The organism is Exiguobacterium sp. HSB13, from assembly GCF_056764755.1.
This window is the reverse complement of sequence record NZ_JBUZOM010000001.1, coordinates 173,015-230,685: the sequence shown is the minus strand read 5'-3', so window position 1 is coordinate 230,685 and position 57,671 is coordinate 173,015. Positions and strand designations below refer to the sequence as shown.

The 57,671-nt window shown below is 45.4% G+C and carries 60 protein-coding genes and 2 tRNA genes (2 of these 62 running past the window's edge); 10 read left to right on the top strand and 52 right to left on the bottom strand.

The window, feature by feature from the left end; all coding sequences use genetic code 11:
* The 11 genes from gcvT to ACZGCQ_RS01150 form a co-directional block, all read right to left on the bottom strand.
* Positions 1–475, bottom strand: the 5' end (the start) of a protein-coding gene (gene gcvT, locus ACZGCQ_RS01200) for a glycine cleavage system aminomethyltransferase GcvT (RefSeq protein ID WP_481265134.1). The gene continues 608 nt to the left of window position 1, outside the view; 475 of the gene's 1,083 nt are visible here — the first part of the coding sequence; the start codon lies at positions 473–475; its stop codon lies off the left edge, out of view.
* Positions 476–659: 184 nt separating this feature from the next.
* Positions 660–974 carry a hypothetical protein gene (locus ACZGCQ_RS01195; protein WP_023467565.1) on the bottom strand — a complete coding sequence of 105 codons (315 nt, stop codon included), beginning with the start codon at positions 972–974 and terminating at the stop codon, positions 660–662.
* Entirely contained in the window at positions 971–1,456 is a 486-nt protein-coding gene (locus ACZGCQ_RS01190; RefSeq protein WP_214857095.1) for a shikimate kinase, read from the bottom strand. The genes ACZGCQ_RS01195 and ACZGCQ_RS01190 overlap by 4 nt, the downstream gene beginning before the upstream one ends.
* Positions 1,449–1,742: a hypothetical protein gene (locus tag ACZGCQ_RS01185; protein ID WP_214860986.1), complete on the bottom strand. Its 294-nt coding sequence runs from the start codon at positions 1,740–1,742 to the stop codon at positions 1,449–1,451. Before ACZGCQ_RS01185 ends, ACZGCQ_RS01190 begins: the two co-directional genes overlap by 8 nt.
* Positions 1,718–2,113: a hypothetical protein gene (locus tag ACZGCQ_RS01180; RefSeq protein ID WP_481265133.1), complete on the bottom strand. Its 396-nt coding sequence runs from the start codon at positions 2,111–2,113 to the stop codon at positions 1,718–1,720. The genes ACZGCQ_RS01185 and ACZGCQ_RS01180 overlap by 25 nt, the downstream gene beginning before the upstream one ends.
* Positions 2,004–2,363, bottom strand: coding sequence for a type II secretion system protein (locus ACZGCQ_RS01175; protein ID WP_223041487.1), 360 nt, complete (start codon positions 2,361–2,363; stop codon positions 2,004–2,006). The genes ACZGCQ_RS01180 and ACZGCQ_RS01175 overlap by 110 nt, the downstream gene beginning before the upstream one ends.
* A gap of 5 nt (positions 2,364–2,368) precedes the next feature.
* The gene (locus ACZGCQ_RS01170) at positions 2,369–2,830 is read right to left on the bottom strand and encodes a prepilin-type N-terminal cleavage/methylation domain-containing protein (protein WP_029341077.1); all 462 of its coding nucleotides are present in this window, start codon (positions 2,828–2,830) and stop codon (positions 2,369–2,371) included.
* Positions 2,799–3,110 (bottom strand): competence type IV pilus major pilin ComGC, encoded by a 312-nt coding sequence (locus tag ACZGCQ_RS01165; protein ID WP_481265132.1) that lies wholly within the window; start codon positions 3,108–3,110, stop codon positions 2,799–2,801. Before ACZGCQ_RS01165 ends, ACZGCQ_RS01170 begins: the two co-directional genes overlap by 32 nt.
* Before the next feature lie 17 nt (positions 3,111–3,127).
* Positions 3,128–4,069: a type II secretion system F family protein gene (locus ACZGCQ_RS01160; RefSeq protein WP_481265131.1), complete on the bottom strand. Its 942-nt coding sequence runs from the start codon at positions 4,067–4,069 to the stop codon at positions 3,128–3,130.
* 14 nt (positions 4,070–4,083) lie between these two features.
* Positions 4,084–4,926, bottom strand: coding sequence for an ATPase, T2SS/T4P/T4SS family (locus ACZGCQ_RS01155; RefSeq protein WP_481265130.1), 843 nt, complete (start codon positions 4,924–4,926; stop codon positions 4,084–4,086).
* A 62-nt stretch (positions 4,927–4,988) separates the two neighbouring features.
* The gene (locus ACZGCQ_RS01150; RefSeq protein WP_023467556.1) at positions 4,989–5,375 is read right to left on the bottom strand and encodes a Spx/MgsR family RNA polymerase-binding regulatory protein; all 387 of its coding nucleotides are present in this window, start codon (positions 5,373–5,375) and stop codon (positions 4,989–4,991) included.
* A gap of 224 nt (positions 5,376–5,599) precedes the next feature.
* On the opposite strand from ACZGCQ_RS01150, the gene ACZGCQ_RS01145 reads away from it, so the two are divergent.
* Entirely contained in the window at positions 5,600–5,863 is a 264-nt protein-coding gene (locus ACZGCQ_RS01145; protein ID WP_023467555.1) for a DUF2626 family protein, read from the top strand.
* Positions 5,864–5,904: 41 nt separating this feature from the next.
* Here ACZGCQ_RS01145 and ACZGCQ_RS01140 read toward each other — a convergent pair whose 3' ends face one another.
* Entirely contained in the window at positions 5,905–6,522 is a 618-nt protein-coding gene (locus tag ACZGCQ_RS01140) for an MBL fold metallo-hydrolase (RefSeq protein WP_481265129.1), read from the bottom strand.
* A 168-nt stretch (positions 6,523–6,690) separates the two neighbouring features.
* Here ACZGCQ_RS01140 and ACZGCQ_RS01135 point away from each other — a divergent pair, with 168 nt between their 5' ends.
* Positions 6,691–6,870 (top strand): DUF2759 domain-containing protein, encoded by a 180-nt coding sequence (locus ACZGCQ_RS01135; RefSeq protein WP_023467553.1) that lies wholly within the window; start codon positions 6,691–6,693, stop codon positions 6,868–6,870.
* Positions 6,871–6,972: 102 nt separating this feature from the next.
* Here the strand turns inward: ACZGCQ_RS01135 and ACZGCQ_RS01130 are convergent, their stop codons facing one another.
* From ACZGCQ_RS01130 to ACZGCQ_RS01025, 22 genes are all read right to left on the bottom strand, one after another.
* Positions 6,973–8,898 carry an LTA synthase family protein gene (locus ACZGCQ_RS01130; RefSeq protein WP_481265128.1) on the bottom strand — a complete coding sequence of 642 codons (1,926 nt, stop codon included), beginning with the start codon at positions 8,896–8,898 and terminating at the stop codon, positions 6,973–6,975.
* A gap of 216 nt (positions 8,899–9,114) precedes the next feature.
* On the bottom strand, positions 9,115–10,065 hold the full coding sequence (locus ACZGCQ_RS01125; protein ID WP_481265127.1) for an ROK family glucokinase: 951 nt from the start codon (positions 10,063–10,065) through the stop codon (positions 9,115–9,117).
* Between the two features lie 83 nt (positions 10,066–10,148).
* Positions 10,149–10,352 carry a YqgQ family protein gene (locus tag ACZGCQ_RS01120; protein ID WP_023467550.1) on the bottom strand — a complete coding sequence of 68 codons (204 nt, stop codon included), beginning with the start codon at positions 10,350–10,352 and terminating at the stop codon, positions 10,149–10,151.
* Positions 10,336–11,373: a M42 family metallopeptidase gene (locus ACZGCQ_RS01115; RefSeq protein WP_481265126.1), complete on the bottom strand. Its 1,038-nt coding sequence runs from the start codon at positions 11,371–11,373 to the stop codon at positions 10,336–10,338. Before ACZGCQ_RS01115 ends, ACZGCQ_RS01120 begins: the two co-directional genes overlap by 17 nt.
* A gap of 160 nt (positions 11,374–11,533) precedes the next feature.
* Positions 11,534–12,043 carry an N-acetyltransferase family protein gene (locus ACZGCQ_RS01110; RefSeq protein ID WP_481265125.1) on the bottom strand — a complete coding sequence of 170 codons (510 nt, stop codon included), beginning with the start codon at positions 12,041–12,043 and terminating at the stop codon, positions 11,534–11,536.
* Between the two features lie 258 nt (positions 12,044–12,301).
* Positions 12,302–13,258, bottom strand: coding sequence for an L-lactate dehydrogenase (locus ACZGCQ_RS01105; RefSeq protein WP_023467547.1), 957 nt, complete (start codon positions 13,256–13,258; stop codon positions 12,302–12,304).
* A 165-nt stretch (positions 13,259–13,423) separates the two neighbouring features.
* The gene (locus tag ACZGCQ_RS01100; RefSeq protein WP_481265124.1) at positions 13,424–14,203 is read right to left on the bottom strand and encodes a DUF92 domain-containing protein; all 780 of its coding nucleotides are present in this window, start codon (positions 14,201–14,203) and stop codon (positions 13,424–13,426) included.
* On the bottom strand, positions 14,197–14,742 hold the full coding sequence (locus ACZGCQ_RS01095) for a 5-formyltetrahydrofolate cyclo-ligase (protein WP_214808288.1): 546 nt from the start codon (positions 14,740–14,742) through the stop codon (positions 14,197–14,199). The genes ACZGCQ_RS01100 and ACZGCQ_RS01095 overlap by 7 nt, the downstream gene beginning before the upstream one ends.
* 57 nt (positions 14,743–14,799) lie before the next feature.
* Positions 14,800–14,949, bottom strand: coding sequence for a 50S ribosomal protein L33 (gene rpmG / locus ACZGCQ_RS01090; protein WP_012369771.1), 150 nt, complete (start codon positions 14,947–14,949; stop codon positions 14,800–14,802).
* Between the two features lie 104 nt (positions 14,950–15,053).
* Positions 15,054–17,237, bottom strand: a complete 2,184-nt coding sequence (locus ACZGCQ_RS01085) for a 1,4-alpha-glucan branching protein domain-containing protein (RefSeq protein WP_481265123.1) — start codon at positions 17,235–17,237, stop codon at positions 15,054–15,056.
* Between the two features lie 32 nt (positions 17,238–17,269).
* Positions 17,270–17,995, bottom strand: a complete 726-nt coding sequence (locus ACZGCQ_RS01080; RefSeq protein WP_029341065.1) for a DUF4912 domain-containing protein — start codon at positions 17,993–17,995, stop codon at positions 17,270–17,272.
* Between the two features lie 107 nt (positions 17,996–18,102).
* Positions 18,103–18,765, bottom strand: a complete 663-nt coding sequence (phoU, locus tag ACZGCQ_RS01075; protein ID WP_481265122.1) for a phosphate signaling complex protein PhoU — start codon at positions 18,763–18,765, stop codon at positions 18,103–18,105.
* Between the two features lie 18 nt (positions 18,766–18,783).
* Positions 18,784–19,560 (bottom strand): phosphate ABC transporter ATP-binding protein PstB, encoded by a 777-nt coding sequence (pstB, locus tag ACZGCQ_RS01070; RefSeq protein WP_053454494.1) that lies wholly within the window; start codon positions 19,558–19,560, stop codon positions 18,784–18,786.
* 99 nt (positions 19,561–19,659) lie between these two features.
* A complete protein-coding gene (pstA, locus tag ACZGCQ_RS01065) occupies positions 19,660–20,568 on the bottom strand; it encodes a phosphate ABC transporter permease PstA (RefSeq protein WP_029341063.1) in 909 nt (302 codons plus the stop codon).
* A gap of 1 nt (position 20,569) precedes the next feature.
* Positions 20,570–21,511 (bottom strand): phosphate ABC transporter permease subunit PstC, encoded by a 942-nt coding sequence (gene pstC, locus ACZGCQ_RS01060; RefSeq protein ID WP_047396437.1) that lies wholly within the window; start codon positions 21,509–21,511, stop codon positions 20,570–20,572.
* Between the two features lie 90 nt (positions 21,512–21,601).
* Positions 21,602–22,546, bottom strand: coding sequence for a PstS family phosphate ABC transporter substrate-binding protein (locus ACZGCQ_RS01055; RefSeq protein ID WP_023467538.1), 945 nt, complete (start codon positions 22,544–22,546; stop codon positions 21,602–21,604).
* A 225-nt stretch (positions 22,547–22,771) separates the two neighbouring features.
* A complete protein-coding gene (locus tag ACZGCQ_RS01050) occupies positions 22,772–24,844 on the bottom strand; it encodes a peptidoglycan D,D-transpeptidase FtsI family protein (RefSeq protein ID WP_481265121.1) in 2,073 nt (690 codons plus the stop codon).
* A gap of 135 nt (positions 24,845–24,979) precedes the next feature.
* Positions 24,980–25,588: a superoxide dismutase gene (locus tag ACZGCQ_RS01045; RefSeq protein WP_029341059.1), complete on the bottom strand. Its 609-nt coding sequence runs from the start codon at positions 25,586–25,588 to the stop codon at positions 24,980–24,982.
* A gap of 93 nt (positions 25,589–25,681) precedes the next feature.
* Positions 25,682–27,142: an alpha-amylase gene (locus ACZGCQ_RS01040; protein ID WP_047396429.1), complete on the bottom strand. Its 1,461-nt coding sequence runs from the start codon at positions 27,140–27,142 to the stop codon at positions 25,682–25,684.
* A 116-nt stretch (positions 27,143–27,258) separates the two neighbouring features.
* A tRNA-Ile gene (locus tag ACZGCQ_RS01035) sits at positions 27,259–27,332 on the bottom strand.
* Positions 27,333–27,343: 11 nt separating this feature from the next.
* Positions 27,344–27,417, bottom strand: a tRNA-Met gene (locus ACZGCQ_RS01030).
* Between the two features lie 128 nt (positions 27,418–27,545).
* Complete coding sequence (locus ACZGCQ_RS01025; RefSeq protein WP_481265120.1) at positions 27,546–29,189, bottom strand: Na/Pi cotransporter family protein; 1,644 nt, start codon at positions 29,187–29,189, stop codon at positions 27,546–27,548.
* A gap of 207 nt (positions 29,190–29,396) precedes the next feature.
* Between ACZGCQ_RS01025 and ACZGCQ_RS01020 the strand changes: the two genes are divergently transcribed.
* From ACZGCQ_RS01020 to ACZGCQ_RS01005, 4 genes are all read left to right on the top strand, one after another.
* Positions 29,397–29,882, top strand: coding sequence for a hypothetical protein (locus ACZGCQ_RS01020; protein WP_406748870.1), 486 nt, complete (start codon positions 29,397–29,399; stop codon positions 29,880–29,882).
* Positions 29,883–30,049: 167 nt separating this feature from the next.
* Positions 30,050–31,159, top strand: coding sequence for a flavodoxin-dependent (E)-4-hydroxy-3-methylbut-2-enyl-diphosphate synthase (gene ispG / locus ACZGCQ_RS01015; protein WP_023467533.1), 1,110 nt, complete (start codon positions 30,050–30,052; stop codon positions 31,157–31,159).
* Positions 31,160–31,258: 99 nt separating this feature from the next.
* The gene (locus ACZGCQ_RS01010) at positions 31,259–31,828 is read left to right on the top strand and encodes a 5' nucleotidase, NT5C type (protein ID WP_251137596.1); all 570 of its coding nucleotides are present in this window, start codon (positions 31,259–31,261) and stop codon (positions 31,826–31,828) included.
* Positions 31,829–31,926: 98 nt separating this feature from the next.
* Positions 31,927–33,009 (top strand): GGDEF domain-containing protein, encoded by a 1,083-nt coding sequence (locus ACZGCQ_RS01005; protein WP_481265119.1) that lies wholly within the window; start codon positions 31,927–31,929, stop codon positions 33,007–33,009.
* A gap of 55 nt (positions 33,010–33,064) precedes the next feature.
* On the opposite strand, the gene ACZGCQ_RS01000 is transcribed toward ACZGCQ_RS01005, so the two are convergent.
* From ACZGCQ_RS01000 to ACZGCQ_RS00980, 5 genes are all read right to left on the bottom strand, one after another.
* A complete protein-coding gene (locus ACZGCQ_RS01000) occupies positions 33,065–34,894 on the bottom strand; it encodes an EAL domain-containing protein (RefSeq protein WP_481265118.1) in 1,830 nt (609 codons plus the stop codon).
* A gap of 152 nt (positions 34,895–35,046) precedes the next feature.
* Complete coding sequence (locus tag ACZGCQ_RS00995) at positions 35,047–36,477, bottom strand: NAD(P)H-hydrate dehydratase (protein ID WP_481265117.1); 1,431 nt, start codon at positions 36,475–36,477, stop codon at positions 35,047–35,049.
* Positions 36,478–36,569: 92 nt separating this feature from the next.
* Positions 36,570–37,001 carry a Fur family transcriptional regulator gene (locus ACZGCQ_RS00990; RefSeq protein ID WP_023467528.1) on the bottom strand — a complete coding sequence of 144 codons (432 nt, stop codon included), beginning with the start codon at positions 36,999–37,001 and terminating at the stop codon, positions 36,570–36,572.
* Positions 36,973–37,842 (bottom strand): metal ABC transporter permease, encoded by an 870-nt coding sequence (locus ACZGCQ_RS00985; RefSeq protein WP_481265116.1) that lies wholly within the window; start codon positions 37,840–37,842, stop codon positions 36,973–36,975. The genes ACZGCQ_RS00990 and ACZGCQ_RS00985 overlap by 29 nt, the downstream gene beginning before the upstream one ends.
* Complete coding sequence (locus tag ACZGCQ_RS00980; RefSeq protein WP_023467526.1) at positions 37,839–38,606, bottom strand: metal ABC transporter ATP-binding protein; 768 nt, start codon at positions 38,604–38,606, stop codon at positions 37,839–37,841. The genes ACZGCQ_RS00985 and ACZGCQ_RS00980 overlap by 4 nt, the downstream gene beginning before the upstream one ends.
* A 215-nt stretch (positions 38,607–38,821) precedes the next feature.
* On the opposite strand from ACZGCQ_RS00980, the gene ACZGCQ_RS00975 reads away from it, so the two are divergent.
* Genes ACZGCQ_RS00975 through ACZGCQ_RS00965 form a run of 3 tightly spaced genes read left to right on the top strand, consistent with a single transcriptional unit; the run spans position 38,822 to position 42,736 of the window.
* Positions 38,822–40,360: a Ppx/GppA phosphatase family protein gene (locus tag ACZGCQ_RS00975; protein ID WP_481265115.1), complete on the top strand. Its 1,539-nt coding sequence runs from the start codon at positions 38,822–38,824 to the stop codon at positions 40,358–40,360.
* The gene (locus ACZGCQ_RS00970; protein WP_350468340.1) at positions 40,357–42,510 is read left to right on the top strand and encodes an RNA degradosome polyphosphate kinase; all 2,154 of its coding nucleotides are present in this window, start codon (positions 40,357–40,359) and stop codon (positions 42,508–42,510) included. Before ACZGCQ_RS00975 ends, ACZGCQ_RS00970 begins: the two co-directional genes overlap by 4 nt.
* A gap of 55 nt (positions 42,511–42,565) precedes the next feature.
* Positions 42,566–42,736 (top strand): XapX domain-containing protein, encoded by a 171-nt coding sequence (locus ACZGCQ_RS00965; protein ID WP_034785920.1) that lies wholly within the window; start codon positions 42,566–42,568, stop codon positions 42,734–42,736.
* A gap of 121 nt (positions 42,737–42,857) precedes the next feature.
* Here ACZGCQ_RS00965 and ACZGCQ_RS00960 read toward each other — a convergent pair whose 3' ends face one another.
* From ACZGCQ_RS00960 to ACZGCQ_RS00940, 5 genes are all read right to left on the bottom strand, one after another.
* Positions 42,858–43,475, bottom strand: coding sequence for a hypothetical protein (locus ACZGCQ_RS00960; RefSeq protein WP_214728113.1), 618 nt, complete (start codon positions 43,473–43,475; stop codon positions 42,858–42,860).
* A 20-nt stretch (positions 43,476–43,495) separates the two neighbouring features.
* Positions 43,496–44,398, bottom strand: coding sequence for a deoxyribonuclease IV (locus ACZGCQ_RS00955; protein WP_029341047.1), 903 nt, complete (start codon positions 44,396–44,398; stop codon positions 43,496–43,498).
* Between the two features lie 98 nt (positions 44,399–44,496).
* Positions 44,497–45,849, bottom strand: coding sequence for a DEAD/DEAH box helicase (locus ACZGCQ_RS00950; protein ID WP_064300313.1), 1,353 nt, complete (start codon positions 45,847–45,849; stop codon positions 44,497–44,499).
* Positions 45,850–45,896: 47 nt separating this feature from the next.
* Positions 45,897–46,850, bottom strand: a complete 954-nt coding sequence (locus ACZGCQ_RS00945; RefSeq protein ID WP_481265114.1) for a sugar ABC transporter substrate-binding protein — start codon at positions 46,848–46,850, stop codon at positions 45,897–45,899.
* Positions 46,847–48,610: a two-component system sensor histidine kinase NtrB gene (locus ACZGCQ_RS00940; RefSeq protein WP_029341044.1), complete on the bottom strand. Its 1,764-nt coding sequence runs from the start codon at positions 48,608–48,610 to the stop codon at positions 46,847–46,849. The genes ACZGCQ_RS00945 and ACZGCQ_RS00940 overlap by 4 nt, the downstream gene beginning before the upstream one ends.
* A 145-nt stretch (positions 48,611–48,755) precedes the next feature.
* On the opposite strand from ACZGCQ_RS00940, the gene ACZGCQ_RS00935 reads away from it, so the two are divergent.
* Positions 48,756–49,703, top strand: a complete 948-nt coding sequence (locus ACZGCQ_RS00935; protein WP_214728117.1) for a 4-hydroxy-3-methylbut-2-enyl diphosphate reductase — start codon at positions 48,756–48,758, stop codon at positions 49,701–49,703.
* A gap of 106 nt (positions 49,704–49,809) precedes the next feature.
* Here ACZGCQ_RS00935 and ACZGCQ_RS00930 read toward each other — a convergent pair whose 3' ends face one another.
* From ACZGCQ_RS00930 to glyS, 8 genes are all read right to left on the bottom strand, one after another.
* Positions 49,810–50,922: a Nif3-like dinuclear metal center hexameric protein gene (locus ACZGCQ_RS00930; RefSeq protein WP_481265113.1), complete on the bottom strand. Its 1,113-nt coding sequence runs from the start codon at positions 50,920–50,922 to the stop codon at positions 49,810–49,812.
* Positions 50,922–51,638, bottom strand: coding sequence for a tRNA (adenine(22)-N(1))-methyltransferase (locus ACZGCQ_RS00925; RefSeq protein WP_285801478.1), 717 nt, complete (start codon positions 51,636–51,638; stop codon positions 50,922–50,924). Before ACZGCQ_RS00925 ends, ACZGCQ_RS00930 begins: the two co-directional genes overlap by 1 nt.
* Positions 51,639–51,758: 120 nt before the next feature.
* Positions 51,759–52,100 (bottom strand): cytochrome c550, encoded by a 342-nt coding sequence (cccA, locus tag ACZGCQ_RS00920; protein ID WP_029341040.1) that lies wholly within the window; start codon positions 52,098–52,100, stop codon positions 51,759–51,761.
* Between the two features lie 153 nt (positions 52,101–52,253).
* Entirely contained in the window at positions 52,254–53,339 is a 1,086-nt protein-coding gene (rpoD, locus tag ACZGCQ_RS00915) for an RNA polymerase sigma factor RpoD (RefSeq protein WP_023467512.1), read from the bottom strand.
* Positions 53,340–53,373: 34 nt separating this feature from the next.
* On the bottom strand, positions 53,374–55,170 hold the full coding sequence (gene dnaG, locus ACZGCQ_RS00910; RefSeq protein WP_481265112.1) for a DNA primase: 1,797 nt from the start codon (positions 55,168–55,170) through the stop codon (positions 53,374–53,376).
* 146 nt (positions 55,171–55,316) lie between these two features.
* Positions 55,317–56,126: a pyruvate, water dikinase regulatory protein gene (locus ACZGCQ_RS00905; protein ID WP_047396410.1), complete on the bottom strand. Its 810-nt coding sequence runs from the start codon at positions 56,124–56,126 to the stop codon at positions 55,317–55,319.
* 12 nt (positions 56,127–56,138) lie between these two features.
* Entirely contained in the window at positions 56,139–56,768 is a 630-nt protein-coding gene (ccpN, locus tag ACZGCQ_RS00900) for a transcriptional regulator CcpN (RefSeq protein ID WP_047396404.1), read from the bottom strand.
* Between the two features lie 21 nt (positions 56,769–56,789).
* Positions 56,790–57,671, bottom strand: partial view of a glycine--tRNA ligase subunit beta gene (gene glyS, locus ACZGCQ_RS00895; protein WP_481265111.1) — the end only. The gene runs 1,179 nt beyond the window's last position; the window shows 882 of its 2,061 coding nt (coding positions 1,180–2,061); its start codon lies off the right edge, out of view — the gene reads right to left on this strand; it ends in the stop codon at positions 56,790–56,792.

The window sequence follows — 57,671 nt, the reverse complement described above, 5'->3', positions numbered from 1 at the left end:
AAAGAATGGCTTCCGCACGTGGTCCTTGGACAGCAATTTGACCATATTGTTCCGACTGATTCTCAAGCGTGACGTCCCCTGTTAGATAGTGACGTAAATGTTGTTCGTCTTTTTCAATGTTCGAAGCATTGACGACGAGAAGATAGTCCGTTTCTGCCAAACGATAGACGAGTAAATCATCCACTGTCCCACCGTCTTCTTGGCATAAGACATTATATTGCGCTTGCCCCACCGCAATCTTCGAAATATCGTTCGATAATGTAGCTTGTAAAAACGTCAGAGCATCCGGTCCGCTGACGAACAGTTCTCCCATGTGCGAGACATCGAACATGCCGACATTTTCCCTTACTGCAACGTGTTCTTCTTTAATCGAGGAAAACAAAACTGGCATTTCAAATCCCGCAAAATCCACCATCTTACCGGTTTGCGAAACCGTTTCGAATAACGGTGTTCTTTTCAATGTCGTTTGACTCATACAAATCCCCCTATTTACGAACGTTTTCACTCTCTCTTCTCTTTAATGTTCCATTTTCAAATCCATCTTACCAATTAAAATCATAATTATCTAGTATTATTCGGAAAAAGGAACATACGAAAAAGAGAGAAAGGACCCTGTCCCTTCTCCCCTATTGTTTCATATTCTTCCCATGAAAGCCATTTCAAAATTGTTTGATTCCGGCAGTTCGTTTGATTTCCTCCTGGAGTCGACGACCTTCCGTCACCAATTGACTCGCTCCTTGCTTCACACGATTTCCTTCTTCAGTGATCCGATTGATATTCCCTTTGATTTGATCGATTCGCTGCGTCGTATGATCGATGTTCGTCTGCAAGGTTTGCTGACGAATCGTAAAGCGCTCCATCAGTTGTTTTAACTGCCGAATATCTTGAGACAGCTTTTTTTTGTAAAGACTGAATCCGAACAACACGAGTCCTATGATAGCCAATAAAATAATACCTAACGTAATCCAAATCATGACTTCTCCTCCAATACAGTTTCAATCGCACGCGTTAATTCTTCGATTGATGCCGTTCCTTCAAGTCGGACAGTAGCTACTCCAGCATATAAGGAATAGCGACGTTCAAACAATCGTCTCACTTGTTCCCGTTCTGTCACGAGTGGACGATTCGGATCAGCGGCAATACGTTCCCAAATCAAATCAAAGGGTGTATCGATCCAGACGACTGTTCCGGACTCCTGCATGTACAGTCGGTTCTCTTCTCGTTCGACGATCCCGCCACCTGTGACGACCACTTCCGCATTGCTACTCTTCAACAATTCGCTTTCATGTGTACGAAACCCTGCTTCGCCATGCTCAGCGAAAAAAGCGGTAATCGTTTGTCCATGTTCCTGTTCGAACCGTTCATCCAGTTCGTCGACCTCGTATTGTGAACCCAATCGATGTCCGACGGCTGTTTTACCAGTTCCCATAAACCCAATCAAATAAACCTTACTCATGTGTGACGACCGCCTCGATTCTTTGACCATTCTCTAATCTCGCTTCCATTTTAAAGCCTTTATCGGTCGCTGTACAGCTGACTTGTCCGATTGGGTAGTGGAGCGTCTCGTCCTTCGTACAATCTGCTTTCGCTGCTCGGATGAGAGACTCGAGTTGGAGTGCTTCTTGCTCTAACTGGTGATGCCGCATCTCTTCGTCAATCTGCTGACAAGAAATCAAGAGCACGACTCCCATTCCTAGCAGTAACAGTAACGTTTGAATCAAGACGAATCCTTCCTGACGCATCGGAAGGAACGTCTGCTGTCGTTCAACTGAATCGAGAGAACCTCGGCATCCCCTGTCACGACATAGTGTTTGACGTCGCGGACGTATGTCAGTTCACCTCCCTGTTCTTTTTTGAGACGTAGTTGATCTTGCACACGGACGAGACGCCACTTTTCAGCCGTCTCTCCCGGATTGACGTCCATTCCACGAATCTCGTCTCCGACGCGCTCGCACATCGTACTGCGCCACATCAGTCGTTCCACGGTATGAAAGAACAATTCTTCATTCATTCGGTTGACTTCCGGCGGACGAACGAGTGGGGTCAATGTCAAGATTGCTAGCAGAAGAAGTGGACTCAGCCATAGGACGAATGACAGTTCGAGAAGGGTCATTCCGGATTCCGCTCGCAAGACACATCGTTTCATTGCACCACGCTCCTTGTTTCAGGACATAGGACGCTGTTCGGTTTTCAACTTGATCCGTAGCCATCTGCTCAAGCTGTTCCGTCTCTTGTTCCCATTTCATCTGTTTCGTCCGTAAATCGAGATAAGGATCAATCGCTAACATCATGAAGATACCGATTGCAACGATAGAGAGCATCACTTCAAGCAAAGAGAAGCCCGCTTGGCGTTCGTTCTGCATGCTTCTCACCTCACTTTACGGATTGCCATTTGATAGTTCCCAAGTAAAAATTTGATTTCATACTCGGCTGTTGCCGAACGGCAAGACCAGGTCGCTGCATAGATCGAGTGATAGCTTTTAAAATAGATGATGCGATTCGAGGGCGGAACGGTACACGTATGACCATTTTGAAATGTCCGTTGCCATAACAACCTGTCATCCGCAAGGATAAGGTATCCTGTACCGTCTCCTCGAAATCGAAACTGCATCAATGCTTGATCTTGCTTTGAGTACTGCATGAGTCGAAGCGTCTGAATATCTTGTTCCATCAGACGAACCTCTTGTTCAAGCGGAATCCAGTCCGGTCGTTTTTCAAACAGTGCCGGCAACAAAAAAACAAGTAAACAAGCAATGATTGTCAGCACCGCCGTCATCTCAAATAAGGTAAATCCTTGTTCACTTCGTAAGTTCGCCAGTCTTCGGATCATACGTATACGTCTCCTGATCACAGACGAGGGTATTCGGTTTATCAGCTGTTCCGCGATTGATCGTCTGGAGCGATTCTGGGTACTTTTTCTCTTTCGCGTAATACAAATTAACCTCCGAGCGAATGACGCGAATGTTCGCCTCACAACTGACACCTTTCGCCTGGTCCTTTCCACTTGTCATCGTTGGAATCAAAACGAGTAGTAACAACGAAATGATCAATAAGACGGCTGCCATCTCAAGTAAGGTGAATCCGTCTTGTCGTTTTAAGAATTGTTTCATCGTATCGTCTCCTCTGTTTAGAATGGAAGCTGCTGTATCGCTAGCTGAATCGGATAATACAAGATGAGAAACAACGTTCCCGTCATGATCGTCAATCCACCGTACAAAATCGGCTCGATCCATAACAACTTTTTCTCTAGTTCCTCTTCCATCGACTCATGCAAGAGTGTCGCTTGTTCAAGCAACAACGGACCAAGATCGCCACTTTCCCGCGCCAAATGGACGATCCCAATCGTCTCGGCTTCGATGATTTCATCTTCGCCAAGCGCTTCTGCAAGTGGTTCCCCTGCCTGTTGTTTAGCATGTAGACGAGCGTACAAATGTCCTTTTTTATTCGCTTGTCCTCGCTCGAGGTGACGAAAGGTCTCTTCAAGCGAGAAGCCAGCATCGATGAACGATCCTACTTCGATCGTGAATAAATAGCTGTAGTAGAGACGAATCAAACGCTGTAACGGTTTCAGTCGTAAAATACGGTTTAACGGAAAGAAGCGAAAAAAGAGGTAACCGGAGGTCAACAAAATAACGGGAATACTTGCGAGCAGATATTTCGCAGAGGGGTTAAGAAGGAAATGCAGAAATGAGGGGAGAGTCTTCGGGTCCGACATCTCGAGGAGAGACGGAAATACGTAGAGAGCGTAAAAGAAGAACAGAAGGAATAGACTGGTCGCTAGAACAAGCGGATACCGAATCATCTTCCAAAACTTCGATCGCATTTCTGTTTCGAGGTCGAGCAGTTTCACAATTTGGCGAAGAACGAGCAATGGTCGCTCTGTCCTTTCTCCAACAAATAGAAGTCTTTTTAAGGTATTTGTTAACGCAAGCGGTTCAAGGGATGCTGCAAAGGAGTCTCCTTGTTCAAGACGTTGTTCCATTTCTCCGACTACTTCCGAGAACGGATGACGCTCGAATCGTTTTAAAATGAGTAACGTCTCTTTCGCGGAAATGCCTTTTGATAACAAGCGATGATATCGTTTTAAGAACCGACTTTGATCGCGGCTTGTAAGTTTCTGACGGTACAGCGGATATCCTCTCCTTTTCGCTCGAGATGAATGATGCGTTGACAGACAGCCAGTTCTGACTCTTCGATCCCTAAACTGCGCAATCGCAATCGCGCCTCATCAATACTTCCAGCGTGTAACGTAAACAACACGACGTGACCACTAAGTGCGGCATTCATCGTCAAACGTGCTGCCTCCCTCGTACGCACCTCACCAAAAGCAATCCAATCCGGATCCGCTCGCAATATTTCCTCAAAACATCGCGTAGCAGTGAACCCTGCCTTTTCATTTAGTTCCAGTTGTAAGACGTTTGGTACCGTACATTCCACCGGATCTTCAATCGAGATGATTCGCTTTTCTTCCATTGCACTCATCAAGGAATATAACATCGTCGTCTTTCCTGCACCTGTCGATCCAGAAATGACGATACACCCGTGTCGTTGTTCAGCTAACCAAGCGAAGTCCAATTGATTGTGTAATGTTCGTAAAGCCGTCTCTCGAGAGACCGTTGAACGATAGAAGCGCCATGACATCGCATCCCCTTGTCGACTCGGTAACAACGAGACGCGCATGCCCTTTTTCCCGTGCGGATACAAACCACTTTGCGGAATCCGCTCGTTCTGTTCCTTTAAGTTCGCCTCATAGCGGACATGACTGACAAGTGTCCGGTAACGCGTGAGTTCTACCTCTTCTTGTTCACACAAACCGTCACCTGTTCGACAAACGATTCGGACGCAAGCTTCATTCGGTACGAAATGAACATCTGTTGCACCAAGTGATTCGAATCGTTCCATGAGTTGTGTCGTCCATTCCTTCATTTCTCTTCACCTCCCTACCGCAAACAATACACAAAAAAAAGAAGCCGACCAAACCGGCTTCTTTACGATACGTGTGCAATTGTCCGATGTTTACGCTTCGCCAATGTCTCAAGACCTGGTTTATCGTATCCGATAACAAGTTGTTTTCCATCAGTGATGATTGGACGGCGTAATAATTTCGGATTGTCACTCATGAGGCGTAATAACTCACTGAGTTTCATGTCTTCAATATCAATGCCGAGATCTTTGAAGGCTTGACTGCGTGTTGCGAGCAAACTTTCAATCCCGTCCGTAGATAATTTCAACAGTTCCATGAGTTCATCAACTGTTGGAGCATTTCTGAACAGATGACGTTCCTCTACATCAACATGTTCCTCTTTTAACCATGATTTCGTTTTACGACATGATGTACAACTTGGATATGTGAAAAAGACTAACTCATTCGTCATTTTTGCTCCTCCTCTCAAAGTGTGGGGTTTCATTACAGTTACTATAGCACGTCAATTTGACTTTGTACACCTTTTGTACAACTATTGTACAACTTTTTTTGAAACTTCATCTTTTGTTCACAGTTATTACTTAACAATCACTAGAACAGGATAGACGAATGATTGTTTGCTTGGTAAAATAAGTACGTATATTGACTATCTGTCGGATTTAGGGGGTTATAGGAATGGGGAGAATGTACCGCGTACTCGGTTTCTGGACTGGTATTATCGCAGTCATGGCATTTATCGGCGCATTGGGTGGCGATGCAAGCTCAAGTGAGCATACGGATTCATTTTTAGTCATGGGCTTCGTCTTCTTAGCACAAACTGTCTTTTTTGCAGCGCTTGGTTACTTGCGCTTAACTGAAAAAACGTATGTCTATATCTTTGGAGCTTACTTAACTGTATTTTTCATCGTCTTTACGTACTGGTCAAACTTCCAGATGTAATGAAAAAAACTCGTCATCCTTTCGGATGGCGAGTTTTTTTGTCAGAGGAATGGATTCGATTTCATCTCTTGACGAATCGTTGTACTCGGACCGTGCCCTGGATAGACCGTCGTATCTGCTGGTAATTCCGCGGTGATTCGATCGAGCGAACGCATCAGCACGTCTTGATCCCCACCATAGAGATCCGTTCGTCCGACGCCTTGATGGAACAAGAGATCTCCACCGAACGCGATCCGCTCTCCTTTAAAGTAGAACGTCACACTTCCTGGTGAGTGCCCTGGCGTCTCAAGAACATGCATCGAAAAGCTACCGATCGTCAATCGTCCTGGTTGCAACAGATGATCTGCTGGTTTCATCCGCATCGGCGGCATACCGAATTTTGCTGAACCATTCCATTCCGGATTACCGAGCCAACCTGCTTCTTCTGTATGGACATACACCGGTGCTTCCGTGAAGCGCCGTAACATATCGACACCTCCGATGTGGTCAAAATGGGCATGCGTCAGGAGAATTCCTTTTAAGGTAGCTCCTCGACTTTCAATTTCATCGAAAAAACGCATATCCTCCGTTCCCGGATCAATGACGAGACATTCTTTGTCCTTAAATAACAAATAACCATTCTCAGATGCCATACCAGAAGTGATCATTACGATTTCCATTCTATAAAACCCCTTTGCAATAGACTCTTTCCCTACTATACACGAAATTGTCGAAAGTTCCTGCAACGTCCTCTCGACTTTATCCCGCGAGTCGGATAAACTAAAAAGTGAGATTTAAGTGAAATCTTCGTGAAATTCATAACGTGATTGTTTAAGGGGGAGTACGTCATGCATTTGGATCAACCAATCGGTTGGCTTTTCTTCTTCGTCGCACTCGTCGGCGTTTGGGCCGTCGTTCGTTCACTTAAGAAACGCCAAATGTTTCCACTCGTATTCGCAGGTCTGACTGTCGTCTTATTCGGCTGGTTCGGGATTGCGACATTGATTTACGGCGGTATTCCATCGTAATCAAAATACGCTAAAAAGAGAGAGGCCTCGTGCATCTCTCTTTTTATTTGTCTTTCTACAAAAAAAACGAATCCACTCGAAAGTAGATTCGTTTTCCTCATCTTATTTTGAAGTTTGAAGGAAACGGAGCAAGTCACCATAGATGACTTTATCTGAAAGACCTAATTCTTTCTCAGATTGCTTCGTAGATTGTTTACACATCTCTGCTAGCTCACCGTCTTTCACTTCTTCACCAGTCTGACGATCATAACATGTTTCCTGCGTATAGACCGTCTTATCTGTTACAACAGAGCCATCGCGGAACAGCGCATAATTCTTGTGCTGCTTCGAGAAGAGATCGGTACCGAACAATACTTCGTTCTTGAAATCTTGTCCTAACAGATGAAGCAATGTCGGTTTAATGTCGATTTGACTCGCGACGTCTTCATGTTTGACACCTTTCGTTTGACCCGGTAAATGGATTACGAACGGCACACGTTGCAATTGTGCCACATCATACGGCGTCAACTCATCTTTGTTCATAAGTTCTGCCATCGCGGCATTATGGTTCGTCGAGATACCATAGTGGTCGCCATAGACCATGAAGATCGTGTCATCCCACGTACCATCTTTTTTCAGACCCTCGATGAATTTACCGAGTGCCATATCTTGATACGCTAGTGCCTGAACGTAGTGGTTCAGCGTCGTAGAACTTGTCTCAAGCGGTGGTACAAGTTCATCTTCTGGTTTTGGCATCTCAAATGGATAGTGGTTCGTCAATGTGATGAACTTCGAATAGAACGGACGTGGTAAATCTTTCAACATCGGCAATGACTGTTCAAAGAATTTATCATCGAGCAAGCCCCACTCCGTCAAATCTGCTGGATCCCCTAAGTCATAATCCGTCTCTGAGAAGAAACGATCGACGCCAAAGCTATTGTAGACGATGTCTCGGTTCCAGAACGATTTGTTGTTCGCATGGAAAACAGCTGAATAATAGCCATCTTCTTTCAACATTTCAGGAGTTGCCCGGAATTCGTTTTCTCCGTTCGTAAAGAATGCTGCACCGCGTCCAAGTGGATAGATCGAGTTTTCGAGAATGAACTCAGCATCTGCTGTTTTCCCTTGTCCTGTATTGTGATAGAAGTTATCCCATGAATGCGATTCCTTGATCAACTTATTCAGGTTCGGTGTAATCTCTTGTCCGTTTGGTGCCTTTAATCCAACTGCAAAGGATTGTGCCGACTCAAAGGAAACGACGATGACGTTCTTTCCTTTGTACTTTCCGAACATAGCTGGGTTCGGTTCGGCATGTTTTGAATCAATGAAGCTTTGAACTTCCGACAGTTCAGAACTGTCCGCGAGTGCTTTTTGCGCAGATGTCTTCGACTGAATGAGTGCATCATACATATGGAAGTTAAATGTTCCGATGTTTTTAACGAGCAATTCTCGGTCGAAGGCACGTGTGAGCAATTCTGGACGTTCTGTTTCAGCCAGCGTCAAGTTTCCAAGGAAAACGACAACTGCTGCAACGAATGCGAGAATCGCGCGTCCACGTGACGCAACATTTTTTGACATGTCCATTTTCCGTAGGAAGAACGGTAAGATGATCAAGTCTCCGACGATCAATAAATCGGACCAGTTCAAGAGTGACCCGAGCGATGCAGAAACAGTCTCTGCATTCGATGTTTGGAACAATACCGGCAACGTCAGATAGTCATTAAAGAAGCGGAAGAAAATGATGTCCGCATATAAAATGAGTGTCGCGACGAACAATGTACCGTAGATGAACCATTTTTGAACATTTCCCCGGAAGAAGAAGCTGAACCCGAACATGAAGAGCGCTGAACTAATTGGGTTAATTAGTAGAATGAATGCTTGCGCAGAGTTTGTTACGGGAACGTTGAAGAAAAGTGTATACGCTAAATACGTTTTTAACCAAATCAATAAGGTCGCAATCCAAAAGAGCTTATGCTCTTTATAAGTACTGCGAACGCCTTGACCCATCTTTAGGCGCATTCGCGACCAGATGTTTGCGTCTTGCTGCATAAAAACCTGCCTCCTAATTTACATGTGCTTTCTGCTTTCAGTTCACACAACTTACATCATAATTTACATATACCCATATCACGTGAAAATTTTACGCTTAGTTTTACAAAAATGCAACTGGAATCCGGAAGATACTTAACAATCACATAATTACTGTACGTTTGTAAACAAAAAAAAGATTCGCCGAAGCGAACCTTTTACTGAAATTGAATATTATCATTTTTTGAGAAACATCTGCTTCGCAAGCCATGCACAGCCGATGACTCCGGCATCGTTTCCTAGTTCGGCAATCTTGAACGTCGTCGATCCGAAAACCCGCGGTAAAGCGAAGCGTTCGAATTGTTGACGCAGTGGTCCAAGCAATGTCTCGCCTGCTTTTGAGACACCACCACCGATGACGATGATTTCCGGATTAATACTGTTTGCTAAATTGGAGATGGCAAGACCGAGGTGGAACGTCACTTCTTCTACGACTTCCGTTGCGATTCGGTCTCCTTTCTCATGCGCTTCGAATACGTCTTTCGCCGTGACTGCCTTGATGTCGTTAAGTAACGTCTCTTGTCCTTTACGCTTTTCAAGACCAAGACGAGCGATGCCTGTAGCGGACGCAATCGTCTCTAGACATCCTTTGCGACCACATCCACAAAGGACGCCACCTTCAGGCAACATCGTGATATGACCGATTTCTCCAGCCATTCCGACTGTACCATGCACGATTTGTCCGTTCGTGATTAGACCACCACCAACGCCTGTACCGAGTGTGACGGCAAGGAGTTCGGTTGCACCGCTCCCGGCACCCTTCCACATCTCACCGATCGCTGCTGCATTCGCATCATTTTCAAGCACGGCCGGTAATCCTGTTAAACGTTCGAACTCACCGACGAGTTCAAAATTGTGCCAACCAATATTGACTGCCTTTTCAACGACACCCGTATTGAAATCAATGAATCCCGGCGCGCCGATTCCCGCTCCGACGAAATCTTCTGGTCGTTTATTGCTTTCCTGACACTTTTCAAAGAATGATTTTGCGATATCTCCAGGAATCTGTGCCCCGTCATTTAAAACAACCGTCTCGATTTCCCATTTTTCCACGATGATGCCTTGCAAATCTAAAATTGCCATCTTGACTGTCGTTCCGCCGATATCAACGCCGAGTAACCATTTCATTGCTTCGTCTCCCCTATATTCATATAATGTCTGCTTCATCATTTTACCGGACATAACCCATTTGCGCAAAGGGTTGCACAACCTTAAATGTTATCGGATTGTGAACGCTTTAATTCATGTCGTAAGATTAGTTTCGCTGAATCGTACTGACGTTGTTCCAAAACGCCTGCTTCTTGTAATTCATCGAGTTCAAGCATCATCATCGCGATATCTGACGCTCGATCCCCAAGATAGATGAATGTCCCGTATGTCTTGAGTAACTGCTGTACGTCATACAGTGTCTTCATCGACCATCGGCTCCTTTACATAGGCATGTAGCAAATCATATGTTGCTTGTAACGACGTCTCATGCGTACGTTCGTACGAATGACTCGATTCGATGCCAGGACCGAACAATCCGTGTCGGACGTCATGTCCCGCACTCACTGCTGCCGAGGCATCCGAGCTATAGAATGGATAGATATCGACCTTATATGGAATACTATTACGTTGTGCCAAACGCGTCAGTTGGTGACGTAATGCTAAGTCATACGGACCAGAACCATCTTTAGCACAGATCGAGACTGTGAATTCATCGGAGTGTTGACCGTCTCCTAATGCCCCCATGTCGACCGCGATGTATTCTGCGACTTCTTCCGTGAATCCAGCATTTCCACCGAATCCGACTTCTTCATAATTTGAAATCAGAATCTGGACCGTATATGGTAGATCGATTGTTTTCCATTCCTTGATCAATTCAAGCAACAAAGCAACAGATGCTTTATCATCAAGATGGCGCGACTTCACGAATCCTGTTTCCGTATAGAGGAATCGCGGATCAAACGTTACGATGTCTCCTACTTCAATCCCCGCAACGCGCGTCTCTTCTGCTGTCGTCGAACGGATATCGAGTCGTACTTCGATATTATCAGCAGATCGTTCCGTTTTGTTCGTCTCGCGCGACGTATGAACACTCGAATGATGGAACACGATTGTACCTGAAATCGTTTGACCGTCCATCTTGTGAATGAGACAGTTCTCACCTTCGATCGCTGTCCAAGCATATCCCCCTAGTTGTGATAAACGAAGTCGTCCTGTTGGTAAAATTTCTTTCACCATCGCTCCTAGCGTATCGACGTGTGCCGTCAGTAACCGCGTACGCGTTGAAGCACCAGGTAGTGTCGCTAAAATCGCTCCTTTCTCAAGCTTTCGATACGTGATTCCTTCTGCTACCAATCGTTTTTCTACATATGTAATAGCTTCTTTTGTCGAACCTGTTGGACTCGGAATCGAGACAAGCTCTTCAATCGTACGTATGACCTCTTTCATGTTCATTCGCTCCCTTTCAATCGGATTACGACGTGACATCCGCTTTGTTCTCATGATAACAAATATTCATTCTTTGCTGATACTGATATCCTACGGATACCATGCGAAAAAGCTGTAGCACTTTTTTTGCTACAGCTTCTTTCCACACCATCTGAAGAACTTAGACGTACTTTTTCATCCAAATATCATCACGGTATGTGCCGTCTTCTAATTTTACAGAGTCTGGATCTTCCGCATAAACCTCAAAACCGAGCGACTCATAGAGACTTTGCGCTGCTTCATTTCCCGATAACACGGCGAGGATGACTTGCTCGACATCTGGCAATTTTTTCGCCTCATCAATCAAAGCTTCCATTAAGGCACGTCCGGTGCCTCCACGATATTCAGGTGAAACATACACTGCCGAAATCATCGCTTTATGCGATTCGCGTGAAAGTTCATATGGTTTGACCTGACCAAACCCAAACAATGTATCACCGTCGAACATACCGAGCCAAACCTCATCGGAGTCGGGTTCTCCTTCAAGACCTTCTCGTACTTCACGGAGCGGGGTTTGCTGTTCATCGTCAAACGAATGACCGAACGCATCTGGATGATTTTTTAATCCCTCAAGGCGTAGATTCCAGTATTGTTCTGCATCCTCTTTAGTTAATTTTCGAAAAGTATACATGACTGTCGGTTCTCTCCTTTTTTGGGTTTCATGACGTACAATAAAATGACGTAAAAACGCTTCTATCTCTTAATTAACCTTTTTCTAGTAAAATAAAACCTAGATTTTTTCTCTTTTTACTTCACTTAAAAACAGTAGTGATTCATGCTTCACCTTTTCTTTTCATCAAAAAACTCAAGGGTGGACACTGTGATACAGGACCGCCACTTGAGTTTTTTTAGTTTTCTTTTTATAAGGTTTTCATCACGATTCGTACCATCAGCCTTGCAAGACGGGTTCAAGCGTCTGACGCAACACATCAGCAGAATGATGGAATTTCTTCAACTCTTCTTCCGTCAATGAGACTTCAATGATTTCACGCACACCTTGACGATTAATGATGGCGGGAACTCCAATGTGGATACCAGAAATTCCGTACTGCCCATCGACATGCGCACCGACCGTCAACAGACAGTTCTCATTTCCGAGGATGGCACGAACGATCCGAACAAGCCCAAGCCCAATCGCATAGTAGGTCGCCCCTTTGCGCTCGATGATATGATAAGCAGCATCTCGGACGTTGATGTAGATTTGATCGAGATCTGCTTGAGAATAGCGATCGTCTTCAGCAAGTAGTTCATCAATCGTTTTTCCATAAATGCGGCTGTTGCTCCAGGCAGCGAATTCCGTATCACCATGTTCGCCAAGAATATAGGCATGGGCATTTCGGGAATCAATGTGAAAGTATTCTCCGAGCATTTGACGCAGACGCGCTGTATCAAGCACCGTTCCTGATCCAAATACGCGGGATTTCGGAAGACCAGAATATTTCCAGGCAAGATGCGCCATGATGTCAACCGGATTAGATGCCACGACGATGATCCCATCAAAACCGGAATCCATGATTTGACGAATCATTTCTTTCATGATCAACGCATTCTTTGCAACGAGATCGAGTCTTGTCTCACCTGGTTTTTGTGGAGCGCCTGCCGTAATGACGACGACTTCCGCTTCACGGCAGTCCGCGTAGTCTCCAGCCCATATTCGCATCGGTGAAGAGCTAAATGGTGTTCCGTGGTTTAAGTCCATTGCCTCGCCCTCTGCTTTGGCTTTGTTGACATCAATGATGACAAGTTCTTCACAAAGTCCAGCTGTTGACATCTGATAGGCAAAGCTTGAACCAACTGCACCAGCTCCAATAAGGGCTACCCGTGTCACTTTCGCATGTAATTCCATATCGTTATGTCCACCCTTTCATTCGTCCTAAGAGTTTGTTAACTATCTCACAAGTAAATTGTAACATCTTTCACATTCTTTGTAACATGTGAAATTAATCACATTTGTCCATTTTGTGTCATTGATATCCTAACATAAGGAATTACACACTCACATACTTTCCAGTTACCAGAATCGAATGATGATAAACCCGATTCCACTTGCCAAACCACTTGTTAAGACATTGACAGCATCGTTCCCTAAAAATCGAATACCTGAAACGTAAGCTGTCGGTTGACCATGGTGCTCTCGCTTTTCGGTGTATTCCCCACAAACCGTACATCGATAAACGCGTTGTCCCACTGCTCCAAATAGTGTATCCAGTAGGCTCCCGAGTACACCGATGCTTGTTACGAGTAAGACGTGTTTTAAAGAAAGAGAAAATATCCAATGGGCTGCTATCGCGATGAACGCAGCTCCTGCAATTGTACCGATCGTTCCAATTAGCGACATCGCTCCACTCGTTCCTGCTGGTACCCGTCGTAACGTTTTGAGAGACCACGGATCACGTCTTGAGAGCGGTCCGATTTCGGATGCCCACGTATCCGCATTTGATGCTGCGATGACGAATAGAAATAACAAGAGATACGCAAAATCCATCGTCATGGCATACGCTAAGGCAGCAACGAACGCTACCCCTCCATTCGCAAGGACTTGCCATCCGTCACGCGCCCCGTCTTTCTCAACGATGGAGTCGACCGATTGTTTTCTGGATCGTCCGACCTTCGATAACAAGCTCGAGCTACCAAAGAAAAGCAAAAGTACTACTAATCCTTGCCAACCGAATCCGAATGAGACACCACTACCGACGAGCAGAGTCATGATCGCACCACTCGTCGTCAATAAACGAAAAGATCGTCCGGTCCAAGCAAGCAATAGACAAAACAAAATGGTGGCGCTCAACATCGGATGACCTCTAAGTCAGTGACGATCAGGTCCACTGGAATATCAAAGGCTTCCACTTCGAAATCCGGAAGAAGTTGTTCAGAAAAGGCAATCGATACTTTACATCCTGTATATGGCACGAGTGCACGATCGTAATAGCCTCCTCCCCATCCTAAACGATATCCGTCCCGTCGATAGGCGCGACCCGGAACGAGGCAAAGCTCTGCTTGATCAAGTGAAGCGCGACGTGCTGAGGCGGTCGGTTCTGCAATTCCCATCTGATTTGCTTGCAGTTGGTCTTCTGGTCCATGTACATAAAAGACCATCTTGTCTCCGACTACTTTTGGTATCAATACCGTCTTACCCTCTTGCCACGCTTGTTCAATCAGCATCCTTGTATCACATTCATTTCGAAAAGCTAATGTGATCGCGACACAAGTCGCTTGTTGCCACTCAGGTAACAACAAAACATGTTCGTGAATCAACCGTTCCTTCTCCGCACGGTTCTCCATCACATCTAGTCGTTCTTTAATCAGACGGCGTACTTCTTGTTTGTTCATGACTGTCTTCCTTTCCACAAAAAAAGCCATCACACGAAGTGACGGCTTCCATCTCAATTATTTCACTTCACGGTGAAGTGTGTGCTTACGGAGACGTGGGTTGTATTTCTTCAACTCAAGACGCTCTGGGTTGTTACGCTTGTTCTTTTTAGTGATATAAGTACGGTCACCAGTTTCAGTGCAAGCTAATGTGATTTTAACGCGCATGGGATTCCCTCCTATCTAGCTCTCGATGTATCAAGTGATTTTGCTTTACATAAGGTTAAGCATACTCAAGTATCGTACCAAGAAAGGAAAGGAATTGCAACTGTTCATCCGTTCTTTTTCGGATTCGTCACGTGTTGATATGGTTTTTCAAGGTTCTCTTCAAAACGCAACGGCTTCTTTTCGACGTGATACTCTTGTTCCACCCCGTGACGTGACTCTTCTCGTTCTAGATAAACGATCGCTGATTGGCGCAACGCGTCTCCTTCAAGTCGTTTTAAAGCAACGACTAGACCGCCTGAACGATCAGGCGAACGCTCACTTTCGACATCGTAGACGTTACTGACGAGTGGCAACTCTTTGATCTTAGCGATGGCTTGGGCAGCTGATGCGGTCTCCATGTTGAAATTGTGGATGACTGCGAAATCAACGATCTTACTCAAGGCTTGCGCTTGACGTAAGAAAGCTAAGTTTAGAGCCGCCAATTGGTTATAAGTTTGAACGAGCGGTAGACCCGTCACTTGCACTCCGTAAACATGAACGCCTTCTTCAAATCGATACGCCTCCGGATGTTCCGTGACGACATAGACATTCTCACCAGCAGCAGCGAGCCGTCGAGCGAGCTCCGAAGCTGGCCGATCTGACGCATCATATTGTCGGACGAACAATAAGATGGCGTCTGTATTCCAAGATTTCTCACGCTTCACTGCCACGTAGTAATCATGTGCCGTCAAGAAGACATCTGGTTCAATATCTGAATCTTGAAGGAACGGATATTCGCGATATCGATCATCCAACCATTCCACCGTCAGCTCTTCTGCATCCAGTCGACGCTCGGTTTCTTCAAAACGTAAGATGTGCTCACGGAAACGGTTCGCAGCGTATTGCGCTGTCGTCTGTCCATCGAGGATGAACGGCCAGTCGCTCGAGACAGCGAGGAGGTATTCTCGAATGAGTTGACGCTTCGCTTTGACAGTCAACGCATCTTGATGACGATTTCGGGCTACGACACCTGCTAGTCTCTTTTCAAGCTGATGGAGATGACGAATCATCCAGTCATTCCGTTCATTGATCCAGACTTCCGCGTAGCCTTTTCGTCCCCACGTTCCCATCGCGACATGTGCCGTGTCGATGTCTTGGAAGTGACGTTCGAGGAAGATCGCTGGTGAAATCGACTCAATTCCTTGGTCTTCTAAGCGTTCCATCGCTTTACCGAGGAAGTCGGGACCTTCAAACCACCAGTGACCGAACAATTCGGCATCAAATGGTGCTGTGACAAGGAACGGTGGGAAATCTTGTCCTTGATGCGCATCTAAATGTTCACCGAGTGCTTGTGCGAAGTCTGCTGCGTGCTCACTTGTCCGTTGCCATGCCCAATCACGGACGTAATAGTCTTTTTGATCCGTTTCTCCTGTTACGCGATGCAATTTCAACCCTGTATCATAACGTAAGCCCTCTGGGTGCATGAACTCAGCGATTTGATCCCACTCTCGATCGTACGCAAGGTCACGATAAAACTCGCGGTAATCCGGATGACCCGGGTATCCGATGACAGAGCTCCAAATCTTTCCGGAAATGATTTGATCACGCGGAAAGAGTGCCACACCGTGTGGCGAATAGACAGGTGCTCCGATTCCGTGTTTCGGTGACGGATCTGCGTTTAAAATCGAATGTTCGTCGACAAATGTATAACGAATGCCCTCTTCGTACAAAATACGGTCAAGTCCTGGCGTATATGCACATTCTGGCATCCAAAGACCTGACGGACGGAATCCGTAATGACGTTCGAAACAGTTCAATCCCGTTTGAATTTCAGAACGTGCCGCTTGTTCAGACAACATGTGCGGACTGAATCCGTGTGTCGCCGTACACGTAATCAAATCGAGATATCCTTGCTCCTTGTAATGACGGAATGCCCGGTTCAAATCTTTTTCCCAGTGAAGGAACGTATTCAATAAATCTTGATAGCGGTCTTGATAGAACAGAAGCGCATCTCGTTCCTTTTGATCGAGCTCTCGCTCTAGTTCCTGGCGAATCAATCGTAACGTATCCTCGATATGCTCAATATAACGCTCTTGAATCAATGGGTCGGCAAGCATCTCGATGACGGGTGGTGAAATGCTGACCGTCCAACCGAGCGGACGTGACAAACGATCGACTTCCCAAAGCAACGGGATGTAAGTTTCTGAAATCGCTTCGTACATCCATCGTTCTTCTAGGCGATGCGCCTCTTCGTGACGGATATATGGTAAGTGTGCATGTAAGACGAGTGAAAAATATCCTTTTCGCATAGCTTCTCTTCCTTTCCCTCTCTCTAATTCCATTACCGGACGCGATCGAAATAGGAATACGGACGTAATACTTCGACCCATTCCGGTTGTTCGACCTCTCCGTATTGCCAATGTTGCACGACTTCCGCGAACCGTCCGTCCGTGACTGGTTCATCACGTGGCGTTTCGACTGGTTTTGAACGCAGTACTGGAACAAAGTCCCCGTCAATCGTTTGAATGCCCCATTCAATGATGTATGTAGTATTCGGGGTTACCGGTCGTACGAACCAAGCGTTCGTCATCTCCGGTAGTTCAAACTGATACGTTCGGTTCGCTTGTCCTTGTTCGTATTCAACAAGCGTGACATCAATGATGCGTAATTCTTTACGGAACGAATCAAACGTCGTGTGATAGTGTGTCTCAAGCAACTGTTTCGACAGTTCGGATAATTCCCAGTAGACGTATAACGCTGTCGGTGACTGAACGATGGCGTGGAGGATGTCATCCTCGTAATGCGTCGCCATCCCGAACGCGTCGCGTTCTAGCGAAGGTACCAAGTGCACAGACGGTACGACGTCTAAAACCGGTGCAGTCGACTTTTTCGTCTGCTTAACCGTTTTTGATTTTACTTTCGGCGCTGCTGCAGAAGGTTGTTCTGTTAACGATTTACGATATTTAGTCCAAGCATATTTGATTTTCCCTTCAGTCGTATCCAATTGAGCTGCGATTTGTTTTGTTGTCAGCCCTTGTTCTTTCATTTTAATGATTTGCTCAAGCATTCCCAATCACCTCTCTGTCATTATTCACTTCTTTCCTATTCTACAAACGTGTTTCGAATCCCTTTACAAAAAAAGTAGGCAGAGGAAATTCCTCCTGCCTACTTGATTCATCCGTTTAAATCATAATGTTTTCCTTTTTCGAGATAGATCAGATGCTCCCCGACGTTCGTCAAGTGATCACCCATCCGCTCGATGTAGCGGCAAATGTTCGTGAATTGCATGACTTCATCGACGACGATCGGCTGAAGCGACATATGACGCATGTACTGGCGAAGTGCCTTATATGTCGTCTCATCAATGACGTTATCAAGATCAGACAAGGCTTTTGCTTTCTCGACATCTCCATCACGATAGGCGACGATTGCAGTTTCCGTCATATCCAGTAATGTCTCGAATGCTTCCTTCAACAAAGAGATATCGATGACATACGGGAATGTTTCGACACGAAGAACCGCTTTTGAGATATTCCCCGCATAATCGGCAATCCGTTCGAGATCCGACGAAATTTTCATCGCCGTGATGATGCGTCTTAAATCTGTCGCAACGGGTTGTTGCTTCGCGATTAATAAAATCGCATCATCGTTGATTTCGAGCTCAAGATCATCGAGTTCAGTATCGTTTTCGATGACACCACGCGCGATGTCTTGATCATATTTTTCGAGTGCTTCTGCCGTCGTTGCGATCTGTTGCATCGTCTTACGAGCCAGTAAAAAGACCTTTTGATCGAGTATTGCAAGATTTTCTCCAAAAATCGTACGGTTCGCTGCCATTCGTCTCGTCTCCCCTTCTTATCCGAATCGTCCTGAAATGTAATCTTCCGTCCGCTTGTCACTCGGATTGCCAAAGATCCGGTCTGTTTGATCGAACTCGACGACTTCACCATTCAAGAAGAACGCTGTTTTATCCGAAACACGTGCCGCCTGTTGCATGTTGTGTGTCACGATGATGATCGAGTAGTCTGATTTTAACTCTTGGACGAGTTCTTCTACTTTTAATGTAGAAATCGGATCAAGTGCCGATGTCGGCTCATCCATCAAGATGACATCTGGCTCGATTGCAAGGCAACGCGCGATACAAAGACGTTGTTGCTGACCACCAGAAAGACCATAGGCATTTTCGTTCAAACGATCTTTGACTTCATCCCAGATTGCCGCACGGCGTAAACTGCGTTCAACGATCTCGTCGAGGATTTTTTTGTTTTTGACGCCATGGACACGGGGACCATAAGCGATGTTGTCATAAATTGATTTTGGGAATGGGTTCGGTTGCTGGAAGACCATTCCGACCGATGTCCGTAATTCTTCGACACCGTATTCTTTATCAAAGATATTACGTCCGTGATACTCGATTGCACCATTCGTCCGTACGATCGGAACGAGTTCGACCATTCGATTCAATGTTTTGATGAATGTCGATTTCCCGCAGCCAGACGGTCCAATGATTGCCGTGACTTCATTTTTCTTAATGTCGAGATTGACATCTTTCAGCGCATGATCGTCACCGTACCATAAGTTTAAGTCTTTGACGTTATAGACGCTCTCACGTGCTGCTACTGGTTGATTCATACGCTCTGTCCCTTCTGTAACGACTGATTTCGTATTCAGCTTCGTATCCATCATCTGTCTTCCTCCTTAAAAAAAATCCCTTCTATCTATCTCGTTCGATTAGTAGCGTTTTGAGAATCGGTTCCGGATCCAGATTGCAAGTGAATTCATCGTCAAGAGGATAACCATTAAGACGATGATGCCTGCCGCTGCAAGTCCTTGGAAGTCCGCTTGTGGACGACTTGTCCAGTTGTAGATTTGAATCGGTAATGCTGTGAACTCCGAGAAAATACTTTCTGGCGCACGAGCGATGAAAATCGCAGCTCCGACCATGATAAGTGGTGCTGTTTCACCAATTGCTCGGGATACAGCCAAGATGATCCCAGTAATGACACCCGGTAATGATGCCGGAAGAACGACTTTGAACGTCGTTTGCCATTTTGACGCACCGAGTGCAAGTGATGCATGACGCATTGCTTGTGGAACGGCACGGATTGCCTCTTGGGACGAGACAATGACGACGGGAAGACTCATCAACGCGAGTGTCAATGCTCCTGCAATCAATGTTGAACCGAAGCCCATGTTACGTACGAAGAACGTCAAACCAAGTAAACCGAAGACGATTGACGGAACACCAGCAAGGTTTGAGATGTTGACTTCGATGAATGAAGTCATCCGACTCTTCTTCGCATACTCTTCTAGGTAAATCGCTGCCCCGACACCAATGATGAAAATCATTGGGATGATCAAAAGCATCAAGAAGATAGAGCCCATTAACGCCGGATAAATCCCGGCACGTTCCGAACGGCGTGATGGTGCATTTTGCAGAAACTCAAGTGATAACCATGACGCACCGTCACGGATGACGCCGAACAGGAGAATACCTAAGACGACGAGACCAAAGAACAGTCCAGCAAGGAAAATGACTTTTGTGACGTTGTTGACGACGAGTCGCTGGCTAATCGATTTCTTCACCGCGACCGGATCAATGAATTTTTTCGAGACAGGTTGCTTTTCTGGTAAGGCCATCTTAGTACTCCTCTCTGAAGCGGCGTGTGATCCAGTTCGCAAGTAAGTTCATCACTAATGTGAAGACGAACAAGAGTGTACCAACCGCATAGATACTGTAATATTCGACAGTTCCAAATCCAGCATCACCTAAGGCGACCTGAACGATATACGCTGTCATCGTTTGGACTGGCTCGAGTGGATCAATCGCAGCTGTCGGATTCGAACCACCAGCGATTGTTACGATCATCGTCTCCCCGATTGCACGTGACATACCGAGTACGATCGATGCAATGATACCTGATAAGGCAGCTGGAACGACGACTTTTAATGCAACTTCAAGACGTGTCGAACCGAGTGCAAGCGCACCATCACGAATTTTTTTCGGAACAGAGCTCATCGCATCCTCAGAAATCGAAGCGATCATCGGAATGATCATGATCCCGACGACAATCCCTGGGCTAAGCGCATTGTAAATTTGAATTCCTGGAATCAATTTTACGAGTAATGGTGTAACGAACGTCAACGCGAAGAATCCGAAAACGATTGTCGGAACACCAGCTAAGACTTCAAGAATTGGTTTTAAGATACGGCGTGCGCGGTCTGACGCGTACTCACTTAAATAAATCGCTGATGTGAGACCGATCGGCACGGCAACTAGCATCGCAATCACGGTAATCTCAAGCGTACCGACGACAAGTGGCCAAATTCCATACTCTGGTTGTGAGTTGAGTGGATACCAGCTCGTACTGCCGAAGAATTCCTTGAACGGAACGACTTCGAAGAAGTGTTCTGTTTCAATGACTAACGTGAGAATGATGCCGATGGTCGTAACGACCGAGACGAACGCACAAAGGAATAACACGATCGGCATGACGCGTTCCATGACGTTTTTCATACTATATTTTTGCTGTCGGTTCTGTTGAATCAGCTCGCGAACCGATTTATTTTGTGTTGAACTCATCCTTCTTCACTCCCTACTCCTTCTTGACATGAGAACGGGACCCAACCGGTACAGACTTCCCCGGTTGGGCCATCCTCATGACTCGATGATTTATTTCATTGCGTCTTCAATTGCTTTTGCGTTTTCATCGTAACGATCTTGCGGCATTTTAATATATCCGACTTCTTCAGCAAGATCACCAGCGTTTTCGTTCGTGAACTGAACGAAGTCAGCGACTTGTTTTTTGTCTTTCATCGATTTGTTATTGATGTACGTGTAGATTTCACGTGATAGTGGATAAGAAAGATCTTTGATCGTTTCTGGTGTTGGATCGACTGCGTCTTTTCCTTCAGCAGAAAGTGGTACTTCCTTCAACTTATCTTTATTCTCAGCGTAGTATGCATATCCGAAGTATCCGATTGCGCCTTTTGTTCCTTCAACACCTTTGACGAGAACGTTATCATCCTCTGATAATTGAACATCTTTACGCATGTCTTTTTTCTCAAGTACTTCCTCAGAGAAGAAGTCGAATGTTCCTGAATCTTTACCTGGACTGAAGAATTTTAATGGTTCAGCCGGATAAGAAGAATCAACATCTTTCCAAGTCTTGATGTTCGGGTCGAGCCAGATTTTCTCGAGTTGCTCCATTGTGAGTTCTTTTACCCATGTATTTTCTTTGCTGACTGCGACAGTCAAACCGTCATATGCGAGTGCCATTTTCGTGAATTCAATGTTATTCTTTTTCGCTTCAGCCGCTTCTTCTTCTTTAATTTCACGCGACGCGTTTGAAAGATCTGTTTCACCAACGACGAAGCGTTTGAATCCGCCACCTGTACCAGAGACACCGACTGTGACATCTACGTCAGGTTGTTCCATCGAATATTCTTCACCGACAGCTTCCATGATCGGGAAGACTGTAGAAGAACCGTCGATTGCGATTTTTCCTTTTAAATCAGATGAACTAGCAGAACCGCCTTTATCGTTACCACATGCTGCCCCCACTACTGCGATTGATGCTACCGTTGTGATGAGTGCTGTTTTTTTCATCCAAGACATGATTAATTTTCCTCCTCGAAAGTATGTCGCTGACGATGCTACGACTTTTTATCCGTTTTCCTTACAAGACTTATACTACGGATGAACTATTAAAACGAAATGAATCCAACGTAAAAGAATTGTAAAGGCGTGTTTTTTGGTGTTTACAATTCGAAATCCATTAGAAAAAAAGGTCAATGCAAACAAAAAAACGAGAGTGATTGCTCACTCTCGTTTTCCATCTAGTTAATTTGGCTTAGTTTGCCACGGGATATCTTTGACATTAAAGTACGCTTTGACAAGATCGTGACCAATTTTCGAGTTGACGGTTTCTTGTTCCATATAAGGAAGGAACACGGCCCACGCCATCTCTGGATTATCATACGGCGCCCAGCCAACGAGGTTCGAGTTCAATGAACGAACCGGTTGACCGCTTCCGTCACGTAAGGCGATTCCATCGTCACCATAGACACTGACCTGCGCTGTACCTGTTTTAGCAGCTGCATCAATACCAGTTTGTGCGATGATTTTTGCTGTACCACGCTCTCCCTTGACAACACGATGCAATCCTTCTCGGACATGATCAATGTTATCTTGGCTGACTTCAATCCGATTCAGGTAATTCGTCTTGAAGCTATAATCAACTTGTTTTGTCCCTTTTTCAATTGAATTCGACGCGAGAACTTCTTTTAAGAAGTGCGGCTGAACACGATAGCCACCGTTGGCAAGCGTTGAAATATACTGTGCGACTTGTAGCGGTGTAAAGGCATCATACTGTCCGATGACTCGGTCCATGAGTAGCGTGACACGGTCAGGTGTTCCTTGAACACCTTTTGCTTCGTACGGTAAATCAACACCCGTTGTCACTCCAAGCCCGAACTGACTATAGTAATTCTGCATGATCGCAGCTGCTCCGTCCACACTTGCTCCGGCAATACCGTTACTTGGGTACTTCGCCATCCGCATCGCAATATTAAACATATAAACGTTTGATGAACGCTCAAGTGCCGTCAAATCTGTGATTGCTCCCATATTGACGTACGATGCTTTTTTCGTACCCCCGATTGTGATCGGCGCATCATTGATGACTTCGTTTTGACGGATGACGCCCTCCTCGAGTCCCATCGCAACCGTTGCACCTTTGATCGTCGAACCGATCTGAAGGGACGTCAACACGTTATTGATTGCGACATCTGAGAACTTACCGGTTGCTGGATCCAGCTTTTGACCAGACATCGCAAGAATCTCACCAGTCTGTGGATTCATGACGACGGCGTAACCTTCTTTTAGATAACGACTACCCATGCCACGCCCCATTTTAATCGCTTGTTGCATGATTTGGTCGACTTGTTTGTTGTACTCTGCATCCACGGTCAGAACGAGATCTTTACCGGACTCGCCTTCTTCGCGTTTTGGATCACCGACCGGCTCTCCATTGAACGTCTCATACACATCGTACGCGGGTTTCCCGCGCAGAAGATCCTCATACTGTTGTTCAAGGAATGATGTTCCGACACGGTCATTCAAGCTGTAACCTTTTGCTTTGAACTCCGCTTGTTGTTCTGCTGGAATCTTCGAGTACTTCCCAAAGATGTTTCGAAGTGTTCCTTCATATGGATAAGAACGCTCATAGAACGGTTCCACCGATACACCTTTTAAATCTTCTAGATTTTCATCGATGATCGCCATCTCTTTTGCAGAAGCACCGAGTTTGACGAGTTGTGGATCAAGCGCATATCCGACTTCCATGTTGTGTTTGATCGCAATGACTTCCATCGTTTGATCGTCATAATCGATATCGTCTTTCGTAATCGCATCTAATCGGATTTGATCCTGTTCTGCGATTGATAGTTTACTTTGTGCTTCTGCTGAAGGATATTTCTGTTTAACGGCTTCTTGATAACGACGATCAGACTCTTTCGTGTTTGTCGCGATCCAGAAGTCCTTAATATCACGTTCTGTGACTTTCCAATCTTTTTTAGGCAAATCAATGATTGCCGCAAGGCGCTGTGCAATCTCAATGCGTTCATCGACTTTCGTCGTTTGTGCTCGACGGTAGACGATGGAGTATTTAGAAATCGTATCAACCAAAAGACGACTATCCCGGTCATAAATCTTTCCGCGTGGCACTTCATATTTTGATGCAATCATTTCTGTTTTTTGAACTTCCCGCGAAATTTTCTCACCATTGACGATTTGCACGACTCCTAAACGGAAAATCAAAATCGCAAACAATAAAAAAACGACGAAGAACATTAAATTCAGACGAAGCGGCAGATGATTACGCCGTCTTCCTCGTACGGTGATTCGTTTAGCCATGGCGTACTCCCCTATCGTTCAAAAGTCATCTTGTTTCATTATATAGAAGGAAACTTTCCATAACAACCTATCCCATCATTTTCCGCATTAAAAAAAGCGTATCGTTCACAATTGAACGATACGCTCGTTTTCACATTACTTCGCGTCAGCGTAAAGCTTCGCTACGTGATCCCAATCAACGACGTTGAAGAACGCATTGATGTAATCAGGACGACGGTTTTGGTAGTTGAGATAGTATGCATGTTCCCAAACATCAAGACCGAGGATTGGTGTTTTGCCTTCCATGACTGGTGTATCTTGGTTTGGTGTCGAAACGACTGCCAATTTCCCACCGTCAACGATTAACCAAGCCCAACCTGAACCAAAACGAGTTGTTGCTGCTTTCGCGAACGCATCTTTGAATGCATCAAATGATCCGAATGATTCATCGATTGCTGTCGCGAGTTCCCCTGTTGGAGCAGCTCCATCGTTCTTCTTCAGCAGTTTCCAGAAGAATGAGTGGTTCCAGTGACCGCCACCGTTGTTACGGACTGCAGTTTGAATGTTTGCTGGGAGAGCATCCAAGTTTTGAAGAAGTTCTTCAAGTGACTTTCCTTCATGTTCTGTACCCTCAAGCGCCGCATTCACGTTCGTGACATACGTGTTGTGGTGTTTCGTGTGGTGAATCTCCATCGTACGAGCATCGATATGTGGCTCAAGCGCATCATAAGCGTAGCCGAGTTCTGGTAATTCAAATTTTGACATGTTCATGTCCCCCTTTGTGCTATTTTCGAAAACTTCAATACCCTTTAAGACTAGCAAAAGAACCTGTGTTGACGCAAGTCAAGACCCTCGGATTTACTCGACTTCTCGTGGAGCAAAAACAGAGACACCTCCACCTGGAACTGGGAAGACACCGAATCCTTCATCGTCGATCACAACTGGGTGATCTTGGTGGTTCGTATAATCGAACCACTCTTGTCCCGCGCGCTCTTCACCAACGAACATGCGCTTCTCGCACATGTCAGCATTCGACAATAAGACAGCACAGCCAGAGTTCTCGATTTCTTCTACGCCTCGACGAACCCAACCGACGCAATGCGGATCATCGAGATAATCTTCTTGGTCACCATATGCTTTGTGATAACGTGCATACAGTAAAGCATCAATCATTTCTTTTTTACCCTCTACAGGATGAGGTCCTTGCACTCCATAATAGTCACCGTAGAAGACACATGGATAACCGTCTTTCCGAAGTAAGATCGATGCATACGCATGCTGTTTGAACCAGTCATCTACCCATGATTCGAGTGATTCACCTGGTTGTGAATCATGATTATCGACGAACGTGACGGCATTCGTCGGGTGTGATTCGACGAGCGTATCTGCAAACAACGTTGTTAAATCAAACTCTTGTCCCTGGTTCGAAGCTTCATGGAATTTATAATGAAGGGGAACGTCGAACAAATCGATCGTGTAATCAACGCTATCAAGGAAATGACGGCAATCATCGAGATCTGATTTCCAGAACTCCCCGACCATATAGAAATCGCCATCATTTTTCTCGATCATCGATTTTGCAAATTCATGAACGAATTCATAATTGATATGTTTGATGGCGTCGAGTCGGAATCCTTGGCAGTCAATCGTCTCTTGGAACCAATGCCCCCAGCGGATCATCTCTTCACGTACTTCCGGATGGTTATAATCGATGTTCGCGAACATCAAATAATCATAGTTTCCGAATTCGTCATCGACTTGATCGTTCCAGTCTTTATTTTTACCGGATATCTTGAAGACACCGGTTTTTTCTTCACGGGCATCGAAATCCGTTCCATTAAAGAATTCATGTGTCCAGACAAAATCCGAATATTTTCCGTTTCGACCAGGGAACGTAAATTTCGTCCATGCTTCGATTTCGAATTCTTCTGAAATTTCTTTCGAACGGTCTTCTGGATGGACCTCAACGACATTGATTGTCTCAAGTTCATCGGCTGCTGCTTTATGGTTCATGACAACATCCGCATAAATGGCGATGTCATTCTCACGAGCGACTTGAATCGCTTCGACGAGTTCATCCTTTGTACCATATTTCGTACGGACCGTTCCTTTTTGATCAAATTCGCCTAAATCATATACGTCATAAATTCCATATCCTGTATCTTCATCTGATTGACCTTTTGACGCCGGTGGAATCCACACGGACGTGATGCCGGCAGCACGTAATTCAGGCGCCCGCTCTTTCAAGCGTTGCCAGTGCTTCCCATCATTCTCTACATGCCACTCAAAAAACTGCATCATCGTATGGTTACGTTCCATCTCTCTTCGCTCTCCCTTAGTTACTATAGTATGAATATTATTACAATATCTTTACTATTCCCCGGAGGAACAAAAATAAACGCACCTCGTTTTTCAACGAGGTGCGTTCTACTGAATGGACCCTGCAGGGCTCGAACCTGCGACCGGACGGTTATGAGCCGTCAGCTCTAACCAGCTGAGCTAAGGGTCCTTAAGTAATAGTAGCGGCGGAGGGAGTCGAACCCACGACCTCACGGGTATGAACCGTACGCTCTAGCCAGCTGAGCTACACCGCCATGATGTATGTTGCTTTACTCTTACTAGATTACGAGATGTGGCGAAACTTGTCAATATGCTATTTCAAAAAAACAAACAGCTGATTTCATTTTTTGAAATCAGCTGTCATAGACAAATCGTATTTCGCTTAGTTCGTTAATGCCGTCCGCTGTTCAAGGACGAGATCCGTGATGTTTACAGCATGATCGCCAATTCGTTCGAGGTTCGACAAGAGATCGACGAAGATCATCCCTGCTTGGCCCGTACATTCGCCAGCGTTAACACGAAGGACATGGTGTTTACGGAATGAACGTTCGAGTGCATCAAGTTTACCTTCGAGTTCTAGAACTTTGCGAGCTCGTGTAACATCGTCCTCTTCGACGGCGCGAACGGCACAGTCGACGATTTCTTGCGTCAAGGCATACATATCATCAAGCTCTTGTTTCGCTGATGATGTGAACTGAATCCGGTTGACGATTTGGAAATCGACCAATTCGACGATGTTTTCGACGTGGTCACCAATTCGTTCAAAGTCATTGACGGCATGCATCAGTAACGAGTGTTCATTTGATTCACGCTCTGATAGATCATGTGCCGCTACTTTAACGAGATAACTTGTGACTTCTGTATTTAAATGATTAATCGCATATTCGATCTGTTCTGATTCTGATACATCCTTTTTATCATGCGATTGTGTGTAACGGTGTGCTTTTGCAAGCGCATCTTTTGAGAATTCACCCATTCGTAACACTTCAAGCTTCGCTTGGTTTAATGCGAGTGCCGAAGATTGGTTCAAGATATTTTGATCGAGATGACGCGGTTTTGAATCAATCGTCGTATCCGTACCCGGTACGATTTTTTGTACAAGCCATGCGATTTGCGCAATGAACCAACATTGAATCAACGTATTGACGACGTTGAATGTTCCGTGTGCAAAGGCGATTTGCATTTTCGGACCTAATTCAAGCGTGCCTGTGATCCATATGATGAAGCTTGAGAAGATTGGTAATGCAATCAGGAACAATACTGTTCCGATGATATTGAAGATGACGTGTGCTGCTGCTGTTCGTTTAGCTGCAATCGACGCACCAAGTGCTGCGAGTACTGCTGTGATCGTCGTTCCGATGTTATCACCGAACAAGACCGGAAGAGCTGCTTTGATATCGATCATGCCACCAGCGTACAACTCTTGTAAGATACCGATCGTTGCTGACGACGACTGAACAAGAACAGTAAAGATTGTTCCGACGAAGACACCCAGCAATGGGTTATCCGACATCGATACAGTCAACTCACGGAACCAGACGCTTGATTCAAGCGGAGCCATTCCGTCGCCCATCAAAGTGAGACCATAGAACAATGCACCAAATCCGAAGAAAATCTGTCCGATGTATTGAACCCGTTCTTTATTGAAGAAGAAGATCAAGAAAGCACCAATCGCAATCGCTGGAAGCGCTGCTTCCTTGACGTTAAAGCCGATGATGAAGGCAGTAATCGTTGTTCCGATGTTTGCCCCCATGACGACTCCGATCGCCTGTCGTAAATTCATCAGACCCGCACTAACGAGACCGACGACGATGACGGTCGTCCCTGACGAAGATTGAATTAAAATCGTGACAACGATACCTGCTAGAATACCTAATAGTGGATTCGTCGTATATTTATCGAGGATGTAACGTAATCGGTCTCCTGCTGTTTTTTGGAGCCCATCTCCCATATACTTAATACCGAAAAGGAAAATCCCGAGTCCACCAATGAAGGTGAAAATCATTTCCTGCAAATCATAGTTCATCTTGCCAGCTCCTTTATTTCATGTGGATTGATGTGTTTGTAAAGTTTATTTTTTCGACTCCCCTATTATGTAAAGGTCCAGTGAACTTGTAAATAGTTTTTCCGACATCCGTTTGTTAAGGTTTTATTAATCTGTACCATTACACAAAAAGCCTTTATTACCAATGAAAATAAATTAAATAAGTTCTGTTATAAAACAATAGAAAGAGTGATTTACTTGTCATTTTTACGTCAACTGATTAATTACTTACAAACTTCCTTAATCCCAAATCGTCCGTTTTTGCGTCTTCGTTTGGCAGATGTTTCCCTTTATTTCTGTGGATTAGCTTGGATTTCTTTTTGGACAACGGTCATTGATTCCTTCTTTTTACAAAAAAACATCCCGATCGTCGTCTGGTTTATCCTTCATTTCATCTTTATCGCAATCGCTGTATTACTTTACGTATTGTTTATGGCGTATCTCACAAAAGGATTTGTCCGATTGTTACTTCCCCGTCCGTGGGCGTATCGCCAAACGTTTCCTTATACGGTTGCAACGAATCTCTGGTCCTTCCCACTTGGTATGCTTCTATACCAACTCGATTATCCTCGCTTCGGAATCGGGGTGCTCGTAATTGGACACTTCGTCTACACATTAGTGCCATTATGGATTGCCCGTTCCTCAAAGCCACGCGCTTCACGTAAACCCCAATGAGTATTAAAATCAGGCGTCCGACGGATTGACGGACGCCCTTCTTTCATTAAACAATTGTAAATGTTCAATTTTCGTTCTTGTTTCTCGATTTTTAGGGAATAGTTCGATATGATAGAAAAGGTAAACATAAACAATATGGCGGTATGCCACAAAAGGAGATTTTCGATATGCCGAAAATGGTCCATCGCTCTAAGACTCGTCCCGTTCGTGTAGGGGACCTTGTCATTGGTGGAAATAATGAAGTCATCATCCAAAGTATGACGACAACTAAAACACACGACGTCGAAGCGACAGTCGCTGAAATCCTACGCCTTGAAGAAGCTGGTTGCCAAATCGTCCGCGTCGCTTGTCCAGAAGAACGTGATGCGCTCGCACTTGCAGAAATCAAAAGCCGAATCAACATTCCGCTTGTCGTAGACATCCACTTCAACTATAAACTCGCGCTCATGGCAATCGAAGCTGGCGTCGATAAAATCCGGATCAACCCGGGTAACATCGGTCGTCGCGAAAAGGTCGAAGCCGTCGTGACAGCAGCAAAAGCGAAAAACATCCCAATTCGTATTGGGGTAAACGCCGGTTCCCTTGAAAAGCATATTCTTGAAAAATATGGCTATCCAACTGCTCGTGGTATGGTTGAGAGCGCGTTGCACCACATTAAGATCCTCGAAGATCTTGACTTCCACGATATCATCGTCTCGCTTAAAGCATCTGACGTACAGTTGGCGCTTGAAGCGTATCAGCTCGCTTCTGAATCATTCGACTACCCACTTCATGTCGGGATTACGGAATCTGGTCCACTTCGCTCTGGTTCATTAAAATCAGCAGCCGGACTTGGCGCGATCTTGTCACGGGGAATCGGAAACACGGTTCGTGTATCTCTTTCAGCGGACCCTGTCGAAGAAGTAAAAGTCGCAAAAGAAGTCTTGAAATCATTTGGTCTCGCAGCGAACGCAGCGACATTGATCTCATGTCCAACATGTGGTCGGATCGAAATCGATTTAATGTCGATCGCTGCAGAAATCGAAGACTATATCGAAAACATCCAAGCGAACATCAAAGTTGCGGTTCTCGGATGTGCGGTCAACGGTCCTGGTGAAGCACGTGAAGCTGATATCGGTATCGCTGGTGCACGAAACGAAGGATTGCTATTCCGTCACGGAGAAATCATTCGTAAAGTACCGGAAGCAACGATGGTCGAAGAATTGAAGAAAGAGATTGATGCGATCGTTCTCGAAAAACAGGCTGAAAAAGAAGCCGAAAAAGCGAACCACGCATAAATTAAAGACTTCTCCCTCGCGAGGAGTCTTTTTTCGTATCTCGATTTCGACTATGTTATACTAAGTGAAGAAAAATTTTTAGAACGTGGGTGACTGTAAATGAAAATTGGAATCGACATTGATGGAACGATCACACATCCATCCTCTTGCTTCACTTACATGAATAAATATCTCGGAACGTCGATTGACTTCGACCAGGCGTCCGAGTATGAATTGCATACGTATACCGATATGAATCAAATCGAATTTTGGGACTACATGGTGAACTCTGGTCACGAGACAGGCATTTATCGTGAATCCATCCCTCAAGAACATGTTCGCCATCACTTATGGAATTTGCGGAAGCAATATGATCTTCATTACGTGACAGCACGATCGGAGCTCGTTCGTCCTGTAACAGAAGAGTGGATCAAACAACACGAACTTCCTCTTGATTCCTTGATCATGACGGGATCACACGACAAAGTACAAGTCGTCCGTGATTTATCACTCGATTTATTCATGGAAGACCGATTAGAGAATGCTGTGCAGATCGCAGAAGACACATCTATTCCTGTCATCTTGTTCGACGCACCTTATAACCGTAAAGCCGTACCGAATAATGTCATTCGTGTCGCTTCATGGAATGAGGCCGTTCAAGAGATTCAAAAATTTGCACCGATTCGTTAAAACAGCCGATTAGGCTGTTTTTTCCATTTTTATGTCATTACATGACTTGATATCGTACAATGACTATAGGATTGAAACTTTGATATAGGAAGGGCTTCATGATGCTTGCAACAGTGAATATCTTTTTTATGAATATCTGTATTATTTTTTTCGTTTCTACGTTCACCTTTTACTTACTTCGTGATCGTTTGCCAATTCAACCTGACTCTAAAATGTCTACTCGTCTCTATTTCGGACTGTCCAATGGTATAACTGGCATTCTACTTATGCATCATGCAATCGACTTGAATGGAGCATTGATTGATTTACGGTTATTACCTCTCGCTTTGTCTGCCTTGTTCGGTGGTAATATCAGTATTGCCGTAACAGGGCTGATGCTCTTGATTTATCGATTCGTGATTGATAGTGGAGATTCACTAAGCGCTCTGTTTAGTTCTGTCATCACACTACTTGGATTTTTAGTACTTTCTTTTATTTGTCGTCGATTCATCAAACGGCAAGGTTACTTCTTTTCTGCCATCGTCACGGTCGGTTCCCTACTCGTACTCTCGCGATTGATTATGAGTAACTCTCCAGCGGATGCCTGGGGAACGATTTATATTCCATATTTCATTTTAACGATTGGTGGAGCCTTTTTGTTTTATCGTTTGTCTTCACTCCTTCAGCAGCATTTTGTTCTTTATTCTTATCAATCCTACCTTGCTTCGACCGATCAATTGACGCGACTCGCGAATCGCCATGTCATTTTAGAAAAAGTCACGGCGCTCGAAAAGAGTAAAGATGCTTGGGGCGTCATCTTGTTTGATTTGGATCACTTTAAGAATATAAACGATACCCACGGTCATGCTGTCGGAGACGCTGTCTTACGCCACTTTTCGATCTTATTGAACGAGCATTGTCCGGCACCGGTTACGGTCGGTCGATATGGTGGTGAAGAATTCATCGTCATCGTTCCAGACATTGAATTGCATCCTCCTGTCGTCCTAGCTGAAACAATCGTAACAGCCGTTCAGCAAACACCATTCGTCATGCAAGATCATGCCGTATCCATTACGGTGTCCGCAGGTATTGCTTACGCTCATCAACAACCAACTGAAACAGTATTTAAGCAAGCGGATAGCGCTTTATACGAAGCCAAAGCGCAAGGACGAAATCAGTATCGCCTGTATCGATCGGAATGAATACTAAAAAGCCACTTCTCCTCCGAGCGATTCGGACTGAAGTGGCTTTTGTTGGTCAACGGACCGTTCCTTCATTTGTTTTTTGCAGGAGACATATGATTTCTTCAAGTGGTACCGGTTTAGCAAAGAAATAACCTTGGAATAGATGAATGCCGATTTCCTTGGCAATACGTACTTCTTCTCCTGTCTCTACGCCCTCAACGATACATTCGACATGCATCGATTGACTCAATTGGAAAATTGACTCGAGGATGGATTGTCGTTTCTCCGATTCGCCGATTTGTTCGATGAATTGCTTCGGAATCTTTAATTGGCGTAACGGCAATAAGCGTTCTAGGACGTGATATGAGGCATGTCCGGTTCCGAAATCATCAAGCGAAACCGGGAAATCGAGCGTTTTGATACGCTTAAGCGCTCGATGAATCGACTGACTCTCAAAATCAAGCGACTGACTTTCTGTGATCTCGATCTTAATTTGTTGCGGCTTTAATGCATACTTGAGTAGTGTTCGTTCAATGAATGGCATGAATGCCTCACTCGTCAACTGGCGTGGTGATACGTTGACCGACAGCGTAAACTCATCTGGAACCAGACCAATTAATGCTTTACGCGTCTTACACCCTTCCTCAAAGATCCACTCTCCTAAACGAATGATCAAGTCACTTTTTTCAGCAATCGGAATGAACACGGATGGTCGATCAGCTCCCTGCAACGGGGTCTTCCATCGAACCAATGCCTCAAGACCAATGAATTGCTCTGATTGAACATCGTATTGTAATTGATAAACCAGATGAAAATCCGTTTCGATGTTAGCTTGGGCTAGGGATTGTGCTGCTTTGACTCGTAATTCTTGATCCTTACGCCATTCTTGGTCAATACACATCACACGTTCGTTTTGTTGCGCTGCTTCTTGTAAGGCAGTCAATAATTGCTGCACCCGACGCTTTCGATTGTTGGTCGCCCCTTCGCCATTATCAATGACGATGGATATGTTGACATAGACATGATGCCCCTCAATTTCATAAGGTACGGAGATTTCTTGACTCAATTCTTCCATTGCTTCCTTACACGCCACCTCGTCCGGCTTTTCCATAACGATTAATAACGTTCCCGCTTCGATGCGAGCAAATGCTTGATAAGGAGGTAGTTTTCGCTTGAGCCGTTCGATACACGCTCGTAAAACATGTGACTGAATGTCTTCTCCAAAATACCGTGCCAACTCATAATAATTTTCTAAATGAATCCCTACAAAAAAGAGCTTTTGTTCAGGTCGTGGAAAATCGACTTCGTTCAATCCTTGACGATTCAAGACACCCGTCTCTTCGTCACGGCGTGCCGTATCGTGTAGTTGTATCGCAAGATCATTCAAACGATTTAAATTACGGATATGCAAATGATTGATGACCAAGGCGATTGAAACACCAATTATAATCATGCCAATTCGTCCATAATGATCAGTCGGATCAATTTCTACCGTCACGGTATCGGCATTCCACATGACATAAAAACTAGTTGCCACAGCAATAACGATGGCATACCACATCATGATTCGTTGATAGGAGATTAAAGCGATCATTAAAAATAGAAAGCTGCTAGCCCAAACGGTAACCGCCGCATAAGGTAAAAAGCTAATCGAAGTGATTGGAACGACGAGCAACATCAAGGACAATAGGTGAGTTTGCAGCACGGTGCCCATCTTACGACGACTGATATAAAAAATAAAAATACCCATGATGACTAAAAATGAAATAATGACAGAACGACTCAAATACGCATTCTTGATTGTCTCTTCCGTCGTTGTATAAATAATTAGAGCGCCAACAAGCATCATGAACAGGGCAAAATTTCCGATCCACCATTGTTGTTTCCGAACAATGTCCTCCATGTAATTCCCTCCTTTCCAGCAGATTTTCCGTATATAGGTTTCGACATCGCTTGATGATACTCCTGTCGTATAGAATGTGTCAATTCTTTCCTAAAAAGAAAAGTCTTCCCTTGTGCGTATCGCGGAAGACTTTTTCTCTCACATTCATTATTCTATAACTCAAGTCGACCTAGCTCTTCGATGACATCCGTTGCTAACAAACTGCTCGGATGTAAACGTCGTTCAACTTGCCGAGAAGCACGTGCATACCACTCTGCTCCTTGCGCTAGCGTTTGTTCGATATCGCCTGTTGGATGTTGTGCAAGAAGGCTAGTTAGTATGCCAAACAGAGTATCCCCACTTCCTCCTTTCGCGAGACCACTTGATGCACCAGAGACGACGAATCCGCCTCCATCCGGTTTTGCGATTAAGATGACATGGGACTTCAAAACGACAGTCACTTGATGCAAGATGGCATAGTCGGTTGCCTGACCGAAAAGATCATCTTGAATACTTGCGACACTCTGATTCGTCATCCGGGCGAATTCCCCGATATGCGGTGTAACGATGATTGGCGCGGTTCGTTCGGGATAACTTTCTTTTACTAGAGCTGCAGCATCTAATACAACCGGCAAATCACTCTTAAGCAGATAGTCCACCCATGTTTCGGCTGCCTCTTGCGATAATCCGGGACCAATCCCAACTGCTGAGATGGAAGGGAGCATTTCCTGAATCGCTGGTAACGTCTGATCAATGACCATTGCTTCCGGTGCTTGGACGATAATTCCGTGTTTCGCAAGTGCCGTTGTCGCAACTTGTAGTTTACCGACTCCTGTTCGTAAAGCTGCCCGTGTCGCGAGTTGGATGGAACCCGGCATCGTCTCGCTTCCACCAATCAATAGCGCCGTCCCGTACGTTCCTTTGTGCCCGTATGGTTCCCGCTTGAATAAGGCGGTCACATCCTTAGGGGACACACGCCATTCGCCAAAAGTCGGTAATCCGATATCAATCGTTTCGGATTCGCCATAAAACGGGGCCGTTCGTATTAAAAAAGCAGAGCGTTTCATCGCATGCAATTGGAATGTCACGTCTGCGCGAATCGCCGTCTCCTTAAATTCCGTTGCATGATCCGTCGGCACTCCGCTTGGAACATCTACGGCATAGATACGTGCCCCTTGCCGCTTTTGTTCCGATACGAATTCACACTGCGCTTCGAACACCGGATCAATCCGCTTTGGATCAAATCCCGTTCCATACAAGGCATCTAGAATGACATCATATTGACCACACGGTTGTTCGGTCACAAGTCCAAACGCTTCTGCATAATGAACATGAACGATGGATGTATCTGAACGATTCTCTCCAAATGGCGCAAATAGTGTGACATCAAAACCGTCTCGAATCAGTTCGCGACCAATGACATACCCATCCCCGCCGTTATTGCCTGTCCCACATAAAATCAAGATTCGCTCCGTCTTCCTATGACGCTCCTTGATACGTGTTGCGATGTGACTTCCGGCTCGTTCCATCAGCACTTCAAGTGGAAGTCCGGACGTCCGTGCCCACTCATCGATTTGTCGCGCTTCTTGTGTATCATAAATCATCTTCTCATCACCTCTGTTCGACTATTCCCGTTTTGAACAGGACTAGTCTTCCAAAACGAAAAAAGGACGCCCGACTGGGCATCCTCTTTCATTTAAGATGTCATGCGTTGACAATTCGCACAGCGCCCATAAATTTCGAACTTATGATCCTCGACTTCAAAACCAGTCTCTTGGACCGGAGAAACCCATTCCATCGGACAGACATTCAACGTCTCCGTCTTGCCGCAGATTCGGCAAATCAAATGATGATGATGGTGTCCTGAAGCACAGGCTGCTCGGTATTTCATCTCACCGTCTAATTCCGTCACTTCTAATAAGTCGATTTCCGAAAAGTCATTCAAGTTTCGATAGATCGTATCATAACTTAACGAAGGATGAGACGTTCGAAGCGCTTCTGCTACTTCCCGCGCACTGACATAACGATTCACTTCAAACAGATACGACAGCAAATCGAGACGCTTCGGTGTCATTTTAAATCCGGAAGCCTTCATTCGTTCACGCGCTTGTTCGATGTTCGTCTTCATGTGTTTTCCCTCCTATCCAAAAACGTTCCAACAGCATCACGATGATCAACTCAAGTACCGCAAGCAAGACGATCATTCCACCTGGTGCCAAATCGAACTGATAGGCCAGGATGAGTCCGAGCACTGTCGCAACTTCACCAAATATGATGGCTAAAAAGATCGTCGCCTTAAAACTCTTCGCAATTCGAAGTGCTGCTGCAACCGGCAACGTGATTAAGCTTGAGACAAGCAAAATCCCAACGATTCGCATACTGATCGCAATAACAAGTGCAACGACGATCATGAAAAGAATATGCACTAAACGAAGACGAATCCCGGAAACGCGCGCCTGCTCCTCGTCAAAGGAGAGGAACAACAATTCCTTATAAAAGGCAAAGACGAAGATGATGACGACGACCGTCACGACAAGAATCGTATACACATCCGTCAAAGCGACAGCCGAGACTGTTCCGAATAAGAAAGAGACGAGATCCATCGAGAAGCCATTCGCGAGACTAATGAACGTCGCTCCAAGCCCCATCCCCGTCGCCATGATGATTGGGATTGCGAGTTCTTGGAAGTGCTTATACTTTGCCCGCAACCAGTCGATCGTTAGTGCCGCGATGACTGACGTCACAATTCCTAAATACAGTGGATTCAAGTCCGCTAATTGTGCGACCATTCCAGAAATCAATAAACTGAGCGCAATCCCGGCTAACGTGACGTGTGATAGCGCATCTGCAATTAAGCTCATCCGCCGAACAACGACGAACGATCCGATCAATGGTGCCGTAAATCCGATCAGAATGGCAGCCACCAAAGCGTACTGTAAAAACTTTAACGTCATGAACGCTTCAATCATTGGACACTCTTCCCTTCGTGAACGAGGACACGTCCTGGAACCGGATAGAGTGAGCGGATCGTCTGTTCATCCAGTTCCCAGTATTCTTTGATGCCACAGTTACACCCTAAACGTCCATCGACCAGATGGATCACATCCGTGACAAGTTTACTGACGAAGTGAATATCGTGCGTAACAAGAACGAATGTCCGTCGCTTATCTCGGCGGAGCTCTTCTAGAATTTCATAGAATTCTTTTACGTACCGCTGATCGACACCAACAGTTGGTTCATCTAAGATCATTAAATCGGGATCATTAACGAGTGCCCGCGCGATAAAGACGCGTTGTTGTTGACCACCAGATAAGTCGCCGACTTTTGAATCGCGTCGTTCCCACATGCCGACCGTTTCAAGGGCAGTCCGGACTTTGTCTCGATCGTCACGAGACAAACGACGGAAGAGTCCTTTTTTTGCATAAAGTCCCATCTCAACGACTTCTGCGACAGTCACCGGAAAACCGGAGTTGAACGCTGCCGCTTTTTGCGAAACATAGCTGATCCGCCACCATTCATTGAATTGTGATTGGGATTGTCCAAATAAACGAATCGTTCCTTTCGGTTGCAATAACCCTAATATACATTTGATTAGCGTCGATTTTCCGGATCCATTTTCCCCGACGATTGCTAAAAATTGTCCTTGCTCAACCTGAAACGAGACTTGATTCAGCACCCGGCGATCCGGATAATCATAGCTGACTTGATCAATCTCGATGATTGGTGTTTCCATTTATTTTCACTCCTTCCGTTTTCGTAAAACGGAATAATTACGCCTTAATCAACTGTCTTATTATAGCGCCCGCCAATTATTGGTGCAACTCTAGCAACTTCCTATCCTCCTTGGAAAAAATTCAAGGTACAATAAAGAAAGAAGCTAGCTGTTTCCGGCTTGTTCAGAGAGGGAATTCTTTTAATGCACGCATCGCAGAGAGGAGTCGGAGTCATTTGAAACAAGAACTTGCAGTCATCGATATTGGTTCCAACTCAATTCGTTATGTCATCTTCCATCCGATTGATTCTGGTCGCTATATCGAGAAGATTAATATTAAAGTCGTCGCCCGTTTATCTGCTCACATCAATGAGGATGGAGCACTCGATGATGAAGGCATCGCCTTACTCGAAGAAACATTACATCGTTTTTATGAAGTTGGCGTCACCCACGAGGTCGAAGAAACGATTTGTGTCGCGACAGCAGCGATCCGTAATGCAACGAATCGAGATGCCATCGTTGAATCCGTTACAGAAAACACGCCTTTTTCCATTCAGGTTCTGACAGATGAACAAGAAGCATACTATGGCTATTTTGCCATCATCAATTCGACCTTCCTGACCGATGGCTTTTCTGTCGACATCGGTGGTGGCTCCATGGAAGTCACCTTGATTGAGAATCGCGAAATGGTGGCGTATCACAGCTTTCCATTTGGTGCCGTCACCTTGACACGGCAATTCGTTTCCGACGAAACTCTAAGTGCCAGTGATAAGAAGAAGTTGGTGAAATTCCTCCGGGAACAATTCGAATCGATTCCATGGTTAAGTGATAAGAAGCTTCCTTTAATCGGTGTCGGTGGTTCTGCTCGAAACTTTGTCCGGATCCATCAGTCGAATCAGGACTATCCCCTACGAAGTGTTCATCAATATCAAATCAAAGCGAAGGAACTCGCAAAGATGGTCGACGATCTCGAAGGAAAGTCAGCGAAACAACTATCGAAAATCGAAGGATTATCAAAAGACCGAATTGATATCTTTCTGCCGGCATTGATTGCGATTCAAGAGTTAGCCCACCATATCGAAGCAGAAGAATTCGTCATGAGTAATCTCGGTCTTCGCGAAGGTCTTGTTTACGAGTTCGATGTGCAAGACGAAGCATACCGTCGGATTGAAAACGTACGTGAGCAGAGTCTTTATCAGCTCGAGAGCGACTATAAGGTCAATCGAGATCGTGCCTCATACATTGGAACACTCGCCAAATCGATGTACCGGCAGCTCGTCACGCTCGACTTGATTTCAGAACGTGCGTCTGATCTACGACTACTCGATTCAGCAAGCCGCTTATTTTATTGTGGACAATACATTAATCCGGATACACGATCAGACCAGACGTTCTATCTGTTGACGAATACCGAATTGAATGGCATGACACATAAGGATCGCGTTGCTCTTTCGCTCGTCAGTTCCTATTCTTCCGCCAAACGAATGAACCAGCTTGCGAAACCTTTCAAGGACTGGTTTACGGAAAAATCGCTGGATCGCTTCGACCTACTTGGATCTCTCCTCAAATTAAGTCATGCGCTCGACGTGACGGAGCGAAAAGCCGTCGATCATTTGGAACTGTTTCTTCAAAAGGATCAACTCCAATTCGTTCTCGATACGGGTGATCATGATTATGGATTCGAAGTCGAAAAAGCGGAAAAACAAAAGAAACATCTGGAACGAATCATTGATTGTACGATTACCTTCGAAACGAAAGGAGATCTTCCTTCATGAAGCTCGACATACCGGAACATTTCAATAATCGTGAGCTTAGCTGGCTCCAATTCAACAAACGTGTACTAGATGAAGCGTTCGACACACGCAATCCGTTAATGGAACGTTTTAAGTTTCTCGGTATCTTTAGTTCCAATTTAGACGAGTTCTATATGGTGCGGGTCGGTGGTTTAAAGGATGAAGTACTCGCCGGTTTCAATAAACCGGAAAATAAACAACAGATGACACCCAAACAACAGTTACGTGCGATCGCAGCGAAAACAAAAGAGTTAGTCGATCGTCAATACGAAGCATTTCAAGCAATCAATCAGACGTTATCCGATGAAGGCATTACATTCTTGAAATACGACGCTCTGACTTCAGAACAGACGACCTATGTAAAATCCTTTTTCCGTGAACAAGTCTTTCCGGTACTCACGCCCGTTGCCGTCGATGCCTATCGTCCGTTCCCGATGCTCTCGTCAAAGTCACTCAACATCGCGACGGTGCTTGAGGCAGAAGACGGGACAAAACGAAATTTGGCGCTCGTACAAGTACCTGCTGTCTTGCCACGATTCGTCGATTTACCGGTAGAAGATGATGAGACGACGGCTGTCATCTTACTCGAAGATGTCATCATCGCCTTCATCGATAGTCTATTCAAAGGTTATCGTGTGTTGTCTGCCATGCCGTTTCGGATTACTCGGAATGCCGACCTTCCGTTTCATGAGGAAGGTACCCATGATTTATTAAAGCTGATTGAGAAAGAATTAAAAAAACGACGTTGGGGAGTGGCCATTCGACTCGAAGTTCAAAAAGCTGCCATCAACACGGAACTGCTCAACATGTTGCGCGATGTACTGGATTTGCAGGAACGCGACATCTTTGCCGTGGATGGTCCGATTGATTTAACGTTCTCCTTTGCCTTCTACAGTCAAATCGGTATTGAATATGATCATTTGATTTATCAGACAATCATGCCGGTTGACCCACCGGCACTCGATAGTTCAAAAAATCTGTTCAATCAATTACTGGAACGCGATTACCTCTTGCATCATCCGTATCATACGTTTGATCCGATCGTTCGGTTCATCGTCCAAGCGGCGAATGATCCGAACGTCCTTGCCATCAAACAAACACTTTATCGTGTATCTGGTGATTCTCCGATCATCAAGGCCTTAAAAACGGCAGCGGAGAACGGGAAACAGGTCACCGTCCTCGTTGAACTGAAGGCTCGATTCGACGAGGCGAAGAACATCGAGTGGGCGAAGCAACTGGAGAAGGCCGGCGCTCATGTCATTTACGGATATAGTGACTTAAAGACGCACTCAAAGATCACGCTCGTCGTCCGACTCCACGAAGGCAAGATTCAGCGTTTCGTCCATCTTGGTACCGGCAACTATAATGATTCGACGGCGAAACTATACACGGACGTCGGATTATTGACCGCTCGGGAAGAGATCGCCGAGGATGCGACGAACTTCTTCAATTGGTTATCCGGATACGGGGAACAGCCAGAATGGAACGTCATTCAAACTTCACCGAACGCGATGCTTGAGAAGTTCCTGTCCTTGATTGATGAAGAGATTCATCATCATAAAAAACACGGAAATGGTCGAATCGTTGCCAAGATGAATAGTCTAACGGAAAAAGACATCATTTTACGGCTCTACAAGGCATCGCGCGCTGGTGTGCAAGTCGAACTCATCGTTCGGGGCGTCTGTTGTCTGCGTCCTGGCATTCCAGATGTTTCGGAGAATATTCGCGTCATCTCGATCGTCGACCGTTACTTGGAGCATTCACGCATCTTCTACTTCCATCACAACGGTCAGGATTTGATGTATGGATCAAGCGCGGACTGGATGACACGCAACATGCGAAAACGGATTGAAATCTTGTTCCCGATCATGGACGAAGAACATAAGGAGTATTTAAAGGATTGTCTTGCTCTCGCCCTTGCTGATAATGTAAAGTCGCGTGAGCAGGCAGCCGATGGATCTTATCATTACGTGAAGGATGGAAAACAGAGCTGTGAATCCCAGCTGCTGATTCAAGACTATACGAGCGGCAAACTAAAACAAAAACCTAGTTTTACAACTCCATTAACACAAAAGTGGATCACGATTGAAAAGAAGGAGGACAAAGTCATTCTTGATCAAAATGCTACTTGACGTTTAATATGTACTTTACTTCAAATGCTGATTTACAGCAGAAAGGACGAAATGTATGCTTCAGCAAATTTTGTTATCCCTTCTCGCAGGCGTCATCTGCGGTGTCGTGTTTACCGCACTGAAACTGCCGATTCCTGCCCCACCCGTTTTTCCAGCTATCGTCGGGATCTTTGGTGTCTTCCTTGGGATGAAAATCTATCTATTTTTAGTAGAACGCTTTTTCTAACTCAAACAAAAATCGTTCTCTTTCTGCGCCAGGCAGTCAGAGAACGATTTTTTTGATTCTGTTTAAGGTTTTAATGATTAAATGATCATTCGTGCGAGCTCCGCTTGAATAGGGAAAGCTTTTACTCACTCTCTTCCGTTGCCGCAGCCGTATCTACCGCATGCAACATCTGTTGATGTAACCATCGGTGACAGGTCGGGCAAACCGTCTGATATCCTTCTGGTGTCAAATGCCATTCGAGTAACGACTGCCTAGACTCCTCACAATGAACACATTGACGCGCGACTTGTTCCAGATGATTTCGCTCCTTAAAGCGCTCGATTCGACGTTGTTTAGACTGTTCGAGTGTCAGTACATCCGTTTCGAAATACCCATACTGCCATGAATCGAGCAGACGTGTGCGAACCACGCCTTCGACTGGTCCGGTTTTAAGACCAAGTTGATCGAGTGGTCGTCCAAGTAAGGGATGACGTAAATCCACACTGATGAGGTCAAGGCACACATAGGACCCTTCTGAGTCGTCAGCAGCCGTCAACCAAAACGGATCTTCTGGACGTGTCGTATACTCCGTAAACAAAGCTTCTGCATACGCAATGATACCATTGGTCGTCGAAAGAAAAACTTCTTCTCCCTCTGCCAGTTCTCCCGGCAAATAAAACGGTTCCTTTGTTTCATAATAGTGGACAACAGCTTGTCGGATCGCGAAGCTTGCCTCATCGACGACGAATAGATGACACATCACAGACACCCCTTTATGAGTTATTCGACCGGTGCACCTAGAATCGGTAAACGCCAGTCCGCGTCAAATGCACCAGAACGTAACATATCAATTTCTTCTTTATACGGCGCGACTTTTTTCTTTGGATCGAGTCCAATGTATGGTGTCTCCAGAATTTTTGGCAAATGGGCAAGTGCAGGATGATGCACGACACGGTGTAACGTATCAAATCCAATCTCACCAAAGCCGATGTTTTCATGACGGTCCTTCCGTGCGCCGCGGACGTTCTTCGAGTCGTTTACGTGAATGACCCCAAGACGATCGAGTCCGACGATCCGGTCGAATTGTTCGAGGACACCATCTAGGTCGTGCACGATATCGTATCCCGCATCATGCACGTGACATGTATCGAGACAGACAGACAAACGATCATGATGTGTGACGCCTTCGATGATTTGAGCAAGCTCCTCGAAGGTTTTTCCGATTTCCGATCCTTTTCCGGCCATCGTCTCAAGCGCGATCTTGACCCGTTCTTCGCCTGTCAGTACCTCGTTGAGTCCTTGAATGATGCGTTTGATTCCAACATCCTCTCCAGCCCCGACGTGCGCACCAGGATGTAATACGATATGCTGTGCCTTTTCTAATGCCTCTGCTCGTTTGATCTCAGCTGCTAAAAACGAAACGGCGAGTTCGAATGTCTCGGGTTTTGTCGTATTCCCCAAGTTGATAATATACGGTGCATGCACAACGATTTCCTCTATTCCATTAGCACTCATATGTTGCAATGCTTCTTGAATCCGTAACTCTTCCATCGGCTTACGGCGTGTATTTTGAGGTGCTCCTGTATAGACCATCATAGTCGTTGCACCGTAAGATGCCGCTTCCTCACTTGCACCTAACAGCATTTTTTTCCCCGAAACGGAGACGTGTGAACCTATTTTCATGTTCTTTTCCACCTTTCTCTTTTTACAGTGTACCAAATCTTGAAAACGACAAGACACCCGAAAAATGTTTTTTCATTTCACGGGTGTCTTCGACAATGTTATTTTGATTTGCGTGCGTTTTCTTTACGTTGCGCGCGACCGACACCACGTTGTTCTTTGATGCGTTCACGTTTTGCTGTTTCTTTCAGCTTGTATTGATGTTTCTTCTTATAACCTGGTTTAACACGTTTTTTCGCTTTTGCTGCTTCACCCGAAAGGCGGCTATGCGCTGTCTTCGAGACGGCAGTCTTCATGTGTGGCTTCGCACGGCGACGTTCTTTGACCTCGACGATTTGACTACCTTTGACATCGACGTTCGTGAATTGAATGCCACGGTCCTCTAAGCGATTGATCATACCGTTCTCGTGATCTTCAAACAATGTGTACGCCAATCCATCTTGATCGACTCGACCTGTCCGGCCGACACGGTGGACGTAGAAGTCTAAATCTTTTGGAATACCATGGTTGATGACGTGCGAGACGCCTGAAATATCAATTCCGCGTGCCGCAAGATCCGTCACGATGACGTATTGATACTTCGCATCGTTGATTTCTTTGATGGCTTGCTTACGACGACGAGCCGGAAGGTCACCGTGAAGAGAACCGACGTTCAGTCCTGCTTCTAAGAACAAAGCTTCGACTTCGATCGCTTCTGCTTTTGTATTCGTAAAGATCAAACAAATATAAGGGTTTAACGCTTTTGCGACTTTCAACGTCAATTGTGAGCGCTCACGGTGCTTGACCGGAATCGTATGGTGAACGATTTTCTTCGCTGTCTGTTGTTTTGGATCCACATGCGCATAACGCGGGTTGTTCATGTATTTTTTCAAAAACGGTTGCAATTTCTCAGGAATCGTTGCTGAGAAGACCATCATCTGAAGCTGTTCTGGAAGAGCTTGCGCAATCCGGTCAACTTCTGGCAAGAAGCCCATGTCGAGCATTTGATCCGCTTCATCGATGACGTAGTGCTTCACGAAATGCGGTTTCAAAGCCTGTTCTTTGAATAAGTCTAAAATACGTCCCGGTGTTCCGATGACGATTTGGGGTGAGACTTTTACACGACCGATTTGACGTTCGCGATCCATTCCACCTGTAATAAGACTCGTCTTGATGAAGTCTGGTTCCTTGACGAGTAACGATTTCAGTTCTTCATGAATTTGCCAAGCAAGTTCGCGCGTTGGAGCAACGATGATCGCTTGTAATTCTTGAAGCTTTGGATCGACGTTTTGAACGATTGGAAGAAGGAACGATAACGTTTTTCCTGTTCCGGTTTGTGATTGACCGATGATATCGCGTCCCTTTACTGCAGCTGGGATGATCCGCGACTGAATGTCAGTCGGTTTTGTGATGCGGGCGTCATCGAGTGCTTCGATGACGAACGGGTGTAATTGATAATGGCTGAATCCATTCATGAATTGACACCGTCCTTTCCTTATTTGCTGAGGCATCTGCCTCTCGATTAGTTCAACATGGTTATGGGTCTACTACCGTCATACAGATAGGAGTACGTATAAAAACGAGTTGGAATCTTTTTGTTTTTCGTATGAAGCTTCAATGCACTGAAGGCGACTTTCATCATCTCATCAGCACTCTGGACGACCGTCGCATCCATCGATTTCATGTCAACAGCTTCTAATATAGCACGATTCCCGTCTATGCCGACAATTATTTTTCCTTTGATACCTGCTTTTTTCAATGCTTCGAGGACACCTAGTGCGATATCGTCATTGTGACAATAGACGGCATCAAACGGAATTCCCGACTCAATCACCTGTGTCATGACCTGTTCTGAAGTGACGGGATCGTAATCCCCATTCACGGATTCAACGATTTGAAGTCCCGGCTCACGCTCAAGACCAATCAAAAATCCTCGATGTCGTTCATTCGTCGTATTGACGTTTGCCGTACCTGCGACTTCAATGATGTCGGTTGTAGGTCGTCCCGTCTGCTTGATGCGTTCGTGTTTGATAAATGATGCAAGTTGTTCCCCGATCAATTGGTTATTCGAGGTAATCGAACTGACGACTGCATCGGAGCGGATTAATCGATCAATCGCAAAGACCGGAATCCCGGCACGAGCTGCCTCTTCTAACGTACTAGCGATATAGACATCATCAAGCGTCGTCACGAAGATTGCATCGACCTTCATTCGAATGAACTCTTGAATCTGCTCGCGTTCATTGATGCGTGAATTATGTGACGTCGCGACGACTGCTTCGTATTTATTCAGTTTGGCTTGTGTCTTGAACGCATCGACGAGCCGTTGCGCAAATTCATGTTTATCATTGACGACCGTGAAGCCAACGAGATGACGACGTGGACTCGGATCCGGATTGACGAATAAATTGGAAATGAACAAAACGGATGAAATCCAAACAATCAGGACAAATAACCAGGCCTTATTGAATTTCATTCCGTTTGCTCCTTTCGTGGTAAGTGGACTTGAATCGTCGTACCGACACCCGGTTTACTATCAAAGATCATCTTTCCTTTATGGTCACGAACGATTTGTTTTGACATGAAGAGTCCAAGTCCATTGCCATCGACTTTTGATGTCTTGAACGCTTGACCGACATGATCAATCTGATTTCCATCCATCCCTACCCCATTATCCTGAACAATGAATACGACTTCTTCTGGATAAACGTGGACATGCAGATGACAGATTCCATCCGGACCTTTAAACGCGACAGCTTGAAGAGCATTTCGAACACAGTTTGCTAAAATCTGCAAAATCCCCTCTTCCGATGCATAAATCTTTGGCATGAAGGACGGTGTATAAATTTTGCAGTCCGCTTCGTAATGATGAGCTTCCGCTTCTAAGATATATGTCAGCTTCTTCATTAAATCATTCATATCGATCGTCGTTTTTTGAAGTGCATTGTTTTCGCCTTTCGATAAATCAAGCATCGTTTGAATCATGCCATTTGCTCGATCCAGTTCCGATAAGGCGAGAATCAACATTTCTGGATCACGATCCTTTTCTGCTGCTAACAACTGTAACGTCATCTTGACTGGAGTTAGTGGATTACGGATTTCGTGGGCAATCCCGGCTGCTAGTTGACCTAGTGAGGCTAGTTTTTCTTGATGTAACATCGTTTGTTGTTGACTCAACTGCTCAAGGCGCGCATTTTCCATTCGTTGAGCGTACTCGTTATAGGCAGCAACGAGTGTCTTGACTTCGTTTGATCCGGCACGTTCGAGAACAATCGGTTTGGGTGAGGTGCTTTTCTCGATCTTATTCACAAGTTCAAGCATCGGTGCCGTCAATTGTTTTGACATCAAATAGCCGACGATCAGACTGAGGACGAGCGTCAAGGCAGCGATGATCAAATACTGTTGCCGTGTCGTGTAGACTGGTTCATAAAAGACGCTTCGTGGCGTTCGAACGAGAATCTTCCAATCCGTCACCTTCAAATCTTTCGCAAAGTAATACATATCTTGGTTCGTACTAAAAATCTCAGAAGGCTCTACCGATTCAAAAGCACGTTCAATGACACTTTTCGATAATAAGCGTTCTTCATCCGGTACCAGATTACTGGATGTGGCTAACAATTCTTTTTTACTATTGAACAGGTAGGCAATCGTTTGATCGTCAAATGATTCAAGTGAATTCCGAAAGACGATCGAGTTCATGACACTTAACCCACCACCAAAGACACCGACACGTTCGTTGCCGTCTCGAACCGGAACGAACATATAGGAAACAGCGTCTGATTCCATCGTATACAACTTACTCATATGAAAATCCGTACTCGTCAACGTTTGCAAGAATTCATCATCTTTTAGGATCGTACTGTTTTCTATGCGTCGATCCTCACTTGAGAACCAAGTGATTTGCTTCGTCTGTCGATCAAAGTAGAAGAAACTCTTAAATCCTGTATCAATGTCTAATAGATTTGATTCTTCAATTTTTTGTTTCAGCTTTTCGGGGTTTTTGACATTCAACTGCAAGCTCATGATCTCTTCGTGCAGATTCCCAATATTGTCGCGAATCGCATTTCCTGAGACCTCGACACTCTTTTCGCTCTGTTTCTCTGTTTGTTGCTCGACCCGAGAAATCGTGACCCGGTCAGCAGTGAAGGCAAGCGCTGAAATGACAAGACAAATCAGGATGAATAAGACGGCGGTGATTTGAAAAAAATACGACCGCATCATTTTCTTAGACTCCATCCCTTCGCCTCCCTTTTGAATAATTGACAACTTCATTAGTATAGCATGTTCTGTGGATGAAACAGACTCCTCTATTTTCATTCAGCTTCAATCAATGGTACACTCTAACTAATCATTCTTTTTCACAAAGGGAGAATCCATAACTATGCTAGTAAAAAAAATCAGCCCCCGCGGCTATTGTTACGGTGTCGTCGATGCAATGAAACTTGCACAACAAGCGGCATTGAATAAAGACTTGCCACGTCCGATCCATATTTTAGGGATGATCGTCCACAATGCTCACGTGACACGTGAGTTCGAAAATATGGGTGTCATCACTGTCGATGGTCCCGATCGCCTCGAAGCGTTAGAGACGATTCAAGAGGGCACTGTCATCTTTACTGCACACGGCATTTCACCTGCTGTTTATGCCCGTGCTGCTGAGAAAAACTTACACGTCGTCGATGCAACATGTCCTGACGTGACGCGTACACATGATTTGATTCGCCAAGTCGTCGCAGATGATTATGAAGTCATCTACGTCGGCAAACATGGACACCCGGAACCTGAAGGTGCAGTCGGTGTAGCACCAGAGCATGTGCACCTCATCGAAAAAGTCGAAGATATCGAAGAACTCCCACCTCAGCTTGCCCACAAAAAAATCATCGTCACGAATCAGACGACGATGAGCCAATGGGATGTCCAAGCTTTGATGGAACACGTTCGTAAAAAGTATCCGCATGTAGAAGTACACAATGAAATCTGTAACGCAACACAAGTCCGGCAAGAAGCGGTGGCTGATCAAGCAGGAGATTGCGATCTCGTCATCGTCGTCGGGGACCCGCGTTCAAACAACTCAAATCGTTTGGCTCAGGTATCCTTTGACATCGCTGGAACTCCAGCACATCGGATTGGTGATTTGACAGAACTTGATTTGACTTGGCTTGAGGGTGTGACTCAAGTTGGTGTCACTTCAGGTGCATCAACACCAACACCAATCACGAAAAAGGTCATTGATTTTCTACAACAATATGATCCTGCTGATATCAGTACGCATGACAAGACACCGTTCCTTGAATTACGACGCATCTTGCCTAAAGTCAAAGTACTTTGATCATAACAATCGATACAGCAAAACCGAGTCGCGAATGAGGATCGCGACTCGGTTTTTTTTATTACTAAATACAACGACGGTAGTATCGACGTATTCCATCGATTCATCATAAAAACTGAAACGGATTCGTATTCGCTGTTGAAATCAGCAGCTCGACGTCGATTTTTTTCTGTTCGAATCGACGCTTCAATTCGTTGACGACGCCTTCCTTCATGACCGACTCCACATGATGTCCCGGATCGACGACTGCTAGTCCAAGTGCCATCGCATCATGCGCCACATGGAAATAGAGATCGCCTGTCACAAGGACATCTGCTCCCGCAAAAGCTGCAGTCGAGACATACTTATTGCCGTCACCACCAAGGACTGCTACTTTTTGGATGTGGCGTGATTCGTCTCCAACGAAGCGTAAGTTTTGTACTCCAAACGCATCGCGAACATGCTCTGCAAATTCCCGTAACGTCATTGCTTCCGGTAACCGACCAATCCGTCCGAGACCAAGTGATGTTGCCGGGCGTTCTTGACGAATGAGATCATAGGCGACTTCCTCATATGGGTGAGCCTGTTTCATCGCTCGAATGACTTGTTTCTGATTCAGTTCCGTGACAATCGTCTCGATTCGGACTTCTGAGACGCGTTCGAGTCGCCCTGCTTCACCGATATACGGGGTAGCTTCCGTCAACGGTCGGAATTGACCCGTTCCATCGACGTGGAATTGACAATCACTGTAGTCCCCTTCTTTTCCTGCTCCCGCTTGTGCAAGGGCTGTTGAAACGCGCTCTACAGCCTCAGTCGGCACGAAGACACTTAGTTTATATTGCGTGTTTTCAAACGTCGGCGCTAGTACTTCACAAGACTCAAGACCCAGCACATCTGCCATCCAGTCATTAACCCCACCTGGTGTCACGTCAAGGTTCGTATGCGCAGCATACACCGCAATATCGTGTTTGATACATTTGGTGACAATCCGTCCTGTTGCAGAACGATCCGTCACATTTGCTAACTTACTAAAAATCGGTGGATGATGCGCGATGATGAGATCGACCTTCTTTTCAATCGCTTCATCGACGACAGACTCCAAGACATCAAGTGTCACGAGTACACGTTTGACGTCCTTGTTCAATGTTCCGATTTGTAGACCAATCGGATCACCTTCGAGTGCGAATTTTTTCGGAGCAAATGCTTCAAACTGCTCAATGACATGGTTCCCATTCGCCATTAGTTCGTCACCTCTTCCATCTTTTGAATCAATCGTTCGATGGCTTCGATTTTTTCAGATAAAACTTCCGTTGCTTGTCCTTGTTTCATCTGAGCTAGGATATACTCCCGCTTCTGTTTTTCAGTCTGCCATTTTTCGATGAATTCTGGTGCACGTTCCCGCATTAACTGTGGTCCAAAGAACAATTCCCACTGACGTGTTGTTTCGTCCTCTGAGTAAAGTGTTTCATCTCCACGTTCTGCCACGAGAATTTCATAGATCTTCCCGTTCTCCTCGACGATCGCTTCAGACAATAACGCATATGAATTCGTCAGCAACCACTTCCGGACATCGACTGCATCGACATTCGGTTGAAGAATCAAGCGCTCCTCTCCCGACAATCGATCTTTCCCTTCTTCAAGGATTGAGGCAATCAGCGTTCCCCCCATTCCCGCAATCGTGATCGCCGTTGCTTCACCCGGCTTTAAAACCGATAAGCCACTTCCTAAACGGACATCAATCTGTGATTCGAGACCGACAAGCGCCACTTGTCCTTTTGCCGCTTCCATCGGTCCTTCATTCACCTCTCCTGCAATCGCGCGTTCAATTTTATGTTGCTGGATACAAAAACATGGTACGAATGCATGATCTGATCCAATATCTGCGAGGATTGCTCCTTGTGGAATATACGACACGACTTTTTGGAGTCGTTGATCCAATACGACGTTCATTTGCATCATCTTCATCCTTCCTATTTTCCGAAAAACTCTCTTTTAAAAATAGCGGATTTGCGCTAAAAAAGATACCATACACCACAAAAAAACATCCATCTCGTGAAGAGATAGATGCCCTTGTTCTTATTTCTTAGCAGCTAACCATTTGGCTAGAACAGCTGCTTCTTCGTCATTCGCAAGACCGCCAGGCATTTGCCCTTTACCGTTCATTGCGATGTCTTTAATTTCATCTTCTTTCAGCTTCGCGCCGATCTTTGTTAAGTTCGGACCTGTTCCGCCTTCTAAGTTTCCACCGTGACATCCTGTACATCCTTTAGATGCAAACAAGTCTTCCGGCTTCATTTCTGCAGTTGACGGCCCTTTGCGAGCTTCCTTCACCTGATCGACCCCAAAGTAAGACAATGAAATCATAGCGATGATGGCGATGACTGCGATCGCCGCGAACGGTACTAATGGATTACGCATTTGGATTCCCCCCATATTCTATACCCAACCAAGTTGGTGACTGAATGGTATTCCCCGTTACTATTCTACTGTAAAAAAAACAGGGAAGGAAGAAAAAAACGAAACTTTTTTCTTCCTTCCCACTAAAATTTCATATATTCTTCACACTTTGAATTAATCGAGGAAATCTTTCAAGCGTTTTGAACGGCTCGGGTGACGTAACTTCCGAAGTGCTTTTGCTTCGATTTGACGAATCCGCTCACGTGTAACGCCAAATACTTTCCCAACTTCTTCAAGTGTCCGTGTCCGACCATCATCGAGTCCGAAACGAAGACGAAGAACGTTTTCTTCACGATCCGTCAGTGTATCTAACACATCTTCAAGTTGTTCTTTCAAGAGTTCGTATGCTGCAGCATCTTGTGGTGCCGTCGCATCTTGGTCCTCGATGAAATCTCCGAGATGTGAATCATCCTCTTCCCCGATTGGAGTCTCAAGAGAAACCGGCTCTTGCGCAATTTTAAGGATTTCACGGACTTTTTCCGGCGTGATTTCCATCTCTTTCGAAATTTCTTCCGGTGATGGTTCTCGTCCAAGATCTTGCAAAAGTTGACGCTGGACACGAATCAATTTATTAATCGTCTCAACCATGTGAACCGGAATTCGGATTGTCCGCGCTTGGTCAGCAATCGCGCGTGTGATTGCCTGACGAATCCACCATGTTGCATACGTCGAGAATTTATATCCCTTCGTGTAGTCGAATTTCTCGACCGCTTTGATCAGACCCATGTTGCCTTCTTGAATCAAATCAAGGAACAACATGCCGCGTCCGACATAACGCTTCGCAATCGAAACGACGAGACGTAAGTTTGCTTCCGCCAATCGTTTTTTTGCTTCTTCATCGTTTTGCTCGATTCGTTTCGCGAGTTCGACTTCGTCTTCTGCATTCAACAAATCAACGCGTCCGATTTCTTTTAGATACATCCGGACAGGGTCATTGATCTTGACACCAGGAGGAACAGACAAATCATTTAGATCCGCCTCTTCTTTCTCATCTCCTGTGCCGTCATTATTGACCTTGATACCTTCTGTTTCAAGCAACTGAAGGAATTCCTCGAATTGCTGAGCATCCATTGATTCGAACGAACTTAGTTTGTCTTCGATCTTTTGGTGTGACAATTCACCATTTTTATGTCCGAGCGCGATAAGTTCCTCTTTCGCGAGACGGAGTAATTCAGCTTCTGATCTTGCTTTTTCTGCCATCGAACCATACACTCCTTCCACATCATGCAGCAGGTCATCGATCTTTTAAACGACGCTTCCGTTCTATGATCGCCTGCATCAGCTCCGCTTGAGCACGGATATCTGTTTGTTGATTCAATCGTGACTTTTCTTCTTCTAACAACCGACGTTGCTGTTCATTTTGGACGGCACGAATGTAGTGACTGAGTAAGTCAGGATCATACTCAGGCATCAGCATGAACTCTAAATCCGCTACGATTCGTTGCAAAGAGGCGTCGTGCAACATCGTCAAAAAACGATCAGGACTTCCTTGCGTACCTGCTCCGTAAAATTCATATAGCTTGCCGGCAATCAATTGATGTGCCGGATCATTGAATTGGACACCTAGTTGCTCTCGCACTTCAAGACATACTTCTTCTGAACGGATCATGTAGGCAAGCAAGAAGCGTTCTGCCTTTTTCCAGTTCGCGAACGTTCGGTCAGGAGGTGCTGTCGGTAGAGCAGCTGGGCGATCGGAAACGACTTGTTCTCTCTTCGGTTGTTGGACGGTTGGACGCACTTGTGCGATCAAGGAGTCTTTCGAGAGTTTGAATTCCTCGGAAAGTTTTCCTAAATAAATATCCCGTAACAACGGATTGGATGTTCGACCAATCTCTTCAAGCATAGTTTCAATATATCGAACGCGTTCTCCTTCTAATCGCAAGTTTTTTCCTTGTCGAAAATAAAAAGATTTGAATTCAAGACTTGAAACCCGTTCTTGTTCGATCCAGTGTAAAAACGTCTCTTCGCCCTGATTCCCAATGAAGGAATCCGGGTCTTCGCCATCCGGTAAACGGATGACGGAACAGTCGACGGCAACGGCTTCAAGCAACTGTAAGGCTTTTAACGTCGCAGCGCGTCCTGCCTTGTCTCCGTCATAACAAATAATGACTTCATCGACGATACGTGCTAGGTTTTGTGCATGAACCGGTGTTAAGGCTGTTCCTAAAGAAGCTACCGTATAAGGTATACCCGCTTGAGCGACACGCACAACATCAAGATTTCCCTCAACGAGAACAACTTGTTTGATTTTACGCATTGCCCCTCGCGCTTGAGCGAATCCGAATAACAGTTCACTTTTATTGAACAAAGGTGTTTCCGCTGTATTGACGTACTTCGGATCACGACCATCAATCGAACGTCCACTAAATCCGACGATCGTGCCATCACGATCGGAGATAGGGAATACGACTCGACCGTTGAATCGATCTCGATAATCGCCATCGCGTCCGATTGAAATCAATCCCGCTTCGACCATCTCATCTAAATCAAACCCACGTCGTGCCAAGGAATCCACTGTAAAACGATCTTGATCCGGTGCATACCCGAGTCGGAACTCACGCATCGCACCTTCACGGATACCGCGATTCTCTAAATAGATTCGTCCCGCGTCGCCTGCTTCCGTTTGAATCAACACCTCATGATACAACTCGGTGACGATCCGATGTGCCTCGCGCATCCGGAACTTCTTTTCCTGTTCCGGTGTCGATTCCGATTGTTCGAATCGGTCCGGCTCTAGTTCCGGAAGTGTGACATCATTTCGATCAGCTAATTTAGAGACGGCTTCCTTGAAACTCATTCCTTCTGTTTCCATGACGAAAGTGATCGCGTTTCCACCTGCACCACATCCAAAACAGTAGTACATCCCTTTATCAGGAGAAACAGAAAAGGAAGGTGATTTCTCAGAATGAAACGGGCAGAGCCCTGAATATCGATTCCCTTGTTTTTTTAATTCTACACGTTCTGAAATCAATTCGACGATGTCCGTTGCTTGGCGGACCTGATCGACGATTTCATCAGGAATTCGCTTCATTCCGTCCTCTCCCCTTTCCTTGAGAACTTATCCTTACATGACCATACCCGCAATGAAACGGAACGATGACTCGTTCCGTTTCATTAGAAAAAGGGCATTATCTCATTTATCAGCTAAACAAGTATACTATGTTCCTAACTGCTTGACTAGTCATGCGCTTTCCCGGAGATCCCGGTCAAAATCAGGTTCGCCGTTTCCTCGACTGCTTTATTCGTTACATCGATGACTTGGCAACCGATTCGTTCGTATAAATTCCGTGCGTATTCGAGTTCCCGGTTGATTCGGTCCATCTGCGCGTATGCTGCTTCTGGTTTGAGTCCTAATGAACGCAGGCGTTCCATTCGGATGTCGATCAACTTTTCCGGTGAGATGAGTAGTCCAAAACATTTTTCTTTTGGAATATCGAATAGCTCTGCTGGCGGGATCGATTCCGGTACGAGTGGTACGTTCGCTACTTTATATCGTTTCAAAGCCAGATACTGCGAAAGTGGTGTCTTTGATGTACGCGACACTCCGATTAAGACGATATCCGCACGCTTGATGCCTTTTGGATCACGTCCATCGTCATACTTAACAGCAAATTCGACCGCTTCGATTTTCCGGAAATATTCCTCATCTAAACGATAGATCAATCCGGGTTCTTCTTTCGGTTGCATCTGCAAACGATCTTCCATCGTGTCAAGCAATGGACCAAGTAGATCGATCGCTTTTACACCGTGGGCACGCGCCGTGTCTGCAAGCAGACGACGATGGGTCGCATGGACGATCGTAAAAGCGATCGTCGCTTGTTCTTCTTTCGCATGAAGAACCAAGTCATAAATGACTTGATCATCATCGACGAACGGAATGCGGACCGTTTCGATGGCTTGTTCCGGGAATTGGATTGCAGCTGCGCGGACGACGAGTTCACACGTCTCTCCGACAGAGTCACTCACGACATAAATCCGTTGACGCATCAGGAACCCTCCTTAAATTTCTTCATCACGTGCTAAAGCGACCAACACTTTCGTCATGTTCGTCTTCGTCATTCGACCAACGACTTTCAAGACGCCGTTCTCCTCTTCGACGACCGGCATTGAATCAATCTGCTTTTCGATCAGTTTCATGCCGGCACCAATCAACGTCTCCGTTTTTTCACAGACCGTCAAATTCGGCATCCGTGTCATGATGATGTTGACCGGTAACGAGTCTAACTCTTGATTACCGATTGCCGCACGTAGAAAATCCTTACGTGACAACACACCGACTAACGCATGGTCCTTACTGACGACGAACAGAGAACCTACATCTTCTAGGAACAAGTGAACGATCGCATCGTATACGGTCATTCCTTCATGAATGACTTTTGCCGACGACATGAATTCACCGACGGTCAATGTATCGAGTTTCTCATGAAGCATGGACGCATTTTTCTTTCCAACGTACATATAGCCGACACGTGGACGCGCTTCTAACATGCCGGTCATCGTTAAAATCGACAAATCGGGTCGTAATGTCGCCCGTGTCAGGGAGAGCGCTGCAGCAATCTGCTCTCCCGTGATCGGACCATTCTCTTTGACGATTTGGAGTATCTTTTTTTGCCGTTCATTTAACTTCATCGGCTCATCCGTCCTTTTTCTTTACGCTAAAGTAAGTGCATTGAACCGAGCGACTGATTCGATTGCTTGCGCAAATCGTTTCATTTCGCTAAGACGGTTCGTACGGACTGTTTCGTCGTCCGTCATGATCATCGTACCGTCAAAGTAGGCTGTGATCGACGGAACGGTTGCCTCAAGTGCCTCAAGCGCTCGTTCATAATCAAGTGACGCGATGGCTTGATCGACCTCTGGTAAGGTTTTCTCAATCGCCTCATGCAACGCGCGTTCCGCATCATTTTCAAAGAGCGCTGGATTAACAGTTGTGACGTCTTCTGCTTTTTTCGAGATGTTTAAGACACGACTGAGTTGTTCGACCGTTTTCTTGAACGATTCTTTTTTCGTCGCACTTTCAAGCATCGCAGCACGCTGCTCATTCGCTTCGACTGTCAACGTATGATCAAGAGCGGCTTCGACGACATCATGACGGAAGTTCATTTCCGATAGACGGTATTTCAAGCGTTGTGCAAAGAAGTCTTGTAATGCAGCTTGAACTTCTTCGGCATCCTTCTCATAAAGACCTGCTGCCACCTGTTCCGAAACGACGAAGGCGATCAGTTCTGTCAATGTCAGGTTCAACTTACGATCCGATAAAATCTGAACGATCCCTTGTGCTTGGCGACGTAGTGCATATGGATCCGCTGATCCACTCGGAATCATGCCGACCCCAAAGAATCCAGCGACGCTGTCCATCTTATCGAGAATCGCGTAGAGTGTTCCTGTTGGTGTCTCCGGACTTGCATCACCCGCGAAGCGTGGCATGTAATGTTCACGAATCGCAGCCGCAACTTCCGGATCCTCATTCTTCATGTTCGCATAACGCTCACCCATCAGACCTTGTAACTCTGTGAATTCATAGACCATTTG

Coding starts and splice junctions, on each gene's coding strand:
- ACZGCQ_RS01125 (WP_481265127.1), bottom strand. CDS start 10,065: ATGAAATGGTTACTCGGCGTTGATATCGGCGGAACGACAGTCAAGATG.
- ACZGCQ_RS01000 (WP_481265118.1), bottom strand. CDS start 34,894: ATGGAGGACATTGTTCGGAAACAACAATGGTGGATCGGAAATTTTGCC.
- pstB (WP_053454494.1), bottom strand. CDS start 19,560: ATGAATCAACCAGTAGCAGCACGTGAGAGCGTCTATAACGTCAAAGAC.
- dnaG (WP_481265112.1), bottom strand. CDS start 55,170: ATGAAGCGAATTCCTGATGAAATCGTCGATCAGGTCCGCCAAGCAACG.
- ACZGCQ_RS00965 (WP_034785920.1), top strand. CDS start 42,566: ATGCTTCAGCAAATTTTGTTATCCCTTCTCGCAGGCGTCATCTGCGGT.
- ACZGCQ_RS01170 (WP_029341077.1), bottom strand. CDS start 2,830: ATGATCCGAAGACTGGCGAACTTACGAAGTGAACAAGGATTTACCTTA.
- ACZGCQ_RS01085 (WP_481265123.1), bottom strand. CDS start 17,237: ATGCGAAAAGGATATTTTTCACTCGTCTTACATGCACACTTACCATAT.
- ACZGCQ_RS00985 (WP_481265116.1), bottom strand. CDS start 37,842: ATGATTGAAGCGTTCATGACGTTAAAGTTTTTACAGTACGCTTTGGTG.
- ACZGCQ_RS01120 (WP_023467550.1), bottom strand. CDS start 10,352: ATGAAGACACTGTATGACGTACAGCAGTTACTCAAGACATACGGGACA.
- ACZGCQ_RS01040 (WP_047396429.1), bottom strand. CDS start 27,142: ATGGAACGTAACCATACGATGATGCAGTTTTTTGAGTGGCATGTAGAG.
- ACZGCQ_RS00960 (WP_214728113.1), bottom strand. CDS start 43,475: ATGTGTCATCTATTCGTCGTCGATGAGGCAAGCTTCGCGATCCGACAA.
- ACZGCQ_RS01095 (WP_214808288.1), bottom strand. CDS start 14,742: ATGAACAAACAAGAAGTACGCCGTCTGATTAAAGAACGACTAGATGTG.
- pstA (WP_029341063.1), bottom strand. CDS start 20,568: ATGGCCTTACCAGAAAAGCAACCTGTCTCGAAAAAATTCATTGATCCG.
- ACZGCQ_RS00990 (WP_023467528.1), bottom strand. CDS start 37,001: ATGAAGACGAACATCGAACAAGCGCGTGAACGAATGAAGGCTTCCGGA.
- ACZGCQ_RS01195 (WP_023467565.1), bottom strand. CDS start 974: ATGATTTGGATTACGTTAGGTATTATTTTATTGGCTATCATAGGACTC.
- ACZGCQ_RS01050 (WP_481265121.1), bottom strand. CDS start 24,844: ATGGCTAAACGAATCACCGTACGAGGAAGACGGCGTAATCATCTGCCG.
- ACZGCQ_RS01135 (WP_023467553.1), top strand. CDS start 6,691: ATGCATTTGGATCAACCAATCGGTTGGCTTTTCTTCTTCGTCGCACTC.
- ACZGCQ_RS00970 (WP_350468340.1), top strand. CDS start 40,357: ATGAAGCTCGACATACCGGAACATTTCAATAATCGTGAGCTTAGCTGG.
- ACZGCQ_RS00930 (WP_481265113.1), bottom strand. CDS start 50,922: ATGGCGAATGGGAACCATGTCATTGAGCAGTTTGAAGCATTTGCTCCG.
- ACZGCQ_RS01025 (WP_481265120.1), bottom strand. CDS start 29,189: ATGAACTATGATTTGCAGGAAATGATTTTCACCTTCATTGGTGGACTC.
- ACZGCQ_RS01005 (WP_481265119.1), top strand. CDS start 31,927: ATGATGCTTGCAACAGTGAATATCTTTTTTATGAATATCTGTATTATT.
- ACZGCQ_RS00955 (WP_029341047.1), bottom strand. CDS start 44,398: ATGAAAATAGGTTCACACGTCTCCGTTTCGGGGAAAAAAATGCTGTTA.
- ACZGCQ_RS01105 (WP_023467547.1), bottom strand. CDS start 13,258: ATGGAATTACATGCGAAAGTGACACGGGTAGCCCTTATTGGAGCTGGT.
- ACZGCQ_RS01140 (WP_481265129.1), bottom strand. CDS start 6,522: ATGGAAATCGTAATGATCACTTCTGGTATGGCATCTGAGAATGGTTAT.
- ACZGCQ_RS00950 (WP_064300313.1), bottom strand. CDS start 45,849: ATGAATGGATTCAGCCATTATCAATTACACCCGTTCGTCATCGAAGCA.
- ACZGCQ_RS01180 (WP_481265133.1), bottom strand. CDS start 2,113: ATGACCCTTCTCGAACTGTCATTCGTCCTATGGCTGAGTCCACTTCTT.
- ACZGCQ_RS01165 (WP_481265132.1), bottom strand. CDS start 3,110: ATGAAACAATTCTTAAAACGACAAGACGGATTCACCTTACTTGAGATG.
- ACZGCQ_RS00945 (WP_481265114.1), bottom strand. CDS start 46,850: ATGAAATTCAATAAGGCCTGGTTATTTGTCCTGATTGTTTGGATTTCA.
- ACZGCQ_RS01155 (WP_481265130.1), bottom strand. CDS start 4,926: ATGAAGGAATGGACGACACAACTCATGGAACGATTCGAATCACTTGGT.
- ACZGCQ_RS01055 (WP_023467538.1), bottom strand. CDS start 22,546: ATGTCTTGGATGAAAAAAACAGCACTCATCACAACGGTAGCATCAATC.
- ACZGCQ_RS01010 (WP_251137596.1), top strand. CDS start 31,259: ATGAAAATTGGAATCGACATTGATGGAACGATCACACATCCATCCTCT.
- ACZGCQ_RS01100 (WP_481265124.1), bottom strand. CDS start 14,203: ATGTTGAGCGCCACCATTTTGTTTTGTCTATTGCTTGCTTGGACCGGA.
- ACZGCQ_RS00995 (WP_481265117.1), bottom strand. CDS start 36,477: ATGATTTATGATACACAAGAAGCGCGACAAATCGATGAGTGGGCACGG.
- ACZGCQ_RS00905 (WP_047396410.1), bottom strand. CDS start 56,126: ATGCGTCAACGGATTTATGTCGTGAGTGACTCTGTCGGAGAGACGTGT.
- ACZGCQ_RS01110 (WP_481265125.1), bottom strand. CDS start 12,043: ATGTATACTTTTCGAAAATTAACTAAAGAGGATGCAGAACAATACTGG.
- ACZGCQ_RS01045 (WP_029341059.1), bottom strand. CDS start 25,588: ATGTCAAAATTTGAATTACCAGAACTCGGCTACGCTTATGATGCGCTT.
- rpoD (WP_023467512.1), bottom strand. CDS start 53,339: ATGGCAGAAAAAGCAAGATCAGAAGCTGAATTACTCCGTCTCGCGAAA.
- ACZGCQ_RS01145 (WP_023467555.1), top strand. CDS start 5,600: ATGGGGAGAATGTACCGCGTACTCGGTTTCTGGACTGGTATTATCGCA.
- ACZGCQ_RS01080 (WP_029341065.1), bottom strand. CDS start 17,995: ATGCTTGAGCAAATCATTAAAATGAAAGAACAAGGGCTGACAACAAAA.
- ACZGCQ_RS00940 (WP_029341044.1), bottom strand. CDS start 48,610: ATGGAGTCTAAGAAAATGATGCGGTCGTATTTTTTTCAAATCACCGCC.
- ACZGCQ_RS01175 (WP_223041487.1), bottom strand. CDS start 2,363: ATGCAGAACGAACGCCAAGCGGGCTTCTCTTTGCTTGAAGTGATGCTC.
- ACZGCQ_RS00980 (WP_023467526.1), bottom strand. CDS start 38,606: ATGGAAACACCAATCATCGAGATTGATCAAGTCAGCTATGATTATCCG.
- ACZGCQ_RS01150 (WP_023467556.1), bottom strand. CDS start 5,375: ATGACGAATGAGTTAGTCTTTTTCACATATCCAAGTTGTACATCATGT.
- phoU (WP_481265122.1), bottom strand. CDS start 18,765: ATGGCAGCGAACCGTACGATTTTTGGAGAAAATCTTGCAATACTCGAT.
- ccpN (WP_047396404.1), bottom strand. CDS start 56,768: ATGAAGTTAAATGAACGGCAAAAAAAGATACTCCAAATCGTCAAAGAG.
- ACZGCQ_RS01115 (WP_481265126.1), bottom strand. CDS start 11,373: ATGAAAGAGGTCATACGTACGATTGAAGAGCTTGTCTCGATTCCGAGT.
- ACZGCQ_RS01185 (WP_214860986.1), bottom strand. CDS start 1,742: ATGCGTCAGGAAGGATTCGTCTTGATTCAAACGTTACTGTTACTGCTA.
- ACZGCQ_RS00925 (WP_285801478.1), bottom strand. CDS start 51,638: ATGCAAATGAACGTCGTATTGGATCAACGACTCCAAAAAGTCGTGTCG.
- pstC (WP_047396437.1), bottom strand. CDS start 21,511: ATGAGTTCAACACAAAATAAATCGGTTCGCGAGCTGATTCAACAGAAC.
- rpmG (WP_012369771.1), bottom strand. CDS start 14,949: ATGCGCGTTAAAATCACATTAGCTTGCACTGAAACTGGTGACCGTACT.
- ACZGCQ_RS01130 (WP_481265128.1), bottom strand. CDS start 8,898: ATGCAGCAAGACGCAAACATCTGGTCGCGAATGCGCCTAAAGATGGGT.
- cccA (WP_029341040.1), bottom strand. CDS start 52,100: ATGCGTAATCCATTAGTACCGTTCGCGGCGATCGCAGTCATCGCCATC.
- ACZGCQ_RS01190 (WP_214857095.1), bottom strand. CDS start 1,456: ATGAGTAAGGTTTATTTGATTGGGTTTATGGGAACTGGTAAAACAGCC.
- ispG (WP_023467533.1), top strand. CDS start 30,050: ATGCCGAAAATGGTCCATCGCTCTAAGACTCGTCCCGTTCGTGTAGGG.
- ACZGCQ_RS00935 (WP_214728117.1), top strand. CDS start 48,756: ATGCTAGTAAAAAAAATCAGCCCCCGCGGCTATTGTTACGGTGTCGTC.